The organism is Amycolatopsis sp. NPDC051371 (assembly GCF_040682155.1).
Taxonomy (GTDB): domain Bacteria; phylum Actinomycetota; class Actinomycetes; order Mycobacteriales; family Pseudonocardiaceae; genus Amycolatopsis.
Genome location: NZ_JBFBAG010000041.1, coordinates 1 through 53,634 on the forward strand (window position 1 = coordinate 1; position 53,634 = coordinate 53,634).

66 protein-coding genes are annotated in these 53,634 nt (G+C 70.1%); 43 read left to right on the forward strand and 23 right to left on the reverse strand.

Annotation, left to right across the window (positions count from 1 at the left end):
* Positions 1 to 57 precede the first annotated feature (57 nt).
* Positions 58 to 3,306 carry a GH92 family glycosyl hydrolase gene (locus AB0M59_RS38415; protein WP_364625313.1) on the reverse strand — a complete coding sequence of 1,083 codons (3,249 nt, stop codon included), beginning with the start codon at positions 3,304 to 3,306 and terminating at the stop codon, positions 58 to 60.
* A 136-nt stretch (positions 3,307 to 3,442) separates the two neighbouring features.
* Positions 3,443 to 4,228 (reverse strand): histidinol-phosphatase, encoded by a 786-nt coding sequence (gene hisN, locus AB0M59_RS38420; RefSeq protein ID WP_364625315.1) that lies wholly within the window; start codon positions 4,226 to 4,228, stop codon positions 3,443 to 3,445.
* 42 nt (positions 4,229 to 4,270) lie between these two features.
* On the opposite strand from hisN, the gene AB0M59_RS38425 reads away from it, so the two are divergent.
* Positions 4,271 to 4,966, forward strand: coding sequence for a response regulator transcription factor (locus tag AB0M59_RS38425; RefSeq protein ID WP_155549497.1), 696 nt, complete (start codon positions 4,271 to 4,273; stop codon positions 4,964 to 4,966).
* Between the two features lie 3 nt (positions 4,967 to 4,969).
* On the forward strand, positions 4,970 to 6,253 hold the full coding sequence (locus AB0M59_RS38430; RefSeq protein ID WP_364625318.1) for an ATP-binding protein: 1,284 nt from the start codon (positions 4,970 to 4,972) through the stop codon (positions 6,251 to 6,253).
* On the opposite strand, the gene AB0M59_RS38435 is transcribed toward AB0M59_RS38430, so the two are convergent.
* The 8 genes from AB0M59_RS38435 to AB0M59_RS38470 form a co-directional block, all read right to left on the reverse strand.
* Positions 6,250 to 6,618, reverse strand: a complete 369-nt coding sequence (locus tag AB0M59_RS38435; protein ID WP_364625320.1) for a hypothetical protein — start codon at positions 6,616 to 6,618, stop codon at positions 6,250 to 6,252. The two genes, AB0M59_RS38430 and AB0M59_RS38435, sit on opposite strands and share 4 nt — an antisense overlap.
* A gap of 3 nt (positions 6,619 to 6,621) precedes the next feature.
* Positions 6,622 to 7,254 (reverse strand): response regulator transcription factor, encoded by a 633-nt coding sequence (locus AB0M59_RS38440; protein WP_364625631.1) that lies wholly within the window; start codon positions 7,252 to 7,254, stop codon positions 6,622 to 6,624.
* Between the two features lie 118 nt (positions 7,255 to 7,372).
* Positions 7,373 to 8,023, reverse strand: a complete 651-nt coding sequence (locus AB0M59_RS38445) for a response regulator transcription factor (protein ID WP_364625323.1) — start codon at positions 8,021 to 8,023, stop codon at positions 7,373 to 7,375.
* A gap of 16 nt (positions 8,024 to 8,039) precedes the next feature.
* The gene (locus AB0M59_RS38450; RefSeq protein WP_364625326.1) at positions 8,040 to 8,894 is read right to left on the reverse strand and encodes an NAD(P)H-binding protein; all 855 of its coding nucleotides are present in this window, start codon (positions 8,892 to 8,894) and stop codon (positions 8,040 to 8,042) included.
* 11 nt (positions 8,895 to 8,905) lie between these two features.
* Complete coding sequence (locus AB0M59_RS38455; protein ID WP_364625329.1) at positions 8,906 to 10,195, reverse strand: MFS transporter; 1,290 nt, start codon at positions 10,193 to 10,195, stop codon at positions 8,906 to 8,908.
* Between the two features lie 240 nt (positions 10,196 to 10,435).
* The gene (locus tag AB0M59_RS38460) at positions 10,436 to 10,963 is read right to left on the reverse strand and encodes a GtrA family protein (protein ID WP_364625331.1); all 528 of its coding nucleotides are present in this window, start codon (positions 10,961 to 10,963) and stop codon (positions 10,436 to 10,438) included.
* A gap of 37 nt (positions 10,964 to 11,000) precedes the next feature.
* Positions 11,001 to 11,501 carry a GtrA family protein gene (locus AB0M59_RS38465; RefSeq protein ID WP_364625333.1) on the reverse strand — a complete coding sequence of 167 codons (501 nt, stop codon included), beginning with the start codon at positions 11,499 to 11,501 and terminating at the stop codon, positions 11,001 to 11,003.
* 10 nt (positions 11,502 to 11,511) lie between these two features.
* Positions 11,512 to 13,695: a sigma-70 family RNA polymerase sigma factor gene (locus AB0M59_RS38470; protein WP_364625336.1), complete on the reverse strand. Its 2,184-nt coding sequence runs from the start codon at positions 13,693 to 13,695 to the stop codon at positions 11,512 to 11,514.
* A 269-nt stretch (positions 13,696 to 13,964) separates the two neighbouring features.
* Here AB0M59_RS38470 and AB0M59_RS38475 point away from each other — a divergent pair, with 269 nt between their 5' ends.
* From AB0M59_RS38475 to purE, 5 genes are all read left to right on the forward strand, one after another.
* Complete coding sequence (locus AB0M59_RS38475; RefSeq protein ID WP_364625339.1) at positions 13,965 to 14,798, forward strand: GGDEF domain-containing protein; 834 nt, start codon at positions 13,965 to 13,967, stop codon at positions 14,796 to 14,798.
* Between the two features lie 71 nt (positions 14,799 to 14,869).
* Positions 14,870 to 16,219 carry a glycosyltransferase 87 family protein gene (locus tag AB0M59_RS38480; RefSeq protein WP_364625342.1) on the forward strand — a complete coding sequence of 450 codons (1,350 nt, stop codon included), beginning with the start codon at positions 14,870 to 14,872 and terminating at the stop codon, positions 16,217 to 16,219.
* Positions 16,194 to 17,402, forward strand: a complete 1,209-nt coding sequence (locus AB0M59_RS38485; RefSeq protein WP_364625345.1) for a glycosyltransferase 87 family protein — start codon at positions 16,194 to 16,196, stop codon at positions 17,400 to 17,402. The genes AB0M59_RS38480 and AB0M59_RS38485 overlap by 26 nt, the downstream gene beginning before the upstream one ends.
* Before the next feature lie 112 nt (positions 17,403 to 17,514).
* Entirely contained in the window at positions 17,515 to 18,699 is a 1,185-nt protein-coding gene (locus AB0M59_RS38490; RefSeq protein ID WP_364625348.1) for a 5-(carboxyamino)imidazole ribonucleotide synthase, read from the forward strand.
* A 10-nt stretch (positions 18,700 to 18,709) separates the two neighbouring features.
* A complete protein-coding gene (gene purE, locus AB0M59_RS38495; protein WP_364625351.1) occupies positions 18,710 to 19,207 on the forward strand; it encodes a 5-(carboxyamino)imidazole ribonucleotide mutase in 498 nt (165 codons plus the stop codon).
* Positions 19,208 to 19,210: 3 nt separating this feature from the next.
* On the opposite strand, the gene AB0M59_RS38500 is transcribed toward purE, so the two are convergent.
* Positions 19,211 to 19,900 (reverse strand): SDR family NAD(P)-dependent oxidoreductase, encoded by a 690-nt coding sequence (locus AB0M59_RS38500; protein ID WP_364625354.1) that lies wholly within the window; start codon positions 19,898 to 19,900, stop codon positions 19,211 to 19,213.
* 106 nt (positions 19,901 to 20,006) lie between these two features.
* Between AB0M59_RS38500 and AB0M59_RS38505 the strand changes: the two genes are divergently transcribed.
* Entirely contained in the window at positions 20,007 to 21,044 is a 1,038-nt protein-coding gene (locus AB0M59_RS38505; RefSeq protein WP_364625357.1) for an Lrp/AsnC family transcriptional regulator, read from the forward strand.
* On the opposite strand, the gene AB0M59_RS38510 is transcribed toward AB0M59_RS38505, so the two are convergent.
* Complete coding sequence (locus AB0M59_RS38510) at positions 21,009 to 22,685, reverse strand: AMP-binding protein (protein ID WP_364625360.1); 1,677 nt, start codon at positions 22,683 to 22,685, stop codon at positions 21,009 to 21,011. The two genes, AB0M59_RS38505 and AB0M59_RS38510, sit on opposite strands and share 36 nt — an antisense overlap.
* 116 nt (positions 22,686 to 22,801) lie before the next feature.
* Between AB0M59_RS38510 and AB0M59_RS38515 the strand changes: the two genes are divergently transcribed.
* Complete coding sequence (locus tag AB0M59_RS38515; RefSeq protein ID WP_364625363.1) at positions 22,802 to 23,959, forward strand: acyl-CoA dehydrogenase family protein; 1,158 nt, start codon at positions 22,802 to 22,804, stop codon at positions 23,957 to 23,959.
* Between the two features lie 97 nt (positions 23,960 to 24,056).
* Here AB0M59_RS38515 and AB0M59_RS38520 read toward each other — a convergent pair whose 3' ends face one another.
* Both AB0M59_RS38520 and AB0M59_RS38525 read right to left on the reverse strand, forming a co-directional pair.
* Complete coding sequence (locus AB0M59_RS38520; protein WP_364625366.1) at positions 24,057 to 25,310, reverse strand: tyrosine-type recombinase/integrase; 1,254 nt, start codon at positions 25,308 to 25,310, stop codon at positions 24,057 to 24,059.
* Positions 25,311 to 25,323: 13 nt separating this feature from the next.
* Positions 25,324 to 26,604, reverse strand: a complete 1,281-nt coding sequence (locus AB0M59_RS38525) for a helix-turn-helix transcriptional regulator (RefSeq protein ID WP_364625369.1) — start codon at positions 26,602 to 26,604, stop codon at positions 25,324 to 25,326.
* Between the two features lie 65 nt (positions 26,605 to 26,669).
* Here AB0M59_RS38525 and AB0M59_RS38530 point away from each other — a divergent pair, with 65 nt between their 5' ends.
* From AB0M59_RS38530 to AB0M59_RS38585, 12 genes are all read left to right on the forward strand, one after another.
* Complete coding sequence (locus tag AB0M59_RS38530) at positions 26,670 to 26,918, forward strand: DNA-binding protein (RefSeq protein WP_364625372.1); 249 nt, start codon at positions 26,670 to 26,672, stop codon at positions 26,916 to 26,918.
* A 23-nt stretch (positions 26,919 to 26,941) separates the two neighbouring features.
* Positions 26,942 to 27,121 carry a helix-turn-helix domain-containing protein gene (locus AB0M59_RS38535; RefSeq protein WP_364625375.1) on the forward strand — a complete coding sequence of 60 codons (180 nt, stop codon included), beginning with the start codon at positions 26,942 to 26,944 and terminating at the stop codon, positions 27,119 to 27,121.
* A gap of 119 nt (positions 27,122 to 27,240) precedes the next feature.
* Positions 27,241 to 27,612: a hypothetical protein gene (locus AB0M59_RS38540; protein WP_364625378.1), complete on the forward strand. Its 372-nt coding sequence runs from the start codon at positions 27,241 to 27,243 to the stop codon at positions 27,610 to 27,612.
* Positions 27,609 to 27,878, forward strand: a complete 270-nt coding sequence (locus AB0M59_RS38545; RefSeq protein ID WP_364625381.1) for a hypothetical protein — start codon at positions 27,609 to 27,611, stop codon at positions 27,876 to 27,878. The genes AB0M59_RS38540 and AB0M59_RS38545 overlap by 4 nt, the downstream gene beginning before the upstream one ends.
* The gene (locus tag AB0M59_RS38550; protein WP_364625384.1) at positions 27,871 to 28,383 is read left to right on the forward strand and encodes a hypothetical protein; all 513 of its coding nucleotides are present in this window, start codon (positions 27,871 to 27,873) and stop codon (positions 28,381 to 28,383) included. Before AB0M59_RS38545 ends, AB0M59_RS38550 begins: the two co-directional genes overlap by 8 nt.
* Positions 28,376 to 28,555 carry a hypothetical protein gene (locus tag AB0M59_RS38555; RefSeq protein ID WP_364625387.1) on the forward strand — a complete coding sequence of 60 codons (180 nt, stop codon included), beginning with the start codon at positions 28,376 to 28,378 and terminating at the stop codon, positions 28,553 to 28,555. Before AB0M59_RS38550 ends, AB0M59_RS38555 begins: the two co-directional genes overlap by 8 nt.
* Positions 28,552 to 29,097, forward strand: coding sequence for a hypothetical protein (locus tag AB0M59_RS38560; protein WP_364625390.1), 546 nt, complete (start codon positions 28,552 to 28,554; stop codon positions 29,095 to 29,097). Before AB0M59_RS38555 ends, AB0M59_RS38560 begins: the two co-directional genes overlap by 4 nt.
* On the forward strand, positions 29,094 to 29,297 hold the full coding sequence (locus tag AB0M59_RS38565) for a hypothetical protein (RefSeq protein WP_364625393.1): 204 nt from the start codon (positions 29,094 to 29,096) through the stop codon (positions 29,295 to 29,297). Before AB0M59_RS38560 ends, AB0M59_RS38565 begins: the two co-directional genes overlap by 4 nt.
* Positions 29,290 to 29,610 (forward strand): hypothetical protein, encoded by a 321-nt coding sequence (locus AB0M59_RS38570; protein WP_364625396.1) that lies wholly within the window; start codon positions 29,290 to 29,292, stop codon positions 29,608 to 29,610. The genes AB0M59_RS38565 and AB0M59_RS38570 overlap by 8 nt, the downstream gene beginning before the upstream one ends.
* Positions 29,603 to 29,905, forward strand: coding sequence for a hypothetical protein (locus AB0M59_RS38575; protein WP_364625399.1), 303 nt, complete (start codon positions 29,603 to 29,605; stop codon positions 29,903 to 29,905). The genes AB0M59_RS38570 and AB0M59_RS38575 overlap by 8 nt, the downstream gene beginning before the upstream one ends.
* Entirely contained in the window at positions 29,905 to 31,020 is a 1,116-nt protein-coding gene (locus AB0M59_RS38580; protein ID WP_364625402.1) for a hypothetical protein, read from the forward strand. Before AB0M59_RS38575 ends, AB0M59_RS38580 begins: the two co-directional genes overlap by 1 nt.
* A complete protein-coding gene (locus tag AB0M59_RS38585; protein WP_364625405.1) occupies positions 31,017 to 32,333 on the forward strand; it encodes a DnaB-like helicase C-terminal domain-containing protein in 1,317 nt (438 codons plus the stop codon). The genes AB0M59_RS38580 and AB0M59_RS38585 overlap by 4 nt, the downstream gene beginning before the upstream one ends.
* Before the next feature lies 1 nt (position 32,334).
* Here the strand turns inward: AB0M59_RS38585 and AB0M59_RS38590 are convergent, their stop codons facing one another.
* The 3 genes from AB0M59_RS38590 to AB0M59_RS38600 form a co-directional block, all read right to left on the reverse strand.
* Positions 32,335 to 32,856, reverse strand: coding sequence for an excisionase family DNA-binding protein (locus AB0M59_RS38590; protein ID WP_364625408.1), 522 nt, complete (start codon positions 32,854 to 32,856; stop codon positions 32,335 to 32,337).
* A gap of 189 nt (positions 32,857 to 33,045) precedes the next feature.
* Positions 33,046 to 33,630 carry a hypothetical protein gene (locus tag AB0M59_RS38595; RefSeq protein ID WP_364625410.1) on the reverse strand — a complete coding sequence of 195 codons (585 nt, stop codon included), beginning with the start codon at positions 33,628 to 33,630 and terminating at the stop codon, positions 33,046 to 33,048.
* An 11-nt stretch (positions 33,631 to 33,641) separates the two neighbouring features.
* Positions 33,642 to 33,851: a hypothetical protein gene (locus AB0M59_RS38600; RefSeq protein WP_364625413.1), complete on the reverse strand. Its 210-nt coding sequence runs from the start codon at positions 33,849 to 33,851 to the stop codon at positions 33,642 to 33,644.
* 201 nt (positions 33,852 to 34,052) lie between these two features.
* Here AB0M59_RS38600 and AB0M59_RS38605 point away from each other — a divergent pair, with 201 nt between their 5' ends.
* From AB0M59_RS38605 to AB0M59_RS38700, 20 genes are all read left to right on the forward strand, one after another.
* Positions 34,053 to 34,268, forward strand: coding sequence for a helix-turn-helix domain-containing protein (locus AB0M59_RS38605; RefSeq protein ID WP_364625416.1), 216 nt, complete (start codon positions 34,053 to 34,055; stop codon positions 34,266 to 34,268).
* On the forward strand, positions 34,261 to 34,551 hold the full coding sequence (locus tag AB0M59_RS38610; protein ID WP_364625419.1) for a hypothetical protein: 291 nt from the start codon (positions 34,261 to 34,263) through the stop codon (positions 34,549 to 34,551). The genes AB0M59_RS38605 and AB0M59_RS38610 overlap by 8 nt, the downstream gene beginning before the upstream one ends.
* Positions 34,552 to 34,711: 160 nt before the next feature.
* On the forward strand, positions 34,712 to 35,041 hold the full coding sequence (locus tag AB0M59_RS38615) for a hypothetical protein (protein ID WP_364625422.1): 330 nt from the start codon (positions 34,712 to 34,714) through the stop codon (positions 35,039 to 35,041).
* Positions 35,041 to 36,609 (forward strand): terminase, encoded by a 1,569-nt coding sequence (locus AB0M59_RS38620; protein WP_364625425.1) that lies wholly within the window; start codon positions 35,041 to 35,043, stop codon positions 36,607 to 36,609. The genes AB0M59_RS38615 and AB0M59_RS38620 overlap by 1 nt, the downstream gene beginning before the upstream one ends.
* 56 nt (positions 36,610 to 36,665) lie before the next feature.
* Positions 36,666 to 39,746 carry a phage portal protein gene (locus AB0M59_RS38625; RefSeq protein WP_364625428.1) on the forward strand — a complete coding sequence of 1,027 codons (3,081 nt, stop codon included), beginning with the start codon at positions 36,666 to 36,668 and terminating at the stop codon, positions 39,744 to 39,746.
* On the forward strand, positions 39,746 to 39,949 hold the full coding sequence (locus AB0M59_RS38630) for a hypothetical protein (protein ID WP_364625431.1): 204 nt from the start codon (positions 39,746 to 39,748) through the stop codon (positions 39,947 to 39,949). Before AB0M59_RS38625 ends, AB0M59_RS38630 begins: the two co-directional genes overlap by 1 nt.
* Entirely contained in the window at positions 39,946 to 40,296 is a 351-nt protein-coding gene (locus tag AB0M59_RS38635; RefSeq protein WP_364625434.1) for a phage head-tail connector protein, read from the forward strand. The genes AB0M59_RS38630 and AB0M59_RS38635 overlap by 4 nt, the downstream gene beginning before the upstream one ends.
* The gene (locus AB0M59_RS38640; protein WP_364625437.1) at positions 40,293 to 40,652 is read left to right on the forward strand and encodes a hypothetical protein; all 360 of its coding nucleotides are present in this window, start codon (positions 40,293 to 40,295) and stop codon (positions 40,650 to 40,652) included. Before AB0M59_RS38635 ends, AB0M59_RS38640 begins: the two co-directional genes overlap by 4 nt.
* A gap of 12 nt (positions 40,653 to 40,664) precedes the next feature.
* On the forward strand, positions 40,665 to 41,078 hold the full coding sequence (locus tag AB0M59_RS38645) for a hypothetical protein (protein ID WP_364625440.1): 414 nt from the start codon (positions 40,665 to 40,667) through the stop codon (positions 41,076 to 41,078).
* A 14-nt stretch (positions 41,079 to 41,092) separates the two neighbouring features.
* The gene (locus tag AB0M59_RS38650; protein WP_364625443.1) at positions 41,093 to 41,443 is read left to right on the forward strand and encodes a hypothetical protein; all 351 of its coding nucleotides are present in this window, start codon (positions 41,093 to 41,095) and stop codon (positions 41,441 to 41,443) included.
* 11 nt (positions 41,444 to 41,454) lie between these two features.
* A complete protein-coding gene (locus tag AB0M59_RS38655; RefSeq protein ID WP_364625446.1) occupies positions 41,455 to 41,730 on the forward strand; it encodes a hypothetical protein in 276 nt (91 codons plus the stop codon).
* A 205-nt stretch (positions 41,731 to 41,935) separates the two neighbouring features.
* Positions 41,936 to 42,433, forward strand: a complete 498-nt coding sequence (locus AB0M59_RS38660; RefSeq protein ID WP_364625449.1) for a hypothetical protein — start codon at positions 41,936 to 41,938, stop codon at positions 42,431 to 42,433.
* A complete protein-coding gene (locus AB0M59_RS38665) occupies positions 42,433 to 44,364 on the forward strand; it encodes a hypothetical protein (protein ID WP_364625452.1) in 1,932 nt (643 codons plus the stop codon). The genes AB0M59_RS38660 and AB0M59_RS38665 overlap by 1 nt, the downstream gene beginning before the upstream one ends.
* On the forward strand, positions 44,361 to 45,767 hold the full coding sequence (locus tag AB0M59_RS38670; protein WP_364625455.1) for a hypothetical protein: 1,407 nt from the start codon (positions 44,361 to 44,363) through the stop codon (positions 45,765 to 45,767). The genes AB0M59_RS38665 and AB0M59_RS38670 overlap by 4 nt, the downstream gene beginning before the upstream one ends.
* Positions 45,764 to 46,909 carry a DUF5047 domain-containing protein gene (locus AB0M59_RS38675; RefSeq protein WP_364625458.1) on the forward strand — a complete coding sequence of 382 codons (1,146 nt, stop codon included), beginning with the start codon at positions 45,764 to 45,766 and terminating at the stop codon, positions 46,907 to 46,909. The genes AB0M59_RS38670 and AB0M59_RS38675 overlap by 4 nt, the downstream gene beginning before the upstream one ends.
* On the forward strand, positions 46,909 to 47,634 hold the full coding sequence (locus AB0M59_RS38680) for a hypothetical protein (protein WP_364625460.1): 726 nt from the start codon (positions 46,909 to 46,911) through the stop codon (positions 47,632 to 47,634). Before AB0M59_RS38675 ends, AB0M59_RS38680 begins: the two co-directional genes overlap by 1 nt.
* 21 nt (positions 47,635 to 47,655) lie before the next feature.
* A complete protein-coding gene (locus AB0M59_RS38685) occupies positions 47,656 to 48,213 on the forward strand; it encodes a hypothetical protein (RefSeq protein WP_364625463.1) in 558 nt (185 codons plus the stop codon).
* Positions 48,210 to 48,605 (forward strand): hypothetical protein, encoded by a 396-nt coding sequence (locus tag AB0M59_RS38690; protein ID WP_364625466.1) that lies wholly within the window; start codon positions 48,210 to 48,212, stop codon positions 48,603 to 48,605. Before AB0M59_RS38685 ends, AB0M59_RS38690 begins: the two co-directional genes overlap by 4 nt.
* Entirely contained in the window at positions 48,602 to 48,937 is a 336-nt protein-coding gene (locus AB0M59_RS38695) for a hypothetical protein (RefSeq protein ID WP_364625469.1), read from the forward strand. Before AB0M59_RS38690 ends, AB0M59_RS38695 begins: the two co-directional genes overlap by 4 nt.
* On the forward strand, positions 48,937 to 49,779 hold the full coding sequence (locus AB0M59_RS38700) for a hypothetical protein (RefSeq protein WP_364625472.1): 843 nt from the start codon (positions 48,937 to 48,939) through the stop codon (positions 49,777 to 49,779). The genes AB0M59_RS38695 and AB0M59_RS38700 overlap by 1 nt, the downstream gene beginning before the upstream one ends.
* 153 nt (positions 49,780 to 49,932) lie before the next feature.
* On the opposite strand, the gene AB0M59_RS38705 is transcribed toward AB0M59_RS38700, so the two are convergent.
* From AB0M59_RS38705 to AB0M59_RS38720, 4 genes are read right to left on the reverse strand one after another with little or no spacing between them, the layout of a single operon-like run.
* Positions 49,933 to 50,181 carry a hypothetical protein gene (locus AB0M59_RS38705; RefSeq protein ID WP_364625475.1) on the reverse strand — a complete coding sequence of 83 codons (249 nt, stop codon included), beginning with the start codon at positions 50,179 to 50,181 and terminating at the stop codon, positions 49,933 to 49,935.
* Positions 50,168 to 50,515: a helix-turn-helix domain-containing protein gene (locus AB0M59_RS38710; protein ID WP_364625478.1), complete on the reverse strand. Its 348-nt coding sequence runs from the start codon at positions 50,513 to 50,515 to the stop codon at positions 50,168 to 50,170. Before AB0M59_RS38710 ends, AB0M59_RS38705 begins: the two co-directional genes overlap by 14 nt.
* Positions 50,502 to 50,855, reverse strand: a complete 354-nt coding sequence (locus AB0M59_RS38715; protein WP_364625481.1) for a hypothetical protein — start codon at positions 50,853 to 50,855, stop codon at positions 50,502 to 50,504. The genes AB0M59_RS38710 and AB0M59_RS38715 overlap by 14 nt, the downstream gene beginning before the upstream one ends.
* Positions 50,852 to 51,052 (reverse strand): hypothetical protein, encoded by a 201-nt coding sequence (locus tag AB0M59_RS38720; protein ID WP_364625484.1) that lies wholly within the window; start codon positions 51,050 to 51,052, stop codon positions 50,852 to 50,854. Before AB0M59_RS38720 ends, AB0M59_RS38715 begins: the two co-directional genes overlap by 4 nt.
* Positions 51,053 to 51,330: 278 nt before the next feature.
* Between AB0M59_RS38720 and AB0M59_RS38725 the strand changes: the two genes are divergently transcribed.
* Entirely contained in the window at positions 51,331 to 52,413 is a 1,083-nt protein-coding gene (locus AB0M59_RS38725; protein WP_364625486.1) for a hypothetical protein, read from the forward strand.
* Here the strand turns inward: AB0M59_RS38725 and cutA are convergent.
* Positions 52,410 to 52,736 carry a divalent cation tolerance protein CutA gene (gene cutA / locus AB0M59_RS38730; protein ID WP_364625489.1) on the reverse strand — a complete coding sequence of 109 codons (327 nt, stop codon included), beginning with the start codon at positions 52,734 to 52,736 and terminating at the stop codon, positions 52,410 to 52,412. The genes AB0M59_RS38725 and cutA overlap by 4 nt on opposite strands.
* A 126-nt stretch (positions 52,737 to 52,862) precedes the next feature.
* On the opposite strand from cutA, the gene AB0M59_RS38735 reads away from it, so the two are divergent.
* Positions 52,863 to 53,033, forward strand: coding sequence for a hypothetical protein (locus AB0M59_RS38735; RefSeq protein ID WP_364625491.1), 171 nt, complete (start codon positions 52,863 to 52,865; stop codon positions 53,031 to 53,033).
* A 96-nt stretch (positions 53,034 to 53,129) separates the two neighbouring features.
* On the opposite strand, the gene AB0M59_RS38740 is transcribed toward AB0M59_RS38735, so the two are convergent.
* Positions 53,130 to 53,597 (reverse strand): hypothetical protein, encoded by a 468-nt coding sequence (locus AB0M59_RS38740; RefSeq protein ID WP_364625494.1) that lies wholly within the window; start codon positions 53,595 to 53,597, stop codon positions 53,130 to 53,132.
* Positions 53,598 to 53,634: the final 37 nt, after the last annotated feature.

The window sequence follows — 53,634 nt, forward strand, 5'->3', positions numbered from 1 at the left end:
CGGCGCGGCGAAGGACAGGGAGCAGTGTTCTAACACTGTTTCTCACTCACGACCTGCTCAGGACACGGCGTAGGTGAAGATGTGCGCCGCGCCGGCGCCGGTGGACGTCGGCAGCGTGATGCTGCGCACCTGTTTCGCCGGATCCAGGGTGATCGGGGCCGTCGCGAACAGGTACGACGTGTACGGCCGCGACAGCCGGAACATGTACCGCGGGAACGCCGAGTTCACGTACGGCACCTTCGCGACGACCGTGTTCCCGAACTGCGGCGTCTCCTCACCGCCCTTCAGCAGCCACTCCGACAGGCCCAGCGCACCTTGCTGCGTCGAGCCGTCGGTGTAGGTGACGGTGACGCTGCCCTGTGCGTCACCGCCGGTCGCCGAGCCGAGGAACGACAGCTTCGTCGCGCCCGCCGGAGCGTCGACCGCAAGCGTTTGCCCTGAGGCGATCAGGTTGTCCGGTGACCCGGCCGGGCTCGACGGCCAGGTGAACTCGCGCACCTTCGCGCCCGGCTTGATGCCGTTCGTGGCCAAGCCCTGCGCGGAGTAGGCGAACTGACCGGGGTAGAGGTCGGTCTCGCCGAAGTCGCCGTACTGGACGAACCGATCGTCCGTGACGCCGACGTTCGTGCTCGCCGCGTGCAGCGTCCCCGGCTTCCCGACCGTCACCGGCAGGTACGCGGGCACCTGCTGCCCGCTGAACTCCACCGGCACGCTCGTGTACGCGTCCGGTGTCCCCACGGCGGCGGTCACGCGAACCTGCTGTGAAGACGTTCCATGAGCGCCCACCGTGAGCGTGCCGCTCGACGGCGTCACGGTGATCCCGGCCGGCGGCTTCGCTCGCCAGGTCACCTTGCCCTGGCCGGTGATGCCTTCCGCGGTCACGGTGGCCGTGGTCGCCGAGCCGGGCGCGACGACGATCCGGCCCGGGCCGACGCGGCCGCGCACCGCGACCTCACCGTCGCGGAAGGACGGCGGCGCGTCCGAAGCACGGGAACCCCACGACGTCGGCGAGGTGCCGAGCGTGAAGTCGAGGCGTCCGCCGTTCACCGCGAAGGACTCCGGCAGCCACGGCTTCGTGCTCTCCTGGCCGTTCACCTTCAGGCTCTTCACGTACTTCACCGAGCTGGACGCGCCGGGCGCGGTGATCGTGATCCGCTGCCCGGTCGCGCGGGTGAGCGTGATCTTCGGGAACATCGGGCTGGCCAGCACCATTTCGGCGCGGCCTGGTGCCTCCGGGTACATGCCGAGCGCGGCGAAGACGTACCACGCCGACGTCGCGCCGAGGTCGTCGTTGCCGGGCAGGCCGTCCTCGGTGGGTTTGAACAGCAGCTCCGCCGAGCGGCGCACGATGTCCTGCGTCTTCGACGGCGCGCCCGCGTACGCGTACTCCCACGGCACCTCGAACGACGGCTCGTTCGACATGAACGCGTAGGGCGAGCTGGCGTCGCTGTTCAGCTTCGTGAAGAAGAAGTCGAGACGCTTCTTCACGGCGTCGTCGCCGCCCATCGCGTCGAAGAGGCCGCGGACGTTGTACGGCACCATCCACGTGTACTGCGCCGCGTTCCCTTCCTGATAGCGCATTTCCTGGTACTGCGCGGGATCGAACGGTGACAGGAACTGACCGTCGCGCATCCGGGTCTGCAGGTAGCCCGTCGCCGGGTTGTAGACGTTCTCCCAGTACTGCGCGCGGGCCATGAACTGCTTGTACGCGTTCGGGTCGCCGAGCCGCTTCGCGAGCTGGGCGATGCCGAAGTCCGCCGTCGTGTCTTCGAGCATGTCCGAGACGTTGTTCGGGTGGTAGCCGAGCGTCCGGTAGTCGGACAGACCCGGCCGTTCGAGGGCGCGTTCGCCGGCCTGCTGAATGCGGGTGGCGCCGTTGACCATGGACTTCAGCGCTTGGGACGCGTCGAAGTCCGTGGCGCCGAAGGCGTAGGTGCTGGCGATGATCGAGTGGTACGGGTCGCCGCCCATCACGCCCATGAAGTCGTTGTTCTGCGACCAGCGGTCCCAGATCCCGCCGGCCTGGTTCGCCTGGTTGAGCATCGACTGCGCCATGTCGGCGGCCTCGTGCGGGGCGAGCATCGAGAGCAGCTGGACCTCGTCGCGGTAGGTGTCCCAGCCGGAGAAGTCGGCGTACTGCGCGTGGCCCGGTTTCGTGCGGTGGATCGCCTTGTCGAAGCCCGCGTAACGACCGTCCACATCGGAAAAGACGTTCGGCTGCAGGAGCGTGTGGTAGAGCGCGGTGTAGAAGGTGCGCGTGGCCGCGTCCGTGCCGCCTTCGACGGTGATCTGCCGCAGCCGGTCGTTCCAGGTCCGGCGAGCGTTGTCCTTGACGGTCTCGAACGAGTCGTGCCGCTGTTCGGCGGCGGCGTTGAGCCGGGCGCCGGTCGCGTCCACATAGGACAATCCAACGCGCACCTGGACCGGCTTGGCGGGGTCGAAGGTCAGGTAGGCGCCGGAGCCGCCGTCGGCGGTGACGACCTGCTTGTCCCAGGTCTCCTTGCTGAGGTCGCCGCCGCGAGCGCTGGTGCCGCCGGGCGTCACGGTGGCGTTCTGCCAGGTCCCGGACGTCGTGAAGGCCTGGTCGAAGCTCGCCGAAAAGTAGACCTTGTAGGTGTTGGGGCCGCGGCAGAAGTGGCCGCTGGAGACCCAGCCTTCGACGGTCCGCTTGGCCGGGTCGACCGTCACGGCGGCGTCGTCACTGCCCATCGCGGACTGCGCGACGTCGACGAGCAGCGTCGCGGGAGAGTTCTTCGGGAAGGTGAAGCGGCCCAGGCCGGAGCGCTGGGTCGCGGTCAGCTCGGTCGTGATGCCGGAGTCCGTCGTCACCTTGTAGTAGCCGGGGGACGCGGATTCGTTGGTATGGCTGAAGGTGGGGAAGTACTTCGTCGCGTCCACGGCGGGTGACGTCGTGATCGCGCCGGCGAACGGGAGGAACGGGACATCGCCCGCCGCGCCGCCGCAGCCGGCGCCGTTGAAGTGGGTGAGGCTGAAGCCGCGGAGCCGGTTCTCTTCCCAGGCGTACCCGCCGTCGCGGTCGCGGGCGTAGTACCGGCCCTGCCCGGCGGGTGGTTTGGGCTGCAGGGGAGTGTCGGGGCTCCACTGCACCATGCCGAAGGGGACGTCGGCGCCGGGGAAGGTGTCGCCGGCGTAGGTGTTGGTCTCAGGGGTGTCGCCGGCCTTCGCGCCGACGAACGGGTTGACGTGGGCGGCGAGGTCCCTCGCCTGGGGTTCCGCGGTCGCGGGAGTGGCGGCGACCGCTGTGATCAGGGGAATGACCAAAGCCGCGGTGACGACTCTGCGCATGCTCTTCCTCCCGGGGTGAGCGGATCACCGCGGGCTGACAACGTTGTCACAAGGCAGGGGTGACCCGGCGAGCACTGGGAGTGAACCATCGGTGGTTCGGACCGGTCAAGAAGTGCCCGCCAAGCGGCCTATCCGGTTACCGCTCGAGGATCCGCAGGACGTCGTCGTGCAGGCGGCCGTTCGTCGACAGCGCGCTCCCGTTGTCGTACCTCGCGGCGCCGTCCAGGTCGCTGAACCGCCCGCCGGCCTCGGTGACGATCACCTGCGCCGCCGCGACGTCCCACGGGTTCACGATGCACTCCGCCGCCACGTCCAGCGCGCCCTCGGCCACCAGCACGTGGTGCCAGAAGTCGCCGAACGCGCGCGTCTCCCAGCACGCGTCCACCAGACTCAGGTACTTCTCCCGCGAGTGGTACTCGGTCCACGAGTTCAAGTCCGTAGTGGACAGATAAGCGTCCGAAAGGGACGACACGCCGGAAACCGACAGCTGCCGCGTGCCGGCCGAGTCGCTGGAGAAGGCTCCCGACCCCGTGGCCGCCCACCAGCGGCGGCCCAGCAGCGGCGCGGTGATCATGCCGACGACAGGGTCGCCGTCTTCGACGAGCGCGATCAGGGTCGCCCAAACGGGTACACCCCGGAGGAAGTTCTTGGTGCCGTCGATGGGGTCGAGCACCCAGGCGCGGCCGGTCGCCGCGGACCCGCCGCGCTCTTCGCCGAGCACCGCGTCGCCGGGTCGTTCGGAAGCCAGCACGGCCCGGATCGCGTCCTCCACCGCGGTGTCCGCGTCGGTCACCGGGGTGCGGTCGGGTTTGCGCTCGATCCTCAGGTCCAGGGCGCGGAACCGCGCCGTCGTGATCGCGTCGGCGGCGTCAGCCAGCCGGGTGGCGAGGGCCAGATCATCTCCGTAGCCAGGCACGGTCACGATGGTTTCACGCCTGTTCGCCGTAGAGTTGGCCAGGTGAGCATGGTCCTACTTGCCGAAGACGATCCGGCCATCGCCGAACCGCTCTCCCGCGCCCTCGAACGCGAGGGATACGAGATCCACGTCGTCACCGACGGCCCTTCGGTGCTCGACGCCACCGCCGCCCAGAGAGTCGACCTGCTCGTGCTCGACCTCGGGCTGCCCGGCATGGACGGCCTGGAGGTCTGCCGGCGCCTGCGCGCCAACGGCACCGAGCTGCCCGTCCTGATGCTCACCGCGCGCACGGACGAGGTCGACTTCGTCGTGGGCCTGGACGCGGGCGCGGACGACTACGTCGCCAAGCCGTTCCGGCTCGCCGAGCTGCTCGCCCGGATCCGCGCGCTGTTGCGCCGCAGGGTGCCGGAGGTGCTCGAAGCCGGCGGCGTGCGGATGGACCTCGGCGCGCGGCTCGTCACCGTCGACCTGCACGAGGTGCAGCTGGCGAACAAGGAGTTCGAGCTGCTGCGCGTGCTGATGAGCCGTGCCGGGCAGGTCGTCAGCCGCGACGAGATCCTCGCCGAGGTGTGGAACGACCTCGAGTCGAAGACGTCCAAGACGCTCGACATGCACATGTCGTGGCTGCGGCGGAAGCTCGCCATCGCCGCCGACGAGGCCGCCGGGCGCACCAGCAAGACCCACGACGGCGAACGGCGGATCGCGACGGTCCGCGGCGTCGGCTTCCGGTTCAACGCCGAATAAGCCGTGCGCCGCCGCATCCTGCTGGCCATCCTGCTGGCCGTCGCCGTCACCGCGGCGGTCCTCGGCATCCCGCTGGGCATCGTGGCGAGCTGGCAGATCGAGTCGAGCTACCGCGAGACGCTCGCCGAGAACGCCCGCGCGGCGGCGGCGATCCTCGACACCGAAATCGCCAACGGCCAGGAGATCGACCTCGACCAGGTCCGTGCGGCGGTCCCGGCGAACGGGCTGCTCACCGTGCAGGTCCCGAACCAGCAGGAGAAGCGCTACGGCAACGACCCCGGCCCGGACACCGTCACCGAGACGGCCGACCTCGCGCGCGACGGCAAGGTCGAGATCGCCGTCCCGGCCGGCCCGATGCACGAACGGCAGACGACGGTGACGCTGGTCGTCGTGCTGCTGGTGCTGCTGTCGGTCGCCACCGGCGCGATCGTGGCGATCGCGACGGCGCGGCGCCTGGCGAAGCCCCTGCGGCACGTCGCCGAACGCGCGTCCCGCCTCGGCGGCGGCGACTTCCGGCCCGACCCGAGCCGCTACGGCGTCGGGGAGCTCGACATGGTCGCCGAGGCGCTGGACGCGTCCGGCACCGCACTCGCCCAGCTCGTGCAGCGCGAACGCCAACTCGTCGGTGACGTCTCGCACCAGCTGCGCAGCCGGCTGACGGCGTTGCAGCTGCGCCTGGAGCCGCTCACCGTGCACCCGGACGAAGAGGTGGCCGACGAGTCGAAGGCGGCCCAGGAGCAGGCCGACCGGCTCGCCGAAGCTCTCGACGAGCTGCTCGCGGCGGCGCGCGCGGCCCGCGAGGCCGGCGCGGAACCGGTGGACCTGCCGACGCAGCTGCCCCGGATGGCGCAGGAGTGGCGCGAGCTGCTCCGCTCGGAAGGGCGCAACCTCCGGATGCGCGTGGCCGACGGCTCGCTGGCGCGGGCGACGCCGGGGCGGCTGCGCGAGGTCGTCGGGGTGCTGCTGGACAACGCCCTGCGGCACGGCTCGGGCACGGTCACGGTGGTCGCGCGGCGCGGCGACGCCGAGGGCACGGTGGTGATCGAGGTCAGCGACACGGGTCCGGGCGTGCCGGACGAGCTGGCCCCGCACATCTTCGAGCGCGGCTTCTCCGGCGGCGGCTCGACCGGCGTCGGGCTGGCGCTGGCGCGGGCACTCGTGGAGGCGGACGGCGGCCGCCTGGAGCTGTCGAACCGGCGGCCGGCCGTGTTCAGTCTTTTCCTGAAGGTGCCGCGGCCGAGCGATGTTCCCGAAGTGCGCTGGCCCGCCGAGCGCGTCCCGCGTTAGACGTCGGCCGTGACCCGCAGGACGAACCCGGCTCTCGCGGGCATGCCGAGGCTCGTCCACAGCCGCGCGGGATCGGTGCCGCCCAGTCGCATCCGCAGCGGCGGGCTTTCGGTGTCGAGGACGGCGTGCAGCGCGGTGTCGAGCAGCTCGTGCTCCTCGCGGACCTCCCTGGCTCGCGCGGTGACGAGGTAGGAAAGCGTGCACGTGGCACGCTTTCCCTTCAGCGCGAAGAGGAACAGCTCCACGCTCGGCACCTGCGACTCCGTCTGCCAAGCCGGCTTCGGGGGATCGAGCCGGATCTGCGTCCCCGCCGGGAGGCAGGGGCGCAGCAGCCGGCACAGGGCCTCGTCGACCTGGGCGATCACGGGTCAGATCAACCCTTCACGCAGCGCGTACGCCACCGCGTGCGACCGGTTGCGCAGCTGGAACCGGTTGGTCACGTCGTGCAGGATGCTCTTCACCGTCCGCTGCGAATAACACAGCTGGTCGGCGATCTCCTGCGTCGAATACCCCGCAGCGACGAGCCGGAGCACCTCCGTCTCCCGGTCGCTCATCCCGCCCAGGTGCAGGCCCCGCGGCAGCAACACCTGGCGCTGCAGGCGGGAAACCCGGCTCAGCAGCCGGCCGAGCAGGTCGGGCGGCAGCGCGCCCTCCCCGGCCGCGGCCGCCTTGATCAGCCGGACGAGAACCTCCGGCCCGGCGTCGGCGCGGCGAGCGACCGCGCAGACGCCGTGCTCGACGGCGTTGAGGATCTCGTTGTCGTCGACCTCGCCCGCGATCAGCACGATGCGGGAGAAGCCCTGGTGGTGGAGCGCGGACAGCAGCTGCGTCATCGTTTCGTCGAGCCGGTCGGCGACCAGCAGCGCGACCGCGGCCGCGTCGCCCGTCTCCCCGTCCACCACCCGGACCTCGTCCCGCGAGCGCAGCGCCATGCAGACGCCGTTGTGCAGGATCGGATCCGTGGCGCGGACCACCACCGGCGTCCTGTCGGATTCGAACATCGTCACCCATTCCCCTCGAACGGTGCGAGAGTTCCACCCCTCACCCTGACCAGAGTGCCCGCCGGAGTGTCCCGGGCGCATGGGACCGGCGTCCCGATGTTGCCCGGACGGCTGCCCGTCAGGACCGGCCGAGGCCCGCGTCCCGGGCCCGGACGATCGCTTCGGCGCGGTCGGCGACGTGGAGCTTGGCGAAGACGTTCGAAATGTGGTTACGCACGGTTTTGGGGCTCAGGCACAGGGTGTTCGCGATGACGCCGTTGCTGTGCCCGGCCGCGATCAGGGACAGGACCTCGCGCTCGCGCACGGTCAGCTCCGGGAACACCGGCTCGCTCGCGGGCGGCGGCTGGTTGAAGAAGCCGAGCACGCGGTTCGCGATGTCCGGGCCGAAAATCGCTTCACGCCGGGCGACCGCCTGGACCGCGCGGATGATTTCGTCCGGCTCCGCGTCCTTGAGCAGGTAGCCGCGGGCACCGGCGCGCATCGCCGCGAAGACCGACTCGCTTTCGTCGGCCATCGTCAGCATCAGCACGCCGGTGTCCGGGCTCACGGCCGCGATGTGCCGGGTCGCCTGGATCCCGGACAGGTCGGGCAGGTGCAGGTCCATGACCACGACGTCGGGGAGCAGCGCGCCCGCGGCGTCGATCGCGGCGCCACCACTGGCGGCCTCGCCGACGATTTCGATCCCGGGCTCGGCGTCCAGCAGCGTGCACACGCCGAACCGGAACAGCGGGTGGTCGTCCACGACGAGGACGCGCAGGCTCTTGCCCATCCGGTCACCTCCCCCGTCACCCCCGGTAATGGTAGGGGAACGCGGCCGCATTCTCACGCGCCCAATCGGCGAACGTCCGCGGCGGCCGGCCGAGCACGCGCTCGACGGTGTCGAAGACGACGTGTTCGCGCTCGGCGGAAGCCCGCTTGAGCGCGAAGAAGCCGTCGACGGCTTCGGCGGGCCAGCCGTACTTCCGCATCATGCGTTCACGCGCGGCGCTTTCGGGCTCTTCGACGAATCGCACCGGCCGGCCGAGGGCGTCGGCGAGGATCGCGACCTGCTCTCCGGTGGTGAGTGCTTCACCGCCGGTCAGCTCGTAGGTCGCGCCTTCGTGGCCGGACGTCGTGAGGGCGAGCGTCGCGACGGCGGCGATGTCCCGGACGTGGACCAGCGCGGACGCCGGGTCGCCTTCGGGGACGTACACCGCGTTCTCGTCGCGAATGCTTTCGCGCCAGGCGAACCGGTTGTCCATGAACGCGCCGGGCCGCAGGATCGTCCACGCCGGCCCGGCTTCGCGGACCGCCTGCTCGGCTTCGGCGTGGGCGCGGGTGATCGGATCCGTCTGTCCGAAGTGGACTCCGGTGGTGGACAGCTTGACGAGGTGGGTGGCGCCGGCCCGGGCGGCGGCTTGCGCGACCGCCTTTTCACGGCCGGCGCTGTGGCCTTGCGTCAGCACGAACACGCGGTCCGCGCCGTCGAGGAGCGTGGGCAGGTCCGCGGTGTCGAGGTCGGCTTGGACGACTTCGGCGCGCGGATCGATGCGGGCCTTGGCCGGGTCGCGGGTCAGGGCGCGGACGGCGGCGCCCGCGTCGAGCAGAGCGGGAACGAGGGCGCGGCCGACCTTGCCGGTGGCGCCGAGGACGAAGATCATCAGGAATCTCCTTATCGGTGAAGCGAGACGTGGGGGAGCGCGAACGCCGTGACGAGGGCGAGCGCGAGCACCGGCAGCAGGGCGAGGAAGACGCCGTGAGTGCCGGCGCTGTAGGCGAAGCCGAGCGCGACCGGGCCGAGGCTCGAACCGAGCGCGCGGGCGAGGTTGACGCCGGCGGCGACGGCGCCGCGGTCCGCCGGTGGTGCGGTGTTCTGCGTCGCCATGGCGAGGACTTGCAGGTTCAGCCCGGCCGCGAGGCCGAAGACGACCAGGCAGCCGAGGACGAGCGGCAGGCCGTCGAGGGTGAGCAGCCCGATCACCGCGAGCAGGCCGAGCGCCATGCTCAGCCGCGGCGCCCAGCGGTAGGCGCCGGTGCGGGCGATGATCTTGCTCGCCACGACGGAGGAAAGCGCCACGGCGAGCGTCATCGGCACCAGCCGCAGCCCGCCTTCCGCCGGACCGGCGTCGGCCTGCAGGAGGACCGCGATGTAGTTGATCGAGCCGAGGAACGCGAATCCGGCGAGCACGCTGAGCACGACGGACACAGTGAACGTGCGGTCCTTGAAGAGGCGCAGGGGCAGCACGGGCGCTTCGGCTTTCCGCTCGACGAAGACGAACGCGACGGCCGCCACCGCGCCGAGGCCGATCGACCACGGCGTGAGCAGGGTGAACCCGGTGATCGCCCCGCCGAGCAGGACGACGCCGGCGAAGTCGAAGGGCGCTTCACGTCGTCGTCTCGGCAGGTCGAGAGTCGTGAGGAGCGCGACGGCGACGAGTCCGAGCGGGAGGTTGACCAGGAAGATCGACCGCCATCCGGCGACCCCGGTCAGCACACCGCCGACGACCGGCCCGGCGAGCGACGCGACGGCGAAGCAGATCGAGAACCACCCGAAGTACTTCGCGCCTTCGCGGGGCGTGAACATCTCGCCGAGCGAAGCGCCGACGGAGACGAAGAGGCCTCCGGAGCCGGCACCCTGCAGCACGCGCCCGGCGATGAGAAGGGCGGCCGACGGCGCCAGGCCGCAGGCGAGCGAACCGAGCAGGAACAGGGCGAGCGCGCCCAGGAGCACGCGTTTGCGCCCGAAGACGTCGCCGAGCTTGCCGTAGAGGGGAGCGGTGACGCTCCCGGCGAGCAGGTAGGCGGTGGTGACCCAGGCGTAGGAGCCGGTCCCGCCGAACTCGGCGGCGATCCGGGGGAGCGCGGTGGCGACGACCTGGGCGTCGAGCATCGCGAGGAAGACGGACAGGAACAGGCCCGTGAGGGCAGGATTTTGAGCGCGTTTCAGCGCGGTGGTACGCAAGAGAAGTCCTTGTTTCGTCAGAAGGGACGAGAAGTGCGGACGCGTTGAGGACGCGTCCCGTCGAGTCGGGAAAAGGCTCCATCGTCACCCGCGGACGGGTGCGACCTCTTCGCGCTCGGAAACCACCTCGAATCGTCCCGCTCGCCCGGCCGAACCCGGACGGCGTCCTCACGAAGGAACACTGACGAAGAGGACTGTAGACAACTACATGTCAAAAGACAAGTAGTTTACGGAGACGGCTCAGTGCAGGCGGGTCACGTCGCCGGTGTCGCGGCGGCGTTCGCCCAGCTCGTCCGGGAAGACCCACTTCTTGAAGCCCCAGAAGCGGAAGAACATCGCCAGCAGCATGCCGATGATCGACCCGCTCGCGAAGTCCGCGACCTCCTGCACCAGCCGCGTCACGTGCGGGACCTCCAGGTCCAGCACGTACCGCGAGACGTACAGTGGGATCAGGTTCACCACGACCGCGACGCCGCTGATCACGAAGAACAACGTGGCTTCGTGCGCCCGTTCGCGGCCGCCGCGGGTGCGGAACGACCACTCGCGGTTGAGGATGTAGGACACGATGGTCGCGACGATGATCGCGATCGCCTTGGCGGTGGTCGGCTTCGACTCGAGCACGGACAGCTTGAGGAAGTACCAGACGCCGTTGTCGACGAAGAACGTCGTGCCGCCCACGATCGCGAACTTCAGCAGCTCCCGGTGCTTGATCAGCACCGAACGCAGTGGTTCGGGCGTGCGCTTGAGCACGGTTTCCACGACGGTCACACCGTGCAGTCTAGAAGCACACGGCGTTTACTCGTGGTCAGGCGGCCTTGCGGTCCTGAATGTCCGGATCGTCGGCGACCTGGACCACACCGCGCGCGTCCTCGTCCGGGAAGACCCACTTCTTGAACGCCCACCAGCGGAACACCGTGCCGAGCAGGGTGCCGATGATGATGCCGCTGACGAAGTCGGCCACCTCGACGCCGAACGGCGACAGCTGCGGCGCCTGCAGGTCCAGCACGTACCGCGAGAACCACTGCGGCAGTGCGTTCAGGCCCAGCGCGATGCCGCTGATCAGGAAGAACAACGCGGCTTCGTGTGACCGCTCCCGGCCGCCGCGGGTGCGGAACGACCACTCGCGGTTGGCGACGTAGGAGAAGATCGTCGCGACGAGGACGCCGACGATCAGCGCCGTCACGGGGTGGGTCCGCAGCACGGTGAACTTCAGGCCGTAGTTGACGGACATCGTGATCACGAAGCTGATCCCGCCGACGACGGCGAAGCGGAGGAGCTCGCGATGCTTTTTCAGCAGCTCGCGCACCGCGCGGACGCTACCCGGTCAGCCAGCCGAATCCCTTCTCGGGGGTGGCGGTCGGCCGCTGGTCGCCCGGCTTCGTGGTCGGCCGCGGCGGCGCGCTCGTCGTGGTCGTCGACGTCGGGGGCGTGGTCGTCGGCTCGGTCTTCGTGGTCGTCGCCGGCGGGGTGGACGTCGGTTTCGTGGGTGACGTCGGCGTCGGCTTGGACGGCGTGGTGGACGGGGTCGGCAGCGGGTCCTGGCCACACCAGTGGTGGTAGCAGCCGAAGTCCACGGTCACCGGCTTCGCCGACGCCTTGCCGAGCTTCGCGGTGATCGTCACGCGCCCGTCGTCGGGACGGCCCTTCAGCCGCACCCACAGGTTGACGTGCTGGCCGGGCGCCAGCGCGCTCTTCGTCGTGCAGGTCGCGCCCTCGCCGGACGGCGTGCACGGGAAGCCGCGCAGGCTCCACCACTGCCACAGCGGGTGGTCGAAGGTGACCGTGACCGGCTTGGTCGTCTCGCCGGTGTTGCGGACCCGCACGTAGACCAGCGGGTTGCGGGTCCACGGGAACGCCGAGAGCCCGTCGCCCTGCGCTTCCAGGACCACCGCTTCCGGCGGCTGCTTCACGGTGACCTTGACGCTCACCGCGACGTTGATCTGCACGCCGGCGGTGACCGACCCGGTGACCGTGCCGCCGGCGGCATCCTCGTCGGCCTGGAGGCGGAAGTTCAGCGTCGCGCTCTGGCCGGGCTGCAGGCCGGCGCCGGTCTTGCACGTCACCACGCCGTCGCCGCCCGGGCAGTTGACCGAGATCGGCCCGCCGTCCTGCGCGAACGCCATCGGCGCGCCGCCGCCGGCCGCGTTGACCGCGTGCACGCCCGGCGGCAGCTTCAGCGCGACCGCCACGGGTTCGGACAGGCTCCCGCCGTCGTTGCGCACGGTGATCGGCAGGTTCGTCGCGGCGCCGGGGCTGAGCTCGACGCCTTCCGGCGGGGTCGTCGCGGACATCGACGCCGGCGCCGGGGCGGGTGGCGCCGGAGGCGGCGCGGGTGGCTCGACCGGCGGCTGCGCGGGCTCGACGGGCGGAGCCGCGGGAGGTGCGGGCGGCGCCGGTGGCTGCGCCGGGGCGGGCGGGGCCGGTGGCTGCGGTTTCGGGGCCGGCGGGTTGACCGGCTGGATCACCGGCGGCGGCACCTGGGCCGCGACGGGGATCTCCTGTGCCCCGCCGCCGGCGGTGAGCGCGATGATGACGGCCGCGACGACCGCCGTGCCCGAGGCCGCGACCCCGGCGAACTGACGGGGTCCGGCGGCCGCGGCGCCTGCTGCCGCGCCGGCCTTGCTCCCGGCCGCGGCGGCACCGGCGGCGGCCGCACCGGCAGCCGCGGCAGTGGCCGCGCTCGCCTTGGCCGCGCCGATCGTGGCGAGGTAGCCGAGCGCCGCGCCGCCCAGGACGATCGGGGCGATGATCGCGCGCAGCCCGCCGTTGACGTCGGCGAGCTCCGCGGCCAGTGCCCGGCAGTTCTCGCACTCGTCGAGGTGGTTCTCGACCTGGGAGCGTTCGCGCTTGGACAGCCCGTCGCGGGTCCACGCGCCGAGCCGCTCGGCGCAGGCGCGGCAGCGTTCCTCGGCGTTCTCCTGCAGGTGGACCTGCAGGTACGACTGGCGGAGGCCTTCACGGGCGCGGTAGGCGAGCGCGGACACGCCGTTCGCGGTCAGCCCCAGCAGTGGCGCGACCTCGGCCGGGCTCTGCTGCTCGATCTCGGTGTGCCAGAGCACGGCCTGCCAGCGTTCGGGTAGCCGGGCGAACGCCTTCGCGGCCATCGTCCGCTCGAGCCCGGCGACGGCGGTGTCGGAGAACGGCACGGTCAGCGCCTCGGCCGCGGCCCCCTTGACGTCCGCCATGTCCTCGTTGAGGTCGACCCGGCGTTCCTTGCGGGTGCGGTCGTACGCGGTGTGACGCAGCGCGGTCAGCAGGTACGCCCGGAAGGCTGTGTCCGGCCCCTTGCCGCCACGCAGCGTGTCCAGCACCTTCGCGAACGCCTCGGACACCAGGTCGTCGGCTTCGGAACTCGAACGGGCCAGCTGACGTGCGAGGTTGTGCGCCGCACCGGTGTGCCGTTCGTAGAGCGGCCCGTACGACTCGATCTTCCCGGCGCGGACCTCGGCGATCAGCTCGGCGTCACTCTTTCCGCTGAGATCGGCGGGAACGGTGGACACGGCACTCCTCGGTCGGCTAGGGCCAGGACCTGCCATTACAGGCGGGTCCGCGACGCGAGACAAGTGTGACTGACCCACCCCGGGCCGTCACGTCGTGGTCGGGGTGTTGACTCCGACGGCGCATCGAAATCACCCGCTCCCGGGTCGCGGCGTGGAAAAGCTTCCTAACAAAACTCGCGAGTACGCGTCACGGGGTCCATTGGGGCACGTCCTCACCGTGAAGCACCGAGCAAGATCGACACGGACCGGACGAAAGGGGCAGGCCGCCAGTGGACGTTCCGGCTACGCGCTCCGGTCCCGGTGACGCTCCGCTCGCCGACCGCGCCCTGCGCACGTTGCGTGCCCGCTGGCGCACCGCCAGCATGGCCGCCGGGTGGCGGTTCCCGAGCGATTGGTCGCTGCCCGAAGTCGACGCCGTCTGCGCGGCCGTGATGGCCAAGGGCGGCGCCGAAGCCGCCGAAACCGCGCTGGCCGGGCTGGCCCGGGCCCGGGCGGCGGCCGGCGCGGGGCTCGCGGAAACCCTCGCCGACCTGGCCGCGCTGCACGCGGTGCTCGACCACGGCGGCGACGGGTTCGTTTCGCCGGACGTCGACGCCACACCGGCGCGGCTGCTCCGGACCACCGCGCTGGCCTGGGCCGACGTCGCGACCGACCAGCTCGTGCACACCGAGGTCACCGACCCGCTGACCGGTCTGCCTTCGGCCGCTTACCTGCGCACCCGGCTCTACGAGGTCTACCGGGCCGCCGCCGCGCGAGAGCGGCCGGCGGCCGAGGACCACGTGCTGCTGGTCGTCTCGCTCGACCTCAGCACGGTCACCGGGTTCCCGCGGCTGACCGGGATGATCCTGGTCGCGGACGCGCTGCGGGCGGTGTTCGACAGCGGGCAGAGCGTCGCCTCGCTGGGGCCGTCCGTCGTGGCCGCGCTGGTCCCGAAGGACGAGCGGGTCGCTTCGCACGGCGTCGCGCTGCGAAGGGCCTTGCACGAGCGGCTTTCCGTGGATTCGCAGCTGGCGGACGCCGGCCGGCCCCGGGTATCGGCGGTGCGCCTGCCCGCCACCCACGAAATGGCCTGCGACCTGCTGGCCCGCCTCGCACGCGTGTAGTACGCGTGAAATGTCCGGTTCCGCCCGGACCCTTCTAACCCGGATCAGGCGGGTCATGATTTCCTGGTGAGGTGACCCGGACCGTATCCACCGACGTCGACGGCGCAGTCGCGGCCAGATCGCAGCACCGCCTGGCCCTGCGGAAGTCACTCGCCCGCCTGTCCGTCCGCCCGCGGTCGATCCTGATCCTCGCGGTGATCCCGCTGGTCGCGATCGGGTACGGGGTCTGGGGCTGGCAGCACGACTGGGTGCTGGGCGTCGACAGCGCGGTCTACCGGGCCGGTGCGCTCACGCTGCTGCACGGCGACTCCCTCTACGACGCGAACACGCTGGCGCCCGAGCCGTGGTGGGCGCTGCTGCCGTTCACCTACCCGCCGACGGCCGCGCTGATCTTCGTGCCGCTCGCCGCGTTCCCGACGCAGATCTCCTGGGGCCTGATCACCGCCGTCTCGCTGGCGGCGATGGCCCTGTCGATCCGGATCGCGATCGGCGCGCTGCCCCGCCCGGCCGCCGACGGGCCGCGCTGGTGGGCCTCGCCCGCCCGCTCGACCATCGTGTTCTTCCTGGTCTTCCTCGGCCTCGAGCCGGTGTGGCGGACGATCTTCCTCGGCCAGATCAACCTGATCCTGATGGCCATGATCCTGCTGGACATGCTGGTCATCGGCACGCGCGGGAGCCGCTGGGGCGGCGTCCTGGTCGGCGTCGCGGCGGCGATCAAGCTGACGCCGCTGGTCTTCCTCGGGCACCTGTTCGTCACCGGCCGGCGGATGGACGCGATCCGCGGCTTCGCCACGTTCGTCGTGCTGCAGGGGCTGATGTTCCTGATCAACTCGCACGACGCGGCCAAGTACTGGACCGTGACCCTGCCGGACACCGGCCGGATCGGGCCGGTGCACTGGGCGGGCAACCAGTCGCTGAACGCGCTGATGAACCGGGCCACCGACCTCGCGCCGTGGGCGTCGTCGGCGGCGATGGGCATCGGGCTCCTGCTCGCCATCCCGGCGCTGTGGCTGCTGATCCGCTTCCACCGCAAGGGCCAGGCGCTGGCCGCACTGCTCGTCACGGCGTTCTGGACGCTGCTGATCTCGCCGATCTCGTGGACGCACCACTGGGTGTGGGTGATCCCGCTGATCGTGCTGCTGGTGTCGCGGCTGCCGAAGACCACCCCGAAGACGGCGTGGAAGCGCTGGGTCGGAACCGGCCTGGTGGCCTTCGTGTTCGTCAGCTGCGTGCTGCTGATCCTGCCGAACGGCCGCAACGTCGAGCTGCACTGGAAGGTGTGGCAGAACATCCTGGGGGACGCCTACATCCTGATGCCGGTCGTGCTGGCCGCGGCGCTGATCCTGCGCTGGGGCCTGCAGCGGCGGGCTCGGAAGAAGGCCGCGCCGGACGAGCATGTCGACGTCGCGACCGGCGTCTGAGGCGCGCACCGGCCGGGTGCTCGCGGGGGTTCTGGCGCTTGCTGTCCTGGCGCTCGGCGTCGTCGTCTGGCTGGCCGGGTGGCACCTGGGTGCGGACAGCGCCGTGTACCGCGCCGGGGCCCTGACGCTGCTGCACGGCGACCCGCTGTACACGCGGGACGTGCTGACCGCGCTGCCGGACTGGGTGCGGCTGCCGTTCACCTACACGCCGGCCGCCGCGCCGCTGTTCCTGCCGCTCGCGCTCGTGCCATCGGGCCTGGTGTGGGGCGTGATCGCGGTTTTGTCGGTGGTCGCCCTTATGGTCGTGATCACGGTGGTTTCGTCGTCGCCGGGGCACTCATCGCTTCTGGGAAGAAGCCGGTGGGCGCTCCCGGCGGGAACGGCCATCGCTCTGGCGCTGGAACCGGTCTGGAAGACGCTGTTCCTGGGTCAGATCAACTTGATACTGATGGCGTTCGTGGTGCTGGACGTGCTGGTGCTCTCCTTGCGCGGGTCGCGCTGGGCGGGCGTGCTGATCGGCGTGGCGGCGGCGATCAAGCTGACCCCGCTGATCTTCGTGCCGCACCTGTTCTTCACCGGGCGGTGGAAGGACGGGCTGCGGGCCCTGGGCACGTTCGTGGGGCTCGAAGCGGTGATGTTCGCGGTCATCCCGGTCGACGCGGCGAGGTTCTGGCGGGATTCGGCGACCGACCCGAGCCGGGTCGGGTCGGTGCACTGGATCTTCAACCAGTCGCTCAACGGGCTGGTCAACCGGGCTTCGGAGCTGGCTTCCTGGTCGCTGGCGGTCGCGGTCGGGGTGGCGGCGGTGCTCGCGGTGCCCGCGGTGTGGCTGGTCGTGCGGCTGCACCGGCGTGGGGAAGACGCGGCGGCGTTGCTCGTGACGGCGTTCTACGGGCTGCTGCTGTCGCCGGTGTCGTGGTCGCACCACTGGGTCTGGTGCGTGCCCTTGCTCACGCTGCTGGTGGTCAAGGCACGGTGGTGGGCCGCGGCGGCGGTGACGGCGCTGTTCGTCTCGCAGATCGTGATGCTCGTGCCCAACGGCGGCGACACGGAGTTCGGCTGGGGCCTGGGCTGGTCGGTCGTCGGCAACGTCTACGTGCTCGCGGCGGCGGGCGGGATCCTCGGTCTGGCGGCGCGTGAGCTACGTCTGGTCCGGCGGTCGCCGCAGGTCGTGACCGTTTGACAATCCGGCCGAAAGCAGGCGGAAACGGTCCGGAGCCGACCCGCTCACCGCACCTTTCCGCCGTGGCTGCCGGTCGGATTGTCAAAAATCGGCGCAGTAGGCTGAGTGCGCTATGGACAAACACACCGGTCTGCCGGTCGTGGGCATGGTGGGCGGCGGTCAGCTGGCCCGGATGACCCACCAGGCGGCGATCTCCCTCGGCCAGTCCCTGCGTGTGCTCGCGGCGGGGGAGAACGAAGCCGCGGGGCTCGTCGCGGGCGACGTCACCCTGGGGCACCACACCGACCTCGAGGCGCTGCGGAAGTTCGCGGCTTCGGTCGACGTGCTCACGTTCGACCACGAGCACGTGCCGGGTGAGCACCTGCTGACGCTGGCGATGGAGGGCTACCTCATCCGGCCGGCGCCGGCGGCGCTGGGTTTCGCCCAGAACAAGCTGGTGATGCGCGAGATGATGGCGGGCCTCGGCGTGCCGGGTCCGGCCTTCGCCGAGGTGTCCACTGTGGACGACGTGGTGAAGTTCGGCGGCGAGCACGGCTGGCCGGTCGTGCTCAAGGCGTCGACCGGCGGGTACGACGGCCGTGGCGTCTGGATGCTGGACACCGCTCAGCACGCGCGCGAGACCGTGCCGGAGTTGCTGGAAGCGGGCACGGCGCTGCTGGTCGAGGAGAAGGTGGCGATGCGGCGGGAGCTGGCCGCGCTCGTCGCCCGCTCGCCCTTCGGCCAGGGCGCGGCGTACCCCGTGGTCGAGACGGTGCAGACCGGCGGGATCAACACCGAGGTGCTGGCCCCGGCGCCGGGGCTCGCTCCGGAGCGCGTCCACGAGGCGCAGGACCTCGCGCTGCGGATCGCCTCGACGCTGGACGTCACGGGGCTGCTCGCGGTCGAGCTGTTCGAGACCGACACCGGGCTGCTGGTGAACGAGCTGGCCATGCGCCCGCACAACTCCGGGCACTGGACCATGGACGGCGCGCGCACGTCGCAGTTCGAGCAGCACCTGCGGGCAGTGCTCGACTACCCGCTGGGCCGGACGGACCTGCTCGCGCCGGCGTGCGTGATGGCCAACGTGCTGGGCGCGCCGGAGCTGCCCGAGATGGGGCCGGACGAGCGCCTGCACCACCTGTTCGCGCGGTACCCGGAGGTGCGGGTGCACCTGTACGGCAAGCAGGAGCGGCCGGGGCGCAAGCTCGGGCACGTCAACTTCACCGGCGACCGCATGGACGACCTGCGCAACCGCGCGCTGCTGTCGGCGCACTGGCTGTCCCACGCCGTCTGGCTCGACGGCTACGAAATCCACTAGGAGATCAGCTATGGCGCCGCAGGTGGGCGTGATCATGGGCAGCGACTCGGACTGGCCGACCCTCGAGGCGGCCGGCGCGGCGCTGGACGAGTTCGGCGTCGAGTACGAGGTCGGCGTCTACTCGGCGCACCGCACCCCGCAGCGCATGCTGGACTACGCGACGTCGGCGGTGGCCCGCGGCATCCGCGTGATCATCGCGGGCGCGGGCGGCGCGGCCCACCTGCCGGGCATGGTCGCCTCGGCGACGGTGCTGCCGGTGATCGGCGTCCCGATCCCGCTCAAGTACCTGGACGGGATGGACTCGCTGCTGTCGATCGTCCAGATGCCGGCGGGCGTCCCGGTGGCGACGGTCTCGGTGGGCGGCGCGCGCAACGCGGGCCTGCTGGCGGTCCGCATCCTGGCGGCGTCGGACGAGGGCCTGCGCTCGAAGATGGCGGCGTTCCAGCGCGACCTCGAGAAGCTGGTCCTGGACAAGGACGCGGCCCTGCGCGCGAAGACGGGCCACTAGCGGTCACCACGGCACGGTCTTGCCCTCGCGGTCCAGGAACTCGATGCCGGGCCTTCCCCGCTTCGCGAGCAGGACGTCGACCACCTTCGGGACGGTTTCCTCCATGGTGAACGGCGCGTCCGGCCCGCCCAGGGCCGTGCGGATCCAGCCGGGTGCCACGACGACCAGCGCCCGCCCGGCCTCGGCCTGCCGGGCGGCGAAGCTGCGCATGAACATGTTCAGCGCCGCCTTGCTGCCGCGGTAGACCTCGCGCGAGCCCGCCGTGTTGTTCGTGATGCTGCCCTGCCCGGAGGACATCGCGCCGATGAGCCCGTCGGTGGGCACGAGGTCCTGGAGCGCTTCGATGACGCGCATCGGGCTGAGCGCGTTGGTGACCATGACGTCGACGAAGTCGGCGGTCGACACCTCGCCGATCGGCGTCGCCGGGTTGTTCGTGGTGCCGGCGTTGACGAAGAGCACGTCGAGCCGGCGGCCGGCGAGCCGTTCGCGCAGAGGCGGCAGCTGATCGGGCTCGGTGATGTCGAGGTGCTCGACCTCGACGCGCCCGTCGGAGGCGGCCGCCAGGTCGTGCAGGGGTGTCCGGGCGGCCGGGTCGCGGACGGTGCCGATCACGTGCCACCCGCGGGCGGAAAGTTCGGCGGCGATCGCGTGCCCGAGTCCGCGCGACGCCCCGATGATGAGGGCGGTCTCCATGGCAGTTCCCTTCGGTCGGCTGCGCCTCCGAGTCTGTCCGCCCGGCCGTCGACCGCGCCCGTCTGAAGAGCAACTTTGTAGGATTGCCTCGACGAGAGGAGGGTCGATGGCCGAATCCGTCGCTGTGCAGCCCGAGGATGTGCGTCTCATCCGTGCGCTCCAGGTCGCTCCGCGGGCCTCGTTCGCCTCGATCGCGGCCGCGCTCGGCGTCACCGAAAACGCGGTCGGGCGTCGCTACCGGCGGCTTCGCGCCGAAGGCGTCCTACGCGTCGCCGGCATCGTCGACCCGGGGGCGCTGGGCCAGAGCAAGTGGCTGGTGCGGCTGCGGTGCCGTCCCGGCAGCGTCGCGGCGATCGCCGACGCCCTCGCGAAGCGCGACGACGTCAGCTGGGTGGGGCTCTGCGCCGGGGGCTCCGAGATCGGGTTCGCGGTGCGGTCGCGGACCCGGGAACAGCGGGACGACCTGCTCGGCCAGCAGCTGCCGCGGACCGCGGCCGTCCTCGACATCCACGCGTCCGCGATGCTCCGCCAGTTCGTCGGCGGCCGCGGTCACTACTGGGCCGCGCTGCGGGGCACGCTGACTCCCGAACAGGAGTCGATGCTCGGGAACGAGGGGTCCCCGTTCACCGAAGCGCCGGTCGTGGCCCGCGAGCCCGTCCAGCTCACCGCCGAGGACGAAAAGCTGCTCGGCGTCCTGGCCGCGGACGGTCGCGCCGCCCTGGTCGACCTAGCCGCCGCGGCCGGCCTCACGCCCGGCCGCGCCTCACGCCGGTTGGAGACACTGATCCGGCTGCGCGTCGTCCACATCGACGTCGAGATCGCGGCCGAGGCGCTCGGCTACCACGCCCGGGCGCACCTCTGGCTGCGCGTGCACCCGTCGGCGGTCAAGGACGTCGGGCGCACGCTCGCGCAGAAGCCCGAGATCGCCTTCGCCGCGGCGGTTTCCGGGCCGCACAACGTCCACGCCGTCGCGCACTGCCGGGACTTCGACGAATTGTTCGAGTTCACGTCGGACCGGATCGGTTCGCTGCCCGGGTTGCAGAGCATGGAGGTCTCCCCGCTGCTCAAGCACGTCAAGCAGGCCGGCACGCTCCTGTCCGGCGACCGGCTAGCCGGGCAGCTCGCCGATCAGCTGCTGCCGTAGCTCCCGCTTGAGCACCTTCCCGGCGGCGGACACCGGGATCTGCTCGACCACGCGGATCTCCCGCAACCGCTTGTAGGGCGTCACTTTCTCGTTGACCGCGGCCATCAGCTCATCGGCGTCCAACGAGCCGCGGGGCACCACGAAGGCGACCGGCAGCTCGCCGACCTCGGTGTCGGGCCGGCCCACCACGGCCGCCGCCGCGACGCCGGGCATCGTGATCAGCAGCTCCTCCAGCTCACGCGGGAAGACGTTGTAGCCCTTGTACAGCAGCATGTCCTTCTTGCGGTCCACGATGGACAGGTAGCCGTCCGCGTCGAGGATGCCGACGTCGCCGGTGTGGAGCCAGCCGTCGACCAGGGCGGCCGCCGTCTCCTCCGGGCGGTTGCGGTAGCCGAGCATGATCTGCGGCCCGCGCAGGCAGACCTCGCCCTTCTCGCCCGCCGGGAGCGGGTCTTCGCCGCCCTCGGCGGGGACGACCTTGACCTCGGTGTCGAAGATCGGCACGCCGACCGAGCCGACCTTGCGCGTGCCCGAGCGGTACGTCGGGGAGATGACCGCGCCCATGGTCGCTTCGGTGAGGCCGTACCCCTCGGCGACGACCACGCCCGGGAACCGCTCGCGCAGCGCGTTGATCATCGCGTGGTTCATCGGCGCCGCGCCGGAGCCGATCGACTTCACCGACGACAGGTCCGCGGTCCGGAAGGCCGGCGTCGCGAGCAGCGCGGCGAACAACGCGGGCGCGCCGCCGATGCCGGTGATCCGCAGCCGTTCGGCGTCGGCGATGTAGGCGGCCGGGTCGAAGCGCGCGTGGAGCACGGTCGTGGTGCCGGCGAGGACGGCCGCGTTCAGCCCGCCGATGATGCCCATCGCGTGGAACCACGGGGTCAGGTTGATCGCGACGCCGGTGCCGAGCCGCGACGGCCACTCGTCCTCGCTGCCGATCTGGTCGATCGTGACGTCGCCGTGCTCGTCGAGCGCCGGCACCGAGCCGGTACCCCAGCACGCGTGCTGGAGGGTGTTGACCACGACGTTGCGGTGCGTCAGCCGCACGCCCTTCGACCGGCCGGTGGTGCCGCCGGTGTAGGCGAGGTGCGCGAGGTCCTCGAGGACCGCCGTGCCGGCGTCCGGCCGCTCCTCCGGCTGCCCGGCGTGGAACGCCTCGAACTCGACGGCGCCCTCGGGCAGGTCGGCGGTGGGGTTCACGACGACCGTCAGCCGTGCCGGGATCCGGTCGGCGACGCTGGCCAGCACCCCGGCGACCGGCCCGAACGTCACGACGGCGGCGGCCTCGCAGTCGGCGAGCTGGAAGGCGAGGTCGTCCGGCGGGAGCAGCGGGTTGGCCGGGCTGAAGGTCGCCCCGGCCAGCAACGTGCCGTAGTAGGCGATGGGGAAGGCCAGGCAGTTCGGCAGGTGCAGCGCCACGACGTCGCCGCGGCCCACGCCTTGTGCCCGCAGAGCGTGGGCGAAGCGGCAGGCCGCGCGATAGGTCTCGGCGAAGGTGAGGCTGCGGTCGTCGTGGACGAAGGCGGTCCGGTCACCCCAGCGGGCGGCGCCCGCGGCGATGATCGAACCGACGGGGACTTCGGGGTAGTCGAGGGAGGCGGGCAAACCGGGCGGCGTCGTCGGCGCGGTGAGCGGCATCACTCGACTGTACGAATTCTGCGGTCAACGACACAAGGACGAGGACGGCCGCAGTCAGTGAACGAGCGCTAACATCGACGGCACCCCTCCCGACGTTGTAGAGAAGGTGACCGGAAGTGACCGACGGCCTGTACCAGCTTGCCGAGGAGCACGAGGAGCTGCGGGCCGCGGTCCGGGCCCTGGCCGAGAAGGAGATCGCGCCGTACGCGGCGGAGGTCGACGAGAACGAGCGCTACCCGATCGAGGCGTACAACGCGCTGGTCAAGTCCGGGTTCAACGCCGTCCACATCGGCGAGGAGTACGACGGCCAGGGCGCGGACGCCGTGGGCGCCTGCATCGTGATCGAAGAGCTCGCGCGGGTCGACGCGTCGGCGTCGCTGATCCCGGCGGTGAACAAGCTCGGCACGCAGCCGATCATCCTGTCCGGTTCGGAGAGCGTGAAGAAGCTGGTGCTGCCCTCGATCGCGTCGGGCGAGGCTTCGGCGTCGTACGCGCTCTCGGAGCGCGAAGCGGGCTCGGACACGGCGTCGATGCGTGCGCGCGCCCGGCTCGACGGTGACCACTGGGTGCTCAACGGCACCAAGTGCTGGATCACCAACGCGGGCGAGTCGTCCTGGTACACGGTGATGGTCGTGACCGACCCGAACGCGGAGAAGAAGGCCAACGGCATCTCGGCGTTCGTCGTGCACAAGGACGACCCGGGCTTCTCGGTGGGCCCGAAGGAGAAGAAGCTCGGCATCAAGGGCTCCCCGACGCGCGAGATCTACTTCGAAAACTGCACGATCCCCGAGGACCGCATCATCGGCGAGCCGGGCACGGGCCTGAAGACGGCCCTGCGCACGCTCGACCACACCCGCCCGACGATCGGCGCGCAGGCGCTGGGCATCGCCCAGGGCGCGCTCGACGCGGCGATCGCGTACGTGAAGGACCGCAAGCAGTTCGGCAAGTCGATCTCGGAGTTCCAGGGCGTCCAGTTCATGCTGGCCGACATGGGCACGAAGATCGAGGCGGCCCGCCACCTGGTGTACGCCTCGGCGGCGGCCTCCGAGCGCGGCGACAAGCGCGCGGGCTTCATGGCCTCGGCGGCGAAGACGTACGCGTCCGACATCGCGATGGAGGTGACGACGGACGCGGTCCAGCTCTTCGGCGGCGCCGGCTACACCCGCGACTTCCCGGTGGAGCGCATGATGCGCGACGCGAAGATCACCCAGATCTACGAGGGCACGAACCAGATCCAGAAGGTCGTGATGGCTCGGGCCCTGCTGAAGGGCTGAGTTCGCGCAGGTCACGCCGTGTTTCGCGGGTAGTCACATCGGCTCCATCGGTTGGTTGTCGTTGGTCGTTACCGGTCGCCGTTCCGTCCATATTCCGTCAGCTGACGGCGCGCGGGCGGAACAGCCGCCGGTCGATCGCCTGCCGGGCGCGCTCGTGCGAGTCCGGCATCAGGTGGCTGTAGATCCGGAGCGTGAACGCCGGATCCTTGTGGCCGAGGTACTCGGACAGCTCCTTGATCGACACGCCGTCGGCGAGCATCACCGACGCGTAGTAGTGCCGTAGCTGGTGCGTACCCTCATGCCCGGTGGTCACGTACCGGCGCCGGCCGCGGTTGTCCTTCGTCGGCTTCGGGATCACCTGTGCGATGACGAGCGCCGGTTTCCAGGTGGTCTCCGAGTAGGCGCGGGACTTCAGGTGGCCGCCGTCGCGCCACCGGAACAGGACGTTGTGGGTGCGCAGCTCGCCGTTCGGCTTCTCCCACGGCAGGGTGAGCGGCTGGGGCGGGAACGCTGCGATGTGTGCGCGTAGGCCCGCCGCGATCGACGGCGGAAGCGGGACCTTGCGCGTCCGGTCGCTCTTCGGCAGGGCGAACACGTAGGACTTGCCCAGCTTCTTGATCTGCCTGCGGATGTGGAGCACGCCCTCGCCCTCGTCGATGTCCTCGACGGCGACCGCGAACACCTCACCTTCGCGGTGGCCGCACCCAGCCTGGACCGTCGGCATCATCCGCAGGTAGTCGGGATGGGCATCGATGAGCGCGAAGACCCTGCTGTCGCCCCAGGCTACGACCGGCTCGGCGTGCTCGTCCTCGGTCGTGATCTTCTTGACGATCGGTGCGCGGGCCGGGTTCTTCTTGATCAGCTCGTCGCCGTCGGGGCCGGCCAGGTCGAAGATCCCGATCAGAATCCGGCGGGCCGCGGCAACGGTGGACGGGCCGTGTGTCTCGCCGAGCTTCGTCTGAAACGCCTGTACCTCGGAAGGCTTGACCGCCTTCACCCGACGGTGGCCGAACGCTGGCTTGACGTGCAGCCGGTAGACGCCTTCGTCGTGGATCACCGTCGCCGGGTCGACCTTCCGGCTGCCGAACCAGCGCTGGGCGATGCTGTCGACGAGCTCGCGGCCGGCCTTCGGGTCGATGTACTCGCCGCGGTCGCGGGCGCTCTCCATGTCGCGCCAGTACTTGTCCGCCGGCGTCTTGTTCACGAACGCCTTGGTGCGTTCCTGCTCGTCCGGGTCGAGCCAGCAGGCGAGCCACCGCTTGCCCTTGCCCCACCGGGCGTTCGGCACGCGCTTCATCTTCCCGTCGGGCAGCTTCTCCGGCCGGGTCCACAGGTCTTTGGTGTAGCCCATTCCAGGATCCTCGCTATGCCTTGGGAGAAGGTGTCGTAGTGTCGACACCTTCGAGCTCACGCAGACGGTCTGTGACCAGTTTCAGCCTCATCATCGCGGCCCTGTAATCTTGTTCCGCTACCTCGTGGCGATCCTGGAGTGCCTCCCGATCGGCCTGAGTGTGAGCCTTGGCCATCTCGCTGCGTACTGCGTCAAATTCGGCGTATGCGCGCTCCTCGGCTGCGGTAGCGTGCTTCAAATCGTCTTGAGCTTGAAGAATCCGTGTTCGTGTGACTTGTTCGAGTGTTTCCTTGTTCGGTGCGCTAACTTCGACACGGTTGTTTGCAGCGTATCTTCCGGAGCGCCACTGCCTCTCAAGTGCATAGCGTGCATCCGTGATCGCCTCGTGAAGGGATTCGATGGCTGCCTGTCGTAATTCTTCCCTGTCGGTTGAAGTAACATCGGCGCTAACCTCCTCGACTCGAAGTATTGCTCTCGCTGCGCGGTCCCGCTGCGCTGCATACTCGATCAGATGGCCGCTTTGGAACCTATCTGGTGCGATCTCATTCGTTGGTGGGAGCCCTAGCTTTCGCAGGTGGAGTTCGAGGTTGGCGTTTATCCGATTCTCGGGGGCGGTTGTGGCGGCCTCGTTCATCTCGCGGGCAAGTTCGGACTTGTGATCTTGAAGCTCTCGTATTGTCAAGTTTGTCCGGCGCAAATCGGATTCAGCATCGCGTAGCTCTGCGTTAATGCGATCGAATTCCTCTCGCATCCGCTTTAGGGGTACTGGCTCGTGCGGAGTCGGCAATGACCAGAGCGCTTCCATCGGCAGCCTGAAAATGAATGCAAGCGCAAACACTTCGGAAACTCGAATTGGGCGCTTCCCGCTTTCGAGTTTGGCTATCGTGGTTTGATGCATCTTGAATCCAATTTCTTCAAGCTGCTCAGCTAAATCCTCCTGCGACCAGCCTCGATCTATGCGCAACTGCCGAATCTTGCCCGAAAGGACCTCTTCGAATTCGTCAAAGTCTTCGCGGGCAGGTTTCGCCTTGGAAACGCTCAGGGAAGGCTTCTCCCATTCCTTGCGGTACCGCGCTTCCGTGCCCAGCATGCCTTCATACGTGTAGTACGCGGCATCGAGTTCCTGTAGGAGTTGCTCTCTGGTGAACTTCTCGAGGATCTTTGGCGGGACGCGGCCGGTGATGTATGGCACACCTGCGTCGTGCCTCATGCCTTCGACGTAGCCCTCGTAGCCCTCTGTGAGCCAGTAGTCACGGTCGATGTCGTCCGGTGCCTTGTCATCCCTCTCCGTCATGGGACGACACGCTACCTGCTCCGGTGGCTTGAAATCTACTCGGCAGACGCATACGCTCCTGCGGCATGAGAACTAAGCGCATCGCGCAGGTGGCTCAGCCGCCAACCCTCGAAGAGATCAGACAGTGGCCTGCAACCGTGGACGTAGTCACCGCTGGCCGTCCCTTGGGGCTTGGCCGAAACGGTGCATATGACGCCGTGAAGACAGGCACCTTTCCGGTCCGGGTCCTCAAGATCGGGACTCGGTATCGGGTGGTCACCAGTGAGTTGATTGCGCTGCTCGATACGGGGTCAACCGCCGAGGTGATCACGTGACGGGCTTCGGTCAGCGTGACCGTATGGCCGACTACCTGACAACGGGCGAGGTCGCGGCCAGATATCGCACCGTTGACGCCACCGTCCGGTACTGGCGGATGACCGGCTACGGCCCCCGTGGCGTCAAGGTCGGGCGCCGCGTGCTCTACCCGCTCGCCGAGATCGAGAAGTTCGACCTCGAACTCGCGGAGCAGAGCGCGTGATCACCATGAAGACCACCCAGCAGAAGGACCGCCCGGCCGAACTTGCCGGTACCGCCGGACGGTCCATGAACACGAACTCAGGAGAGAACATGTCCAGCACACAGTGTGTCACACCGTCCGTGACCAGCGCAGAATCGAGGCGGTCGGTCGACATTCCCGAGGTTCGGGAGGCGCTGCTGGGCAACGACTTCGGGCAGACGCTTCTCACCGGATTCTTCCGCGGCGACGAGGCGCTGTTCCTGGAGGCGTCCGAGCTGATGTTCGAGCGGGTCGACGAGCTCGGCGGCGAGGACGCCTACTGGACGTGGTGCGACTCGCTGGTGCCCGCCAAGTACGCGGAGCACCCGGACCCGGGCACGCTCGGGATGCTGCTGGCGTATCAGTGGCTCATCCGCCGGGCGGACGGCTGGGACATGAACGCGACGCCCCAGACACCGCAGTCAGCCGCCGCGCACGCGCAGGCCGTCGCCATCCTGGACGGTGCGCTGTGACGGCCTCCACGGCCGCGCAGGCGGTGTCGACGAGCGACTTGGCCTCGCTCGTCGACCAGATCGAGGCGCTGATGCTGCAGGAGCCGCCGGACTGGCGTGGCGCGTTCCTGATCGCCGACGCCGCGTGCAAGCGGCTGAACGCGGACGAGGCTGCCCGGACCGGCCGCACGATCGCCGAGGTCGAGGCCGACGCGCGGGCGCGGCTGATCGAATCGTGCCGAGAGCTGTGGGCCGCCGAGGACGCCGTGGAGGCGGACCGTGCCTGACTTCGTTCCCCACAACGACGGCACGCTGCTGCCGTCCGAGGTGATCGCCCACCACGAGGCTGGCCACGCGGTCGCGGCGCTCGCCTTGGGTGTGAACTTCGACCAGGTCACCATCACGTCGGACCCAGAGCTGGGCATCTCCGGCGGCGTGATCCGGGAAGTCGATGACAACCCGCGCCGCAACGTGATCGTCGCCATGGCCGGTCCCGAAGCTGGGCGTCTGGAGCTGGAGCGGCTCATCGAGCGCGTGCCCGGCCGTCGGCTTGAGCTCGTCGGCGACTACCACGACGCGTGCGACCAAGACGACATCGACGCCGAGCTGGCATGCGTGGACGACCAGCAGCGCGCGGCCTGGACGGCGGAGGCTGTCGCGCTCGTCGGCACCCAGGTGGAGGCGATCGCGTGCATTGCGACGCTGCTCGTGACATCGCGAGAGGTGTCATACCTGCAGGCCAAGGCGGCTTTCGAGGCCGCACAAACTGTCGCGGAGGTGTCCGGTGTCTGACCAGGTTTTGTCCACTTCGGACGCGGCGGCCGCGACCCCCTCGGCGGCCGCCTCCGAGACGCCGGGCGAGTTCGACCTGGCGTTCCGGCTCGGCCGGATCGACGCCCTTCTGGAGCAGCTGCTGGACAAGGTCGAGCGGCTGGCCGACATCGAGCAGGAGGTCGGGCGATGACCGAGCTGTCGCTGTTCGATCAGCTGCCCGCCGACCCGGCGCCGCCGGTGTTCACCACGACGCGGCTCCGGCAGGTCGTCACGGCCTACCTCGCGCAGGCGCGAGCCGGGGTCATCACGCTCGACGACGCGCAGGCACGCATCGGTGCAGCGTTCGCCGACCTCGAGGCCCGGCGCGCGGCGGCGGCCGCCGTCCGGGACGCCGAGGTCACCCGGCCCACCGAGGGCCTCGTGACCGCCGATCCGCCGACGACCTCGGCGCGCGCGGCGCGGCTCGTCGCTCCGCGCACCGGCTCGCAGCGGGCGGTGATTCTGCGCTACGTCGTCGAGGCGCCGAACGGCGTCACGGACTACGAGACGAGCAGGGACCTGCAGCTGCTGCCGAACAGTGTGCGGCCCCGGCGCGGCGAGCTGGCCGAAGCCGGGTACGTCATCGATTCCACTCGGACTCGGCGTCACCGCGGGTCCGAGTGGGTCATCTGGGAAGCCACCGACGAGGCGCGTGCGTGGTACGGCCGGAACTTCGGGGCGGGGGCGGCATGAGCGACGGTGTGTTGATCTCCTGGCTGCTCGCGTTCCTTGCGATCGGCTGGACGGGTGGGGTGCTGGCCGGCCTGCGGGTCGGCCGCGCGAACCCGACGAAGAAGGCGCTGAAGGCGCACGACGAGGCCGTCGTGCGCGAGCTGATCACGCTGATCCGCCAGCGCCAGGCCGAGCGCGCCGAGGAGGACGACGATGCCTGAGTTCACGTACAAGACCGCGTCGGACTTCGCGCTGCACGCCAGGCACTTCAGGCGCCGCAACGGCACCGAGGTCATGGACGGCGCCGCGGTGGCCATCTGCTCCGGCGTCCCGGCCGCGGAGATCGCCCGGCGCATCGCGGCGAAGTCAGGACCGGTGATCACCGCCGAGGAAATCGACCGCGGGCAGGCCCGTACGGACCTGGTGCGGGTGAAGCTCGGCCGCGAGCCGTCGCTGTTCGACGTGCTCAGGGAGCTGGGCGACGAGTCGGCCGAAGCTGGCCTGCTCGGCACGCCCGGCGGCACCGGTGGCTGAGTCCGTTGTGGACGCCGTGCTGCAGGTGGTCGCGGTCGCTCGGGTGGACATCACCCGCGTGACCGCGGCCGCCCGCGCCGACGCCGAGAAGTACCGGGTCGCGGACTCGGCCCACGCCGAGCTGATGGCGACTCTCGCCGCGCTCGGCGACCTCCTCGACGCCGACCCAGACCCCGCCGAGTGCGCCGCGCTGTTGCAGCGCGTCGACGCGCTCGACCGGTCGGTGGACTACCAGGCCGGCCAGCGGTGGGTCCGCTGGTCCGTGCGAAACATGCTCTTGGAAAGGGTGGCGTGATGGCGCGCGAACACGCACGCATCTTGTGCCGCATCTGGCGGGACGCAGACTTCCGGGCCCTGACGGTGGACCAGCAGTGGCTTTTCGAGGCGCTGCTGTCGCAGCCCACGATCAGCAACGCCGGCGTGCTGGCGCTGACGCCGCGCCCATGGGCGCGGCTCGCCGAGGACATGACGCCCGAACGCGTCGAGGCCGCGCTGGCCGGGCTGGCCGCGAAGCGGTACGTCGTGCTCGACGAGGACACCGGCGAGCTGCTGGTGCGCACGTTCATGCGCAACGACGGCGTGTCCAGCAACGGCAAGGTGTTCAAGAACGCGCTGAAGGTGGCGCTGCAGGTGCAGTCCGAGGCGCTGCGCCGCGTGCTGGCCGCCGAGCTGCGCAAGGTCGGCACCGAGGACGCCCGTCAGGCCGCCGCCGAGCTGGACCCGGACACCGCCGTGGCGGAGATCGAGGCCACTTCGGCGACTGTCCAGAGTGGAAATTCCACATCGGACAGAATCGCCGATCAGAAAAAAAGTGAACGGCCGCAGAAAAGCTGCGGGGTAGGGGAAGGGGTAGGGGAAGGTGGTAAGTCACCTTCCGTTGTCGGTTCCGTTTCGTCCAACCGTCGCCGGTCGGACGCGATGAGCACCAAGGCGATCGACACGGCGTTCGGCGAGTTCTGGTCGGTCTACCCCCGACGCGAGGCGAAGAAGGGCGCACGGGCCAAGTTCGGCGCGGCGGTCAAGGCCGGCACCCCGGCGGCCACGATCACCGCGGGTGCCCGCCGGTACGCCGCGTACGTCGCCCAGGTCGGCCGCGAACGCGAGAAGATCAAGATCCCGACGACGTGGCTCCACAACGGGTGCTGGGACGACGAGCTGAACGGGCCCGTGGCCGCGCAGACGCCGAAACCGACCGGGGACCCCGCCGACTGGCTGCGGGAGCGCTGGCAGGCCGGTGACGCCACCGGAGTGGCCCGCGTGCTCGGCGAGCGCTACGACCGGCCGGACATCCCGGTCACCATCGACGGCAAGGACGCCATCGCCGCGTTCTTCCGCACCTCGGCCCGTGCCTGGATCGAGGACCACCGCGGCGCCGCGCTGGCGAAGCTGACCGGGAAGGCCGCGGCATGACCGACGACGACGTGCAATACCCGGCGCCGAACCTGGCCGCCGAGGCGCTGGCGCAGCTGCGCCCGGTCGCCGAAGAGGGCTACCTGATCAGCCTCCTGACCACGATCACCGCGCGTGAGCTCCGCGAGGAAGCCCTGGTGCGGGTCCAGCCGGCCGACTTCTCCGTGGCCGCGTACGGCGGCCTCTGGGAGACCGCACAGCAGCTCCACGGCGCGGGCAAGCCGGTCACCGCGCGCACCGTCGCCGCGGCCGCCGACACCGCCGGCGAGCTCGCCGAGCGCACGCTGGCCCGGTTCCTCGGCGCCGTCCCGAATCCGGCGGACTTCCCGCACGCGCTCGCCGAGGTCACGCGCTGCGGTGCGCTCCGGCGCGTCGTCGAGGCCACCGTGCGGATTCAGCAACGCACGATGGCCGCCACCGACGGCTCGGCCGCGCTCGCCGCCGCACACGAGGAGCTGGGCAAGCTCGACACCGCCGAACTCGGCCAGGACGAGCACACCCGGACCTTCCGGGACGTGCTCACCGAGCTGGACGCCGCGCTCCGGAGCCCGGAAACCTACCGGTACGTGCCGACGCCGTGGGACGAGCTGAACGAGCGGTTCTCCGGCGGGCTCCACATGGGTCGCATGATCATCGTCGGCGCGCGGCCCGGCGAAGGAAAGTCGATCGCCGCGCACCAGATCGCCGAGCACGCCGCGAGCCTCGGCCACCCCGCCGCGATCTTCTCCGTCGAGATGGGCTCGGTCGAGGTCGCCGGCCGGATCGTGTCCAACGGCGCCACCGTCGAAATGGGCGAGATCACCCGCCGTGAGCTGTCGGACCACTCGTGGCGCAACTTCCACGAGTACCGGGCCCGCGCGCAAGACTTCCCGCTCACGATCAACGAACGCCCGGACCTGACACTCGGCTACATCGCGGCGCAGTGCCGCGCGCTCAAGCGCCGCGGCGGCCTCGACGTGGTCGTGATCGACTACCTGCAGCTCCTCAACGGCGACCGCCGGATGCCGCGCGAACAGCAGGTATCGGCGATCTCCCGCGGGCTCAAGCAGCTCTCTCGCGAGCTCGACTGCGCGGTTGTCGTCCCGGCGCAGCTGAACCGCAACGCCGTCGCGCGCGGCAAGGCCGGCCTTTCGGACCTGCGCGAGTCCGGGAGCATCGAGCAGGACGCCGACGCCGTCATCCTGCTGGCCCGCCAGTACGACGACGAGGGCGAGCCCAACGGCATGCTGTCGATCGACATCGCGAAGAACCGCTTCGGCCGCATGGGCGAGCTCGAGCTGCCGTGGCGCCCCTACCTGTCCCGGATCGGATGATCTACCCGCGAAGAGTGCGGTTCCGGTGGTGCGTCACCGACCGGGGCGTCGCGCCCAACGCCGACACGTCGGCCAGACCCGGCGGAGGCGCCGGCGGCTGCGCATCCAGCGTGAGGAAGCGGTCCAGCTCGGCGTCCGGCACAGCGTAGGTCTGCCCAACCTTCACAGCGCCGAGCTGACCACTGCGAATCAGCCCCAAGACGGTGTCGTAACCGAGACCGGTGAGCTTGGCGACCTCCCGCGGTCGCCAGGCAACCCGCGGAGGCTGATTCGGGTCTCGCTGCCTCGATGAGCTCGCGGCCGGACGCGAGTTCGCCACCGCGACCATGAGGTCTCCGAGCGCCCGGCCTACCCGGGCAGCGGCTGCCCGGATCTCGGCGTCATCCAACCCGGTCGCCCTGAGCGCGACGCCTCCGCGCCTCGACGCCCTTCCGCGACAGCTGGGTAAACCACAACCGACGGGCGTACTCGGCGCGCTTGGCTCGTTCGGCTGGTTCGAGCACGCCGTCAGGATCCACCTCATGCTCGAAGCGGTCGGCAGCAGCAGCTCGAGCTGCTGAAGTCATCTCGGTCCGGTCCTCGCAGGCAAGACGGGTCAGTATCCCCAGCCGGCCTGCCCGCGAACGTTCCTCAGGAGTCACGAACCAGTCGTAGCCGATTCGCGCAGACGGCGCCGCTCAACTACGCCATGATCAACCGTTAGAGCCCGGCGTTAACCGACCGGTTCTCCGGGGCGCTCGTTCCACGTGCGGTTCAGCCGATGGTTCGTCTCGGACAGCAGCAGGGTGCTAAGCGCTTCCTGGGGCGAGCAACACAGCTTCGCGTCGAACCCGATGCACCATTCGACGGCCTTCTCGAAGGTGAGCCGAGGGGTCGGCTGGTGCGCCTTCATGTTGGGCGCGATGTGGAGATGGGGGTAGTCGACAGGGCTACGTCCGTTCGGATGCCAGTCCATTCGCCAAAGATCATTTCCAGCTACGCCACGCTTCGGCTTCTCCTCAAGGCCGTAGCTGTACCCGCGGGTAGTAACCCGGTATGGCTTGCCATACTTCGCGGGGTCAGCCTCGATCACTTCGAAGTGCATCGCAGCGCGGAAGATCCCGATGTCGCCGCCGTCATTGCTACGCAGCGGCATCCCTGCTTCACCGTTCAGTGACCACATGTAGATCTGGCCGACCCGATATAGCCCCTTCTTGCCGAGCACGAGCAGCTTGCTGAACCCGTCGAGGACCGCTGCTGCATCCTCAAGTGGATCAAGGAACTCGTGAACTGCTTCGTTCGGTTCGTGACCGGGCATTAGTCGAAGCCTCAGCGAACGGCAGGCAGGTACATCCAGACGCTCAAGAGTCCCGGTACGTCGTCCTGGTTGAGGTCATCCCACTCGCCCGCGTCCAAGCGCTCCAGAAACTCGGCGCCTGAGATGCCCATCTCGCGCCGGGCCACGCGGTCGAACATCGCTGCGGACTCGGTGTCGGTCAGCTCGACCACGCCCACCGAGCGAGTAGCGCTCCTGGTCATGCTCGCCTCCCGTCCCATACGTCCATCATGCAGACCGGACCGACAGTTCTATACCGCCAGGCAGCTGTCCTGTTACCAGCGTCACTCGATCGTTGCAGTCGATCTACTCGCGCTGGCTGCCGAACTTCCAAGGTACCTGCTAGTCACACGCCGCGCCGATCACCTAACTGTCTTACGTGGTTAGACGGTTAGAATGCGTGCATGGCGAACGACACGACCGGTGTCGGCCGGCACCTGCGGATGCTGCGCGAGCAGGCTGGCCTCACGCAGACCGAGGCGGCGCACCGCGCCGGCCTGACCCGCGAGGCCGTGTGCGCCATCGACAACGGGCGCCACGACCCGCGCATGTCGACCATCCGCCGCTACTGCGACGCCATCGGCGCGCGCGTCTACATCGGACTCGGCGGCGATGGCTGACCACCAGCGCCCCGGCGACACCACCCGCAAGGGCTACGGCGCCCGGCACCAGCAGCTACGCGCACAGCTCGCCCCCACCGTGGCGCTCGGCACCGTGCCGTGCGCACGCTGCGGCTACCTCATCGCACCCGGCGAACCCTGGGACCTCGGCCACGTCGACGGCACCAACAAGCGGGAGTACTCCGGGCCCGAACACCGCACCTGCAACCGAGCCGCCGGCGCCGCCGCCCGCGAGACCGCGCGCATGGCCGACCCTGCCCCCCGACCGATGACCAGGTGGTGACCATGCCCGCGACACGTCGACCCGCAAAAGCCTCTGACCTGCGGAAATGCGGAAACACAGTGGACAGTGCCTCTGACCTGCGGTTTTTCCCGGACCCCCCTGGCCGGTTGATCCACGTCCCCGTCATCTTCTCTCTCCCCGGGCTCTGCGGGGACCCGCGGTGACCGGCGCGGGCGCCCTGGCCGACCCCGGCGACGTGCTGGGCGCCATCCGGGTCGCGCTGGCCGAGCTTGACTTGGACGGGGAGGACCAGGCCGCGATCGCGCTTGCCTTGCGTCTCGGGGCGGCGATCGACGCCGAGGAGTCCGGGCGGACGCTGGCCGAGCTGGCGGGCAAGCTGCTGGCGGTGCTGACCGAACTCGGCGCGACGCCGGCGGCCCGGAAATCCATCGTGCCCCAGGCCGCGCCGACGGCCCGCTCGGCGGCGCAGCTGGCCAAGGACGAGCTGAAGGCGCGTCGCGTCGCCCGGCAGACGGACGGAACCGGCTGATGAGCGCGGCGGAGGTGTCGCAGGCCGGTGCGGTGCTGGGCTCGACGCTGCCGCGGATCTGGACGCGACCGCTGATCGAGGGGCCGCCCGGTCCGTGCGGATGCGGGTGCGCGCTGACGCCCGAGACCTCGTACGGGTTCGAGGTCGAGGACTTCGCCCGGGACACGCTCGAGCGGCCGCTGGACCCGTGGCAGCGGTGGGCGGCGATCCACGCCGGCGAGCTACTGCCGGACGGCCGGCCACGGTTCCGCGTGCTGCTGATCCTGGTCGCCCGCCAGCAGGGCAAGACCGAGCTATTGGTCATCCTGGTGCTCTTCTGGATGTTCATCGAAGAGCGACGCCTGGTGCTCGGCACAAGCACGAACCTCGACTACGCGCGCGAGTCCTGGGAGAAGGCTGTCGAGCTGGCTGAAGGTTCCGACGCGCTAGCCGAGGACATCCCGGTGAACGGCGTCCGCCGCGCGAACGGCGAGCAGACGCTGCGCACGATCTACAAAACGCGGTACAAGATCGCCGCGTCGAACCGCAAGGGCGGCCGGTCGCTCACGATCGACCGGTTGATCCTCGACGAGCTGCGCGAACACCACGACTGGACGGCGTGGAACGCCGCGGTGCCGGCGACGAACGCGGTGCCGGACGCGCAGGTCTGGGCGATCAGCAACCAGGGTGATCACCGGTCGGTGGTACTGGACTCGCTGCGCGCCTCGGCGATGCAGTTCATCGAGACCGGCGAGGGGGACCGGCGGCTCGGCCTGCTGGAGTGGAGCGCTCCGCTCGGATCCAAGCCGACCGACGTGCGCGCGCTGGCGATGGCCAACCCCAACCTGGGCCGCCGCACCGAGGCCGACTCGCTGCTGGGCGACGCCCTGCGCGCCGAGAAGGCCGGCGGCGAGGAGCTGGCCGGGTTTCTCACCGAGATCCTGTGCATCAAGGTGCCGATGCTCGACCCGGCCGTGGACGCCGGCGCATGGGCCGACTGCGCGGACCCGGGCACCCTCGACGACGTGCGCGGCCGGGTCGCGGCCGCGGTCGACGTGTCGCTGGACGGCAAGCACGCCACGCTCGTCGCGGCCGCGTTGCTTCCGGACGGGCGAGTGCGCATCGAGGTCGTGCGCCGCTGGGAAGGGCCGAACGCCACGCAGCAGCTGCGCCGCGAGCTGCCGCCCCTGGTGGCGAAGATGAAGCCGCGCAAGCTCGGGTGGTTTCCTCTCGGCCCGGCCGCCGCCGTCGCCGCCGAGCTGGCGGACCGCAAGCAGGGTCCGCGCGCCGCGTGGCCGCCGCGCGGGACCGAGGTCGACGAGCTGCGCAAGGACGGCGCTTCGATTTGCATGGGCTTCGCCGAGATGATCGGCGGACGCGAGATCGCCCACTCCGACGACGAGCTGCTGACCGCGCACGTGACGAGCGCGGAGCGGGCCCGCCAGGGCGACGCCTGGCGCTTCACCCGTAAGGGCGCCGGACACTGCGATGCGGCGTACGCCGCGGCCGGCGCCGTGCACCTGGCGCGCACCCTCCCGCCGCCAGCGGCTCGGCCGCTCGTGGTGGTAGCGCGCCCCCGTAGTGAGTAGCCCACACCAACGCTCGAATGATGACGGTATCCAGATACCGACCGTATCTTGATCGTGTGGGACTGCTGCGGGACATCTTCACGTGGGGCGCTGGCCCCGCGCCCGCACCCGAGCGCGTCCGCGCCCAGGCCGACCCCGTGGACACTCCCCGCTGGGCCCGGCCGCTCAACTTCACCCTCGACATCCCGCCGGAGATGGCCGCCGGCGGCCCACTGTCGGACGGGCTGCTCTCCACCCGAGTGTCGCGCCGCATGGCCATGTCGGTGCCGGCCGTGAAGCGGGCCCGTGACCTGATCTGCGGCACCCTCGGCGCGCTGCCCCTACAGACCCACGCACCGACGCGTGCGGTGGTCGAGGACACGTACACGCTGCTGCTGCAGCCCGAACCGGACGTAGCGCGGTCAATCACCATGACCCGCACCATCGAGGATCTGCTGTTCGAGGGCGTGGCCTGGTGGCGGGTGTTGGAGTTCGGCTGGCACGGCTACCCGACCAAGATCCGCAAGCTCGACGCACGCACGGTCAACGTCCAGGAGGACTCCAAGGTCTACGTCTCCTCGACGACCGGCCGGCCGCAGGGCTCGGCGTGGGAGTACGTCCCGGACGCCGAGCTGATCCGCATCGACGCGCCGAGCGACCCGCTGCTGGTCGCCGGCGCCCGCGCGATCCGCATCGCGCTGATGCTCGACGCCGCCGCGTCGCGGTCTGCGTCGGACCCGTTGCCGCTGGGCTACTTCTCGCCCGCCGACGGGATGACCGACCCCACCCCCGACGAGGTCCAGGACATCCTCAACGAGTGGGCCAAGGCCAACCAGGAACGCGCCTGGGGCTACGTCGGCGCCGCGCTCAAGGCGAACACCCTGCAGTGGTCGCCCGAGCAGCTGCAGCTCGCATCCTCGCGTGACTACGCCGTTCTGGAGATCTCCCGACTCACAGGGCTGGACCCGGAAGACCTCGGCGTGTCCACCACCTCGCGCACCTACGCCAACGCCGAGCAGCGGCGCCTCGACCTCATCGACTTCACGCTGCGCGCCTACGCCGCGGCGATCGAGGACCGCATGTCGATGAACGACGTGCTGCCGCGGGGTTACCTGGCCCGCTACGAGTACGCCCATTTCCTCAAGTCGGACACCTTGACCCGGATGCAGGCGTACAAGGCTGGCCGCGAGGTCGGTGTCTACAACGACGAACGGATCGCCCGGCTGGAGAACATCCCCACCGCGACCGTCCCCAAGCCCCCGGCGCCGGCGCTTCCCCCGACTCCGCCGACGCCGGGCACCAAAGCCCAGGAGACCCCCGTGTCCGCTGCACTGCCCTTCCCCACGGTCCGGTTCGCCGACGACAACCCCGGCACCCTGACGCTCGGTTTCGCCGCCGACCCGTCCGCCGCCGAGTTCAAAGTGGACAGCGCGAAGCGGACGGTCTCCGGCACGGCGGTGCCCTGGGGCGCGGTCGCGCGCTCGGGTGGCCGGAAGTGGAAGTTCGCCAAGGATTCGCTGCACTGGGGCGGCGACTCCACCCGCGTGAAGCTCAACCGCGATCACGACCGCTACCAGTCCTTCGGCTACGCCTCGACCCTCGCCAGCACCGACGCCGGCCTGGCCGCCGCGTTCCGCATCGGCCGCGGCCCCGACGGTGACTCGATGCTCGCCCTGGCCGAGGACCACGTCTACGACGGGTTCTCCATCGAAGTCGACTTCGAGCAGGGCGACGGCTGGGAGCCCGACCCCACCGACGAAACCGTGTGCCTGGTCTACAGCGCCACGCTGCGCGCGGTCGCCCTGACCGCCATGCCTGCCTTCGACGGCGCGCGAGTCGCGTCCGTCGCCGCCACCCGAGAGAAGAAGGAACCCACCATGACCGCACCCACGGCCGAGCCGCAGACCACCGCCCCGCCGGCCGCGGGCGCGGCACCCGACTTCGCGGCGTTCACCGCCGGCCTGTCCGAGGCGATCGGCTCGGCCGTCGCCGAGGCGTTCGCCAAGCTCCCCGCGCCGCAGGGCCGGGAAGTCATCCCCGCCGGGCATGCTGCCACGGTCACCAGCGAACCGCTGGTGTACCAGATGGACGGTCACGGTCCGTCGATGATCAAGGACGCGTGGAAGTCCCGCACCGAGGGCGACGTGGACGCCCGGTCGCGGCTGGAGAAGTTCTCCCTGCAGCTGACCGACGCGCAGCGCCGCGCCTCGCACCAGGCGACTTCGGCCGTGTTCGCCGGCGCGACCACGAGCAACGCCGCGGCCGTGATCCCGCCGGGCTACCGCCCGGACCTCTACGTCACGCAGCTGCTGCAGGGCCGGCCGCTGTGGGGCTCGGTCTCCCGCGGCTCGCTGTCGGACGCGACGCCGTTCACCATTCCGGCGTACACCTCGAGCTCGGGCATGGCGGGCAACCACACCGAGGGCACGAACCCGACCTCGGGCACGCTGACCATCGGCACCAAGACCGTCACCCCGAACGCCGTCTCCGGTCTGTTCACCATCACCCGCGAGATCGCCGACAGCTCGAACCCGGCGATCGACGCCATCGCCACGCAGGCGATGTCCGAGGCGTACTCGCAGAACGCCGAGGCGAAGCTGTACGCCGAGCTGAACGGCTCGAACGGCCAGGGCGGCACCATCACCACGGGCCAGGTCCCGTCCGGTGCGTGGGTGTACACCTCCACTGGCGGCTCGGCCGCGGCCGGCACCTACGGCGGCGAGAAGCTGCTGGCCGCCGAGCGCGCGGTGCTGGCGCAGTTCCCGTTCCACCGCTTCGCGGCGCCGACCGTGGCGCACCTCTCGCAGGAAGGCACCACCGGCTACGCCACGGCGGTCGACAGCAACGGCCGCCCACTGCTGCCGAGCATCGGCGCGCAGAACTCCGCCGGTGTCGGCAACGCGATCACGCAGGGCTGGTTCGTCGACGGCCTCCCGAACCTGCCCACCTGGTCGATGAGCGGCAACGCGGCGGGTGACGCCGACGTACTGATCTTCAACCGCAACGACGTGTGGGCGTGGGAGTCGCCGCTGCTGACGTTCCGCTTCGAAGAGCGCGGCGGCCCGGCGAACATCGACCTGGCGCTGTTCGGCTACGTCGCGGTGCGCCTCTTGCGCCCGACCGGCCTGCACGCCATCCGTCACACGGTCGGTGCCTGATGGCAGGCGCGACCCGACAGACCCCGACGAAAGGCACGGCTGCCAAGGACGCCGAGGCGGCCGACGCCGCCGCGGTCGAGGGCAGCGACACGACCACCGACTACACCCGCCGCGCAGGTGGCTGGGTGCTGACCGATCGCGGCTGGGTCATCGAGGACCAGGCCGCCGACGAGGCTGCGGCCGACGGAGGCGACGAGGCATGACGACGACGTGGCCCCCGCCGCTCGAGGACCTGAAGGCGGACATGAACGTCCCGGACAACCAGGACGACGCTCTGCTGCAGGCGAACCTCGACGCAGCGGTGGCTTTCGTCGAGCGTGTGCGCTCCGACGTGGACTACGGCAACTTCCCGTTGCCGGGCGCGAAGCTGCCGTCTGCCGACCTCGCGCTCGGCACGATCCGGCTGGCCGCCCGGTGGTTCACCCGCAAGCGCTCTCCCGAGGCGCTGGTGGACATGGGCGAGCTGGGCACGGCGCGCATCCCGTCGTTTGACGCCGACATCGACCGGCTGCTCCGCATCGGCCGCTCCGCAAGGGCGATCGTCGGATGACCAGCATCCAGGACGCCGCCGCCGCGCTCGTCGCAGCCCTGTCCATCGTGGACAAGCTGCGCGTCTATCAGGATCCCGGCGCCACAGTGCAGGGCGTCGGCGCGATCATCGGCCCCCCGTCGGTGACGTGGGGCAGCTACGGCAGTTCCGTGCCAACGGAGGCGTCGTTCGTCGTGCACCTGGTGGTCCCGTTCGACCAGTACGCCACCGCCCGGCTCTACGAGCTCGTCGAGCCGGTGGTGGCCGCGATCGAGGCTGACCCACTGTTCACGGTCGCCTCGGCATCCCCGGGCCTGCTGCCGCAGGGCGGGACACAGCTCCCCACGTACGCCCTCACGGTCGACGTGGGTTTGTAGAAGGAGGAACCGATGAGCGCTCTCACCGCTCGGCGGCTCAAGCTGCTGCAGCTCACGATCGGCACGGTGTCGGTCGAGTGCCAGCTGTCGAGCTGGACTCTCGATCCCGGCGTGCAGGACGGTGACCGGCTGTACAGCTACTGCCCGGACGGCGTCGCGGTCGCCGAAACCGACGCCGAGCCCACGCTGCAGGTGAAGACCTACAGCAAGTGGACCGCGGGCGGGTTCGAGGACTTCCTGTGGAACAACCGCGGCGTGGTCGTGGACTTCCAGCTCGACCACCACCCGGACATCGCGCTCGAGCACGTGCGGTGGACCGGGCAGGTCCTGATTCAGCCGGCGCCGGTCGGTGGCGACCGGGGCGACCAGGAGATGACCGAGATCACGTTCATGTGCGTCGGTGACCCCGACTTCTCGCGGCCGTAAGGAGAACCACTGTCATGGCTCGTCAGTCCGTCACCACACAGCTGGTCAGTCGCACCGGCACGATCCCGACCGCGGCGTCCCCGAACGCCGAGGGCGACATCGTCGACACCGGCGCGTCGGTGTTCCTGCTGCTGTCCAACACAGGTGCCTCGCCCGCGTCCGCCACCGTGGTCTCGCAGGCCACGTTCGACGGCCTGGCCGTCGACGACCTGGTGATCGCGCTCGCGGCCGGCGTCACGCGCGTCGTCGGCCCGATCTCGTCGGGCACGTTCGCCTTCCCCGACGGCGATGCGAACGCTGGCCGGGCGTTCGTGAACTACACCGGCACCCCGGCCGACATCAAGCGTTCCGTTCTGTCCTACTAGGAGAGTCGTACATGATCACGCTGCAGATCAACGGAGACAGCGGGTTCGACGCCGAGGTGGTCGTCAAGCCGCGGCACTTCCTGCTGTTCGAGCGGGCGACCGGCATCAAGTTCTCGGACTTCGAGGACGGCGTGTCGATGGAAACCCTGTACCGGCTCGCTCACCTGGTGATGCAGATGCTGCACCACAAGGAAACACCGGTGAAGCTGGAGGAGTTCGAGCAGACGTTCGACGTGCTGCCGGTCGGTGACGAGGAGCCGCCGGGCCCTACCCCCGCGGCTCCCTGAGCTACACGGTCCTCGGGATCGCTGTAGCCACAGGCATCGCGCCGCAGTACATCGAACGACTCGACGAACGCTCGATCACCACGATGGCCTGGCATCTCGAACAAGCCGAGAAGAAAGCCAACGGAAAGACCTCGGGGACAGGTGAAGTCCCGAGCCGCTACGGCTCCGCCCAGATGTCCGGATAGGCGCGAGGAGGTGCACCCCGATGGCGAAGACCACGCTCACCGTCACAGTGCACATCGAGGGCGTGCGCGAGATCCTGCGCGCGTTCACCGTGCTGCCCAAGGACGCACAGAACGCTATCCGCGACCACTCGCAGGCGCTGGCACGCAAGCTCGCGGTCAAGGCCGTGGTGGACGTGTCCGCCCACGGTGGACCGCAGGGCCCGAACCTGGCGACCACAGTCAAGGCCGTACGTGATCGGGTGCCGGCGATCCAGGTGGGCGGAACCCGCCGTCTCGGCCGCCATCGCGCGCCCGCGTACGGGATGCTCTTCGGCTCGCTGTTCGGCATGACGCGCCGTTCTGGTTGGTACGCCTCGCCGCGCTACGGCACGTCGAGCGGCCGCCAGTACCGGCCGCACCAGGGCCGCGACGCCTACGCGTTCTTCCCGCTCGTCGAGCGCGAGGCAGCCACGATCTCGCGAGAGTGGCACGCCGCCGTTGACGACGTGGTGCGGAAGTTCTCCGAGGGTGGTGCGTGATGGCCCTCGGCGAGCGCACAGTAAAGATCAAGTTCGACGGGTCCAGTACTGGCCTGGTCGCCGCGGCCGCCGTCGCCAAGGCCGAGATGAAGTCCCTCGCCGACGACGCAAAGAAGCGCAGCAAGGCGCTGAACGACTTCGCCAGTGGCGTCGGCAAGGCCGCGCGCGGCGTGATGGACCTGGCGACCAAGGCCGCGTCCGCCGCGTCGGTCGCCAACCTGCTCCCGATCGCCATCAACGGCATCATCGCCGCGGCCGGGCTGCTGCCCCTTGCGGTCGCCGGCGGGTTCGCGCTCGGCGGTGCGATGATCGCGGCCAAGCTCGGCGCCGACGGGGCCAAGCGCGCGTTCGCCCAGCTGAACCCGCAGGTAACCGCGCTCAAGTCGGCGGTGTCGTCGAGCTTCGAGTCCGCGCTGCTGCCCGCGGTCCGCAACCTTCAGGGCTTGCTGCCGAAGACCACGAGCGGGTTCCAGCAGATCGCGACCGCGATGGGCGGCGTGGCCACCAAGGTCACCGGCGTGGTCGCCTCGGCGAAGGGCACCGAGCAGGTCAACACGCTGCTGTCCGGCACGGCCCGGATCATTCAGAACGTCGGCAAGTTCCTGACCCCGGTGATCGCCGCGTTCCTGCGCATCGGCGCCGTCGCCATGCCGATCCTGGTGCAGCTGTCGGGCGGGCTCGGCGCGGCCGGCGAGAAGTTCAACGCGGCCGTGCAGAGCTTCGCCGACTCCGGCGGGCTGGAGCAGTGGATCCGTGGCGCCATCGACGGGTTCAAATCGTTCTTCGCCGTCATCGGCGACGTGGTCGGCATCATCAGCTCGGTGCTCGGCGCGATCCAGGACGCCGGCGGTGGCGCGACAGGGTTCATCGGTCCGCTGCTGAAGACGGTGCGCGAATTCCTGGACTCCGCGCAGGGCCATGACACGCTGGTGAAGTTCTTCGAGGCGCTGAACACCGTGGCCGGCGTGGTGTCCAAGGTGCTCGGCGCATTGCTTCAGGCCGTGGCCCCGGCGATTCCGCCGCTGGCCTCGGCGTTCGCGAGCCTGGCCACGACGATCGGCAACATCCTCGTTCCGGTGATCAATTTCCTGGCGCCGGTTCTCCAGAACATCGCGAATTTCATTGCGCAGAACACGGGCTGGATCACGCCGCTGATCATCGCGATCGGTGCGTGGGCGGCCGCGCAGTGGCTGCTGAACATCGCGATGTCGGCCAACCCGATCGGGCTGGTGATCATCGCGATTGCTGCGCTGATCGCGATCGTCGCGCTGATCATCACCTACTGGGACCCGATCGCCGCGTTCTTCGTCGGCCTGTGGAACACCGTCAAGGACGCCGTGACCGCAGCCGCGGCGTGGATCTGGCAGCGACTCGTGGACGCCTGGAACTTCATCAAGGGCGTGTGGTCCGGCGTCACCGGCTTCTTCTCCGGCGTGTGGGGCGGGATCACCGGCGGTGTGACCACCGCGATGAACTGGGTCCGCGACCGCTTCAACGACGCGTGGGGCTTCATCAAGGGCGTGTGGGGCAAGGTCGGCGACTTCTTCTCCGGCATCTGGTCCGGAATCGGCAACGGCCTGAAGGGCGCGCTCAACGGCGCGATCCGGCTGCTGAACGGCGCCATCGACGGGATCAACAACATCACCGGCGTCGTCGGTATCCCGAGCATCCCGCACATCCCGTACCTGGCCAAGGGCGGCACGGCCAGCGGCGGCCGCCCGTACATCGTCGGCGAGCGCGGACCCGAGCTGTTCGTCCCCGGGCAGACCGGACGAGTGGTGTCCAACGCGCAGACCTTCGGCAAGGCGCAGGTGATCGAGCTGACTATCGACCTGGGCAAGGGCATGAGCGAACGCATCCGGATCGAGCTCGACGAGACCGGGCGGGCAACAGCGCGCGCGGCCGGCGCCGGGGCGGGGGGCATGCGATGAGCACCACGACCACCTACCTCGATGACCTCGGTCGCGTGCGCGTCGAGTTCACCGGCCTGAACACCGACGCGGATTACGCGCTGGTCGAGCGCTCCACCGACGGGATCACCTGGACCACCGTGCGCGGCGGCGACAAGGTCGGCCTGACCGCCGGGGCCGGGAAGCTCGACGACTACGAGTTCGCCGCCGGCGTCGCGAACACCTACCGCGTGACCGCCGTCGACGCGGCCGACGTGACGCGCTTCGGGTCGGGTGCCTTCACCACCGGCAACAACACGACGTTGAACCCGCCGCTGCCCGCGTCCACTCCGAACGGTGCGCTGCTGACGCTGTTCGTCACACACGCCAACACCGCGGCCACGATCACCACGCCGACCGGGTGGACGCTGCTCGCCGGGGGCGCCGGGCACATGGCCGTGTTCTACCGGACCATGGCCGGCGGCGTCACCGCGCCGTCGGTGGCGTTCTCCGGCGGCGCATCGGGTGACTCGTGCTCGGCGATCGTCACGGCCTGGACGAACGCCGCCACCCCCGTACACGCTGCTCTGCAGACCAACGCCAGCGCACAGAACGTCTCCACGCCCGGCGCCACGCTCGCCGCCGCCGGCGTCGTGTGGGTCATGCAGGAGTGGAAGAAGTCCACCGGCACGGGCGCTGCGCTGCCCACCGCGCAGTTCGAGGCCGACCCTGTGGGCGGGTTCAACACGGCGGGCGCGAACAACGAGTCGCAGATCATCTGGCGCACGTTGGCCGCCACCAACGCGCAGACGATCCCGTCGTCGGTCACCACCTGGACCGGTGGCTCGGCCGCCGTCAGTAAGGCGCGGCTGCTGCGGACGACGAAGCGCCTGAACGTCGGTGTGGAGACCTCGGTGATCACGCCGGTACTCGATTCCGTTTGGATCAAGAACGTTCGCCGACCGTCGCTGAACCGGAAGGCCACGGTGTCCGGCATCTCCGAGATCACCCGCCCGTCGCGCGTCGCGATCATCGACGTGATCGGCCGCACGATGCCGCTGGCGATCAACGACGTGCGCGGCTCCCAGCGGTTCACGCTCACGGTCACCACGCCGAGCCTGGCCGCCGCCGCCGACTTCGACAACGCCCTGCTCACCGGTCACGCGGTGTTCATTCAGGCACCCACGGCGTTGTGCGCGATCCCGACCGTGTACGCCACGATCGGCGACACCGCGCAGCGCAAGACCGCCGCGCGCGGGGTGCGCCGGTACTTCGACCTGCCGGTGACCGAGGTCGCCGCGCCCGCGTCCACGGTGTACTCCGACACCTTCACCTACGCCGACGTGCTCGCCACGTACGCCACGATCGCGGACGTGATCGCCGCGAACGTGTCGTACTCGGCGCTGGTGGACAAGGTCTCGACCGCGGTGGTGATCGTCCCGTGAGGCCCACCACCGACTCGTTCCAGACGGCTCTACGCGGGTCGCACACGCTGGCATCCCGCTGCACGCTCGTCGCGCCCGGCCAGACCGGCACGTCCCCGGTCGGGATCGCGATCCCGGGCGTCTCGACCCTGGGGCGGCTGCCCGTCCTGACCGGCGACGTGACCACGGACATGACCGCCGATGTTCAGTCCACGCTGGACTTGTCGACGGTGTACCCGTGGCCGTCCAAGCCCACTGACCCGGGCACCCCGTACGGCCAGGAGATCTACGTCGAGCGCGGCGTGGAGTACGGCACCGGCACACAGGAGCTGGTGGGGCTCGGTTACTTCCGGATCGACAAGGTCGAGCAGCAGAGCGTGCCCGATGGCGCGATCCGGATCACCGCGTCCGACCGGATGGCGATGGTCCGCGACGCCCGCAACACCGCGCCCGTCCAGTTCGGATCCGGCGCGTCGGTCGGGTCGGTCATCGACTACGTCGTGGGCCAGGCCGTGCCCGGACTGGTCACCGTCTACGACTTCAGCGCCTACACCACGCTGCTCGGCTCCGATCACGTGCTCGACGAAGACCGGCTGGGGTTCGTGCAGGACTTGCTTGCCGCGTATGGGAAGTACGGCTACTTCGACTACGCCGGCCGCTTTCAGGTGAAGTCGGTGCCGGACCTGACGAAGACCGCTCCGGTGTGGGAGATCAACTCCGGCGCGCGCGGTGTGCTGGTGTCGATGCAACGCACCATTTCCCGCGAGGCGGTTTACAACATCGTCGTGGCCCGGGGTGAGCCGGTCGGCGAGCTGCCGCCCGTGCAGGCCGTGGTGTCCGACGACGACTCCACCTCGCCGACGTGGGTCGGTGGGCCGTTCGGGCTGGTGCCCACCGTCTACAGCTCGGCGTTCATGACGACCGTCGACCAGTGCAAGGGGGCAGCGAAAGCGAAGCTGGCGAAGGTCACCGGGCTGCCGTATGCGGTGTCTCTCGGTTCGATCCCGAACCCCGCGCTGGAGGGCTGGGACGTGGTCGCCGTGGCCTACCCGGGCAACTCCGAGGTACACATCATCGACCGCATCACCTACGGGCTTGCACCCGGGGACTCGATGGGCATCGACACCCGCAAGCAATACCTGACGCGGAAAGCGGGTGCGTGATGGACGCTCTCGCCTACGCCGTCGCGATGGCCGCCGCGAACGCCGCCGCAGCGACACCGCCCGGCGGCGCCGACCTGTACCACTATCAGGGACAGATCGTCTCGTGGGACGAGTCCACGGGGGTCAACGCGGTGGCGGTCAACGGCGCGACGGTCTCGAATCTGCGCGTGCTCCAGTCTGGCGTCGGGCTCGTGTACCAGCCGGGCGACACTGTGATGATCGAAAAGCGGATGTCGCAGTGGTACATCCTCGGCAAGGTCGCCGCGCCGGGAGCCGGTGCGGCCAACCAGGTCGCGTCACAGCTGGTGTCCGCATCGCAGGCCACCACCAGTACGTCGTACACGGACCTGGTCACCGTCGGGCCGGCCGTGACCGTCTACATCGGATCGTCTCGGCGATGCCTGGTGACGGTGTCAGCCACGATTAACAGTCTCGCCAACGCGGGAACCGGTGTTGGGCAGTGGATCGGAGGTAACGCATCCTTCGCCGTGTCCGGCGCCTCGGCGATCGCGCCGAGTTCCGATTTCTACGTGGGCGGCGAGAACTGGTACGCCACGTCGAGCGCGCCCGTGGGGTTCTACATGGGCGGGTCGCGGACGACCGTGCTCACGGCCGCGCGCGGCCTGAACGTCGGATTCAACACCTTCACGATGAAGTACCTCGCGTTGTCTGCGAACCCTGGGGCCACGTTCTTTGACCGCACGATCACCGTCATTCCGTTCTGACGCAAGGAAAGGAGCCCAGTCATGGGCAACACGAGCCGATACGGCTGGGCTTACCCGGAGACGGTCGACCCGCCGAACACCGCACTGCACCTCAAGAACGCTTTGACCGCTGTTGAAACGACGGTGGGTGGGCTCGACGACACGGCGGGCGCGGCGAGTCGTCCGCGTGGCTACGTGGGCGGGGCGTCCGGCAACGCCGACACGACGGTCACCACGACCGAAGCGGTGCTGCTCTCGGCGACGTTCACCACGGTGGCCGGCCGCCGGTACAAGTTCACCGCGGACGCCGAGTACTACCAGAAGACCGGCACGCCTGGCACGAACATGATCCAGAACGTCCGCGTGATCGCCGGGGCAACGCCGACGGCGAACGCCGGCACCCTCGTGCGCGCCAAGCACCCGAACACGGGTTCCTCCCTGTTCGTGACGCTCCCGACCACGCTGATCGGGACCTGGGTGGCGCCGACCTCGGGGACGTACGCGGCGTCGTTCACGGTGAAGAGCGACGCCGGTACCGGCGGCATCGCGGGCGGTGCGGACCACACCTACGAGCTGATGATCGAGGACGTGACGGGATGACGATCACGAGCACGCGCAACCCTTTCGAGACGCTGATCGTCGCGGCATTCGGCCTGTACTGCTGCGCTGGACTGGCCGCGTTCGACACCGTGGCCACCACGACGCTGCGCGGCTACCCAGTGCCCTTCGGGCACGTGTTCCTCGCCGTTGGGCTGGTGACGTGCTCGGTCGCGCTGACCGGCATCATCCGAGCGGCCACCGTCAAGGGCGTGCTCTGGGAGCGCGCCGGCCTCACCGGTCTGGCCGGCGTCGGGTTCGCCTATGCCTGCTGGGGCTTGGGCACCACGGGCGTGCGCGCGCTGGCGTTCTGCTTGTTCCTCTTCGCGATGGCCGCGGCTGCGGCGTGGCGGGCGGTCCAGATCTCCCGCGCTCGGAAGGTGGCCCTCGGATGAGCGACATCCTGACGTGGCTCGGCGGCGCCGGCGGCGTCGGCGCCGTGGCCAAGGCGGTGTTCGACATCGCGAAAGCACGGTCCGACGCCCGCAAGGTCAACGCCGACTCCGCCGCCGTGCTCGTGCAGACCGCGGCCGAGTCCAACAAGGACCTCGGCGAGGACTTGAAGGAAGTCCGCACCGAGCTGCGCGAGGTCCGGGCGACGCAGCGGCGGCACGACGACGTGCTGCGCGTGCACCACCGCTGGGACGAGCAGGTCGTGGACCAGCTCCGCCAGCTCGGCGGCTCGATAGCCGACCCGCCGCCGCTCTACCTCCCGGAGGTTCCCTGATGCGCACCATGTACGACGCGGTCACGGCCGCGAACATCACCAAGGCCAACCCGAACCCGCAGCTCGTCGCTGGCTACATCGACAAAATCAAGCTCGCGCCGTGGAGCGCGTCCGACTGGGCGCTGTTCCCGAACGCCCGCAAGGTGACCATCGTCAAGAAGGCGTCTACCCGCGACGGGCACGTCCTCGACGTTGAGCCCGGAGACGCCACGCCGGAGCAGGCACCCGGCTGGGCTGCGCAGCGGCGCGCCGACGGGTTCGCCTTCCCCGCCATCTACTGCAACCGCTCGACCTGGCCGAAGGTGAAGGCCGCGTTCGTTGCGCAGAAGGTCGACCCGCCGCTGTACTGGATCGCGACCGCCAGCGGCCGGCCGGAGATCCCCGACGGCGCGATCGCCGCGCAGTACATGCTCGACGTGGCGCCCGGCATCGACGTGTCCGCCGTCGCGGACTACTGGCCTGGCGTCGACCCGGCCCCATCCAACGGCGGCCCAGCCGCCTCGACCACCGGAGTGGAGCTCATGGAGCGCATCACGATCAACCCGCCCGCCGACGACCCGACCAAGGACCAGGCCCGCCGCGTGTTCCTGTCCGGCAGCCAGGGCGCCGCGGTCATCTTCCGGCCGCGGCTGAACGCCGAGGGCTACGCGATCAACCCGATCTGGGTGCCCAGCATCTTCGCGTGGGGCTCGGACCACCAGGGCATCGGCTACAACCCCGCCGACGACAAGGGGTACCAGCCGAAGCTCACGAGCCACCGCGTCTACCGGCTGCCCGGCGGGGTGTGGGCGGACCTCAACTTCTCGTGCGCCGGGCCGTTCGAGCTCGACATCGTCGGCTGAACGAGCGGGACCGGTGCACCCGGCAAGCCGGCCGAGGGCGGCGCACCGGTCCCGCCTCCGCCGCGCACGGCCCTGGTGTGGGCGGCGGGCCTGGAACCCGGCCGGCGCGCCCGCCCGCGAGGGGGAGGGAGGGCAGACGCACCGGCCGGGGGCTCACGACGGTTCGTAAGGACGCTCAGCCGTCGTGAGCAGTTCGGTGGAATCGGCCGTCCGGCCGTCGAGCTCTCCCGCGCGGGCGGCAAGCTCGGCGCCGATCCGCACCAGATCACGGCCGAGCGCCCGGAGTCCGGCGGCGTACTCCGTGTCGTCGGGCTGGAGGGTGAGCAGCTGCAGTGTCACCGTGCCGATCTCGCGGTTCACCTCGGCGAGCCCGGCGAGCAGCGTCCGATCACGTTCGTGCATCACGGCCCGCCTTCGTCGAGGGGCGCAGCGTCACGCCGTGGTCGAGCAGCAGTTCGCGAATCAGCTTGAAGTACAGGCCGTGCCGCTCGGCGAGAGTGAGGATGCTCGCGCCTTGGGCGTATTCCTCGGCGAGCTGTTCGGGCGCGATGGGGCACGTCCTCACGGACCGGGCGCGCAGCTCGACGCCCGCGCCGAGCAGCAGCCGACGCGTCCATGAGTAGCTCCGCTGCGTGGCTTCAGCGATCGCACCGATCGAGGCGCCCTCGCTGTAGGCCTTGGCCATCGCCTCGGCGTCCATCAGCCTGTCGGAACGGTCGCGGTCACGCGCGTGCATCGCGGGTCACCACCTCGAACAGGTCGCCGGCGAACCCGCCCGCGGCTGGCGTACCAGTCCGAGGGTGCGGCACGCGGGCCCATTCGTAGGCTGCGCACCCCGGACATGCCTGGCCCCTCTGCGGGAGCACACCGCGCGGCCCGAGCTCGCGCCGGTCGTGTTCAAGGGGGTAGCCGGGGCCTAGCAGGCACCACGGCCGCAGCAGGTCCAGCCGCGGGTGAGCGAGCTCGGCGACGAGATAGAGGTGCGCCCGTCCGTCGGCGTCGAACAGGCGCCACTCCCACCGGCGGACCATCGGCCGCGGAACCGGGGTGCGGGGCCAGTCGTCGAGTGCGGTCATCGAATTCTCCGCTCCGCCTCGAACGCGCAGAGCGCGGCGTGGGCCAGCTCCCAGTCGTCGTCCGTCATGTCGGCGATCGTCAGCGGCGGCCAGTAGGTGTCCAGGTCGATCTCGTTCAGCCGTTGGCCGCCGGTGTTGAACACGGAGGCGCCGGCCCAGAACGTCGGCCTGTCGCCGAGTCCCTCTCGCGTCGTCACGTGGTTGACGCTAGGAGCGATAATGCCTGGTAGGAGGAGCCCGGAAAGGTGGCCATTCGCCGGGGGTGGCCAGAACCAGGGGCCAGCGCGATGATGGCCACCTGGCAGGGTGCGAACCGCGAGGAGTACGAGTGGAGCAGCAAGGGGTGGGCGCACTGCTCCGAACCGAGCGGAAGCGCACCGGCCGTTCTCAAGCCGATCAGGCCGAGGCGCTTTCCGCGATTGCGGGACGGCCCGTAACCCGCAACGAGATATCGCGCTGGGAGTCCGAGCGGCGATTGCCGACTCCGTTCTGGCAGAAGCACATCGCGGCGAGCTTCGAAATCGACGCGCAGGACATCCGGCGAGCTGTCACGGCGACCCGCACGGAACAGCGGAAGGCGAAGACGGGAGAGGTAGTGCAGCGGCGCGAGTTCATCGGAGCAATGGCCGCCCTGGCAATTCCGCTGGCTCGCACCGAACAGCCGACCTCGCGCCGAATTGGGCAATCCGACATCGACGAGCTGCGCCGCCGAACCGCCCGGCTCCGCCGTCTCGACAACATCATGGGTGGTGCTGAGACCTTTCCGGTGTACTCCGCCGAGGTCGATTTCACGCAGCGGCTGCTCCGCGAGTCCAGCCACGCGATCGAGGTCGGCCAGCAGCTGCGCGCGTTGCTGGCCGAGCAACAACAGCAGGCCGGCTGGGCAGCGTTCGACCACGGCCAGCACGCACTCGCCCAGCGGCTCTACAGCGAAAGTCGGGACGCCGCCGAGGAGGCCGGCGCACTCGACCTCGCCGGGAACGCATTGGCCTACGCCGCCTACCAGCAGACCACCACATCGCAGAGCGGGACGGCACTGGCTACGGACTCGTGCGAGGTCGCGCGGCCGATGGCCACGCCGAAGGTGAACGCCCTCCTGCTCGAGCGGAAGGCGTGGGCGCACGCGACGGCGCGCGAGCCACAGGAGGCCGACCGGGCGCTGAACCTGGCGCGTGAGGCCCTGCAAGTCCGGGACGACCGGCCCGATCCGGACTGGGTGTTCTGGGTGAACGACGCTGAGATCGACATCATGGCCGGCCGGTGCTGGACCGAGCTACGCCGGCCGCTGCGGGCCGTGCCGGTGCTGGAGCAGGTGTTGTCCGGGTTCGACGATACGCACGCGCGGGACAAGGCGCTGTACCTGACGTGGCTTGCCACGTCCTACCTGCACGCTCACGAGGTCGAGCAGGCCGCCGCGACCCTGACCCGCGCTGTCGACCTGGCCGCCGGAGTCAGCTCGGTACGACCGGCCGTCCGGATCCAGGCCGTGGCCCGCCAGCTGACGCGGTACCGGTCGACGCCGGCGGTCGGCGAGCTGCTGACCCGAGTGGGTGCCTAGGCCTCGGCGCTCGTCGACTCTTCGAGCCACCGCAGGTAGCCGGCGGAGCCGCGCACGAGCTCGACGGCGGTCACTTCCGGCTTGTTCCAGGGGTGCTGCTCGACGATGTGCGCTTCGAGCTCGGCGTACCGGGCGTCGGTGGTCTTGAGCGTCACGTTCCACTCCTCGCCCTCGCCCTGCTCGCCGAGATGCCAGAAGAACGACGCGACGGGGCCGGTGACCTGCGCGGTGGCCGCCAGGCGCGCGGCCACCGCCGATCCGGCGATCTTCGCGCCTGACGCGCGGTCGGGGGTCGTTGTCGTCACGAGGAGGTGAACAGCCATGCGGCCAGCCTAGGGGCGCGTGGACGCCCTGACCTACCGTCCGCGATCTTGTAACAGCGAGCCTCCGGCGGGCGACTTGGACGGCGGACCACGCCGTGGAGCGGGGTAGCCAACCAGGGAGGTGCCGTGTTCGGCCGGAAGAAGCGTCGCAACATTGCCAAGCAGACCGAGATCCAGCGCCGTCAGGCCGAGGCACAGGGCCTCGTGGTGAGCAAGTACCCCGAGGGATCGCTCGGAGACCGGCTGCACAAGCGCAAGGCGCGGAAGGCCGCGGAGCAGGGCAACCCCACGAGCTGACCGTAACGCGAGAAAGCCCCTGCCTGGCCACGATGGCCAGGCAGGGGCTTTCGTACATCGGCTCGTCGCGCTGCTCCCGCCGCAGCCTGGCCGCGCTTATCGGCCAGCCGCCGCGAGCAGCCGCAGCGCCGCGCCGTACTCGAACGTCGTGCACCCGACCACCGCCCGGCAGGTCTCCCGCGCCCGCTGGCCGAGGTACGGCGTGTACCGCGAGCCGAGCAGCAGCGACCCGCAGTCCGCCACCGTTTCGACGTACCGGCCGTAGACGCGGGAGCGCAACCGTCGGTCCGGGTACGCGCGCATCTGCTGGGTGTGCATCCACTCGTGGTTGACGATGGACAGGATCAGGGCGGGTTTGCAAGGCACGACCTCGGACACCGTCACGCCCTCGTCGGGCAGTGTCACGCCCCACGCGTCCGGCCGGGTCGGGCCGACGCGCCACTCGACGCCGAACCGGCCGAGCTCGGCGAGCCGCGCGTCGACGAGCGTGCCGCGGTCGCAGGACGGCGCCGCGGCCGCGCGCGCCGGAGCCAAGCCGACGAGCAGCCCGGCGACAGCCGCCAAGACAAGGAGCACGGCGACGGCGCGGAGCAGGCGCCCG

Bases quoted from the DNA above. Each gene is read 5' to 3' on its own strand.
- AB0M59_RS38415 (WP_364625313.1), bottom strand. From the start codon at position 3,306: ATGCGCAGAGTCGTCACCGCGGCTTTGGTCATTCCCCTGATCACAGCG.
- AB0M59_RS38425 (WP_155549497.1), top strand. From the start codon at position 4,271: ATGGTCCTACTTGCCGAAGACGATCCGGCCATCGCCGAACCGCTCTCC.
- AB0M59_RS38440 (WP_364625631.1), bottom strand. From the start codon at position 7,254: ATGTTCGAATCCGACAGGACGCCGGTGGTGGTCCGCGCCACGGATCCG.
- AB0M59_RS38445 (WP_364625323.1), bottom strand. From the start codon at position 8,023: ATGGGCAAGAGCCTGCGCGTCCTCGTCGTGGACGACCACCCGCTGTTC.
- AB0M59_RS38450 (WP_364625326.1), bottom strand. From the start codon at position 8,894: ATGATCTTCGTCCTCGGCGCCACCGGCAAGGTCGGCCGCGCCCTCGTT.
- AB0M59_RS38485 (WP_364625345.1), top strand. From the start codon at position 16,194: ATGTCGACGTCGCGACCGGCGTCTGAGGCGCGCACCGGCCGGGTGCTC.
- AB0M59_RS38490 (WP_364625348.1), top strand. From the start codon at position 17,515: ATGGACAAACACACCGGTCTGCCGGTCGTGGGCATGGTGGGCGGCGGT.
- purE (WP_364625351.1), top strand. From the start codon at position 18,710: ATGGCGCCGCAGGTGGGCGTGATCATGGGCAGCGACTCGGACTGGCCG.
- AB0M59_RS38500 (WP_364625354.1), bottom strand. From the start codon at position 19,900: ATGGAGACCGCCCTCATCATCGGGGCGTCGCGCGGACTCGGGCACGCG.
- AB0M59_RS38505 (WP_364625357.1), top strand. From the start codon at position 20,007: ATGGCCGAATCCGTCGCTGTGCAGCCCGAGGATGTGCGTCTCATCCGT.
- AB0M59_RS38510 (WP_364625360.1), bottom strand. From the start codon at position 22,685: ATGCCGCTCACCGCGCCGACGACGCCGCCCGGTTTGCCCGCCTCCCTC.
- AB0M59_RS38520 (WP_364625366.1), bottom strand. From the start codon at position 25,310: ATGGGCTACACCAAAGACCTGTGGACCCGGCCGGAGAAGCTGCCCGAC.
- AB0M59_RS38525 (WP_364625369.1), bottom strand. From the start codon at position 26,604: ATGACGGAGAGGGATGACAAGGCACCGGACGACATCGACCGTGACTAC.
- AB0M59_RS38530 (WP_364625372.1), top strand. From the start codon at position 26,670: ATGAGAACTAAGCGCATCGCGCAGGTGGCTCAGCCGCCAACCCTCGAA.
- AB0M59_RS38535 (WP_364625375.1), top strand. From the start codon at position 26,942: ATGGCCGACTACCTGACAACGGGCGAGGTCGCGGCCAGATATCGCACC.
- AB0M59_RS38560 (WP_364625390.1), top strand. From the start codon at position 28,552: ATGACCGAGCTGTCGCTGTTCGATCAGCTGCCCGCCGACCCGGCGCCG.
- AB0M59_RS38565 (WP_364625393.1), top strand. From the start codon at position 29,094: ATGAGCGACGGTGTGTTGATCTCCTGGCTGCTCGCGTTCCTTGCGATC.
- AB0M59_RS38570 (WP_364625396.1), top strand. From the start codon at position 29,290: ATGCCTGAGTTCACGTACAAGACCGCGTCGGACTTCGCGCTGCACGCC.
- AB0M59_RS38580 (WP_364625402.1), top strand. From the start codon at position 29,905: ATGGCGCGCGAACACGCACGCATCTTGTGCCGCATCTGGCGGGACGCA.
- AB0M59_RS38585 (WP_364625405.1), top strand. From the start codon at position 31,017: ATGACCGACGACGACGTGCAATACCCGGCGCCGAACCTGGCCGCCGAG.
- AB0M59_RS38590 (WP_364625408.1), bottom strand. From the start codon at position 32,856: ATGAGGTGGATCCTGACGGCGTGCTCGAACCAGCCGAACGAGCCAAGC.
- AB0M59_RS38595 (WP_364625410.1), bottom strand. From the start codon at position 33,630: ATGCCCGGTCACGAACCGAACGAAGCAGTTCACGAGTTCCTTGATCCA.
- AB0M59_RS38600 (WP_364625413.1), bottom strand. From the start codon at position 33,851: ATGACCAGGAGCGCTACTCGCTCGGTGGGCGTGGTCGAGCTGACCGAC.
- AB0M59_RS38605 (WP_364625416.1), top strand. From the start codon at position 34,053: ATGGCGAACGACACGACCGGTGTCGGCCGGCACCTGCGGATGCTGCGC.
- AB0M59_RS38610 (WP_364625419.1), top strand. From the start codon at position 34,261: ATGGCTGACCACCAGCGCCCCGGCGACACCACCCGCAAGGGCTACGGC.
- AB0M59_RS38620 (WP_364625425.1), top strand. From the start codon at position 35,041: ATGAGCGCGGCGGAGGTGTCGCAGGCCGGTGCGGTGCTGGGCTCGACG.
- AB0M59_RS38630 (WP_364625431.1), top strand. From the start codon at position 39,746: ATGGCAGGCGCGACCCGACAGACCCCGACGAAAGGCACGGCTGCCAAG.
- AB0M59_RS38635 (WP_364625434.1), top strand. From the start codon at position 39,946: ATGACGACGACGTGGCCCCCGCCGCTCGAGGACCTGAAGGCGGACATG.
- AB0M59_RS38640 (WP_364625437.1), top strand. From the start codon at position 40,293: ATGACCAGCATCCAGGACGCCGCCGCCGCGCTCGTCGCAGCCCTGTCC.
- AB0M59_RS38645 (WP_364625440.1), top strand. From the start codon at position 40,665: ATGAGCGCTCTCACCGCTCGGCGGCTCAAGCTGCTGCAGCTCACGATC.
- AB0M59_RS38650 (WP_364625443.1), top strand. From the start codon at position 41,093: ATGGCTCGTCAGTCCGTCACCACACAGCTGGTCAGTCGCACCGGCACG.
- AB0M59_RS38655 (WP_364625446.1), top strand. From the start codon at position 41,455: ATGATCACGCTGCAGATCAACGGAGACAGCGGGTTCGACGCCGAGGTG.
- AB0M59_RS38660 (WP_364625449.1), top strand. From the start codon at position 41,936: ATGGCGAAGACCACGCTCACCGTCACAGTGCACATCGAGGGCGTGCGC.
- AB0M59_RS38665 (WP_364625452.1), top strand. From the start codon at position 42,433: ATGGCCCTCGGCGAGCGCACAGTAAAGATCAAGTTCGACGGGTCCAGT.
- AB0M59_RS38670 (WP_364625455.1), top strand. From the start codon at position 44,361: ATGAGCACCACGACCACCTACCTCGATGACCTCGGTCGCGTGCGCGTC.
- AB0M59_RS38680 (WP_364625460.1), top strand. From the start codon at position 46,909: ATGGACGCTCTCGCCTACGCCGTCGCGATGGCCGCCGCGAACGCCGCC.
- AB0M59_RS38685 (WP_364625463.1), top strand. From the start codon at position 47,656: ATGGGCAACACGAGCCGATACGGCTGGGCTTACCCGGAGACGGTCGAC.
- AB0M59_RS38690 (WP_364625466.1), top strand. From the start codon at position 48,210: ATGACGATCACGAGCACGCGCAACCCTTTCGAGACGCTGATCGTCGCG.
- AB0M59_RS38695 (WP_364625469.1), top strand. From the start codon at position 48,602: ATGAGCGACATCCTGACGTGGCTCGGCGGCGCCGGCGGCGTCGGCGCC.
- AB0M59_RS38700 (WP_364625472.1), top strand. From the start codon at position 48,937: ATGCGCACCATGTACGACGCGGTCACGGCCGCGAACATCACCAAGGCC.
- AB0M59_RS38705 (WP_364625475.1), bottom strand. From the start codon at position 50,181: ATGCACGAACGTGATCGGACGCTGCTCGCCGGGCTCGCCGAGGTGAAC.
- AB0M59_RS38710 (WP_364625478.1), bottom strand. From the start codon at position 50,515: ATGCACGCGCGTGACCGCGACCGTTCCGACAGGCTGATGGACGCCGAG.
- AB0M59_RS38715 (WP_364625481.1), bottom strand. From the start codon at position 50,855: ATGACCGCACTCGACGACTGGCCCCGCACCCCGGTTCCGCGGCCGATG.
- cutA (WP_364625489.1), bottom strand. From the start codon at position 52,736: ATGGCTGTTCACCTCCTCGTGACGACAACGACCCCCGACCGCGCGTCA.